Below are 57,671 nucleotides of genomic sequence, written 5' to 3'. Positions count from 1 at the left end.
ACGTCATCTGCTCAGCCAGATCGCGTCCTGCGGCTTCACGATCCACATCGCTGCCTCCGGTCTTTCAGAAACAGCGGCCCAGGCGCTGCAAGATGATCTCGTGACCGGCACTCTCCCTGTTGCCGCAACGGTCCATCCGCGCCCCAATACCGGACTGGACTTCGGAGCATGGCAGTTCCTGCTGTCTTTGGGATGCGACAGGAACGCTGCCGAAATCCTGTTCGCCAATGACAGCGTTTTCGGCCCTCTTCTTCCCTTGCGTCCGATCGTGGACCAGATGCGGGAGAGGAAACTCCAGATCTGGGGCATGGTCCGCTCGGAAGCCGTCGTGTCCCATCTTCAATCCTGGTTCCTGTGCATGACCCGGGACGCTCTGGACCACCCGGCGATCCGGCGCATCTTCAACCAGCCCTTCAATGACATGAGCAAGGACGAAATCGTCCTTCACGGCGAACTGGGTCTCGGGCTGGCCATCAAGGCCGCCGGTCTCTCCAGCGGGGCGGCCTGGAGCAATGCCCGGGGTCTCGCCCGTCTTCTGGCCCTGAACCCCATGCATACGGACTGGCGGACGGTCCTGCGGTCGGGGAATGCCCCCTTCATCAAGACCGAACTCCTGCGCGACAATCCGAGCGGGATCGCCTCCACCCATCTGTGGAGACAGGAAATCCCCGATCCGGCATTCTTCAATCCAGACTGGATCGCGGCTTATCTGGCCTCGACACCACCTCGCAACCGCTCGAAACGCGCAGGTCTGCGGGCCAGACTGGTGCAGGCCCTCGCCAGCGAAGACCGCCGTCACGCCCTCACGGCCCTTCTCCTCGGACGCTAGACGCGCCCTCCAGCAGCCTGCTTCAGGAATCCGTAAAGCTCGTCTGCCTGCATATCGTATGTCGCAAGCTGTTCCTTACAGGGATTGACGTAATTCTCGAAACGCTCAGGCGCGTCCAGAAGCGCAGAGACCGCCGCAGTCAAGGTCTGGGACTTCCCATCCAGAGGCAGGCAGGTCCCGTTCACCCCGTCCACCACATCTTCGGATTGCCCCCCCGGAGACGTCGTGACGACCCAGACATCCCGCGACAGCGCCTCACGCACCGTGAGCCCGTAGCTTTCCTTCCACTGCGACGGAAACAGCAGCACATCGATCTGATCGTAGAAATCGTCCAGCCCGGACTGCGTATAGGCTGGCACAATGCGCAGCCGTCCGCGAACGGACCAGTCTTCCGGGAAGATCGACTGAAACCCGAGATTGAGCTTGTTATCCACCAGCACAAGCTCCCAGTCACTCCGCGACAGGGACTGCATGGCCTCTTTCAGCAGACCATATCCCTTGACGGCCTCCGTCCCACCGACGAATCCAAACCGCAGCGGCGCTCCCGCGATCCGCGCCCGACGGGGACGCTCGGGCCAGCGAAACCCGTTACGATTGACCACGATCCGCTCGGGTGCGATCCCGTTGGCCAGATACAACGCGCGATGAGCCTGTGACGGACTGATCAGAAGCGCCGCCCCCGCCAGAGCCTGTCGCATCACGACAGCCCGGTCCACGAGATGCCGCGCTCCCGGCACACAGGCCTGACAGACCGCCAGATCGATGGTCGTCTGGAAGCAATACCGTCCATCGGCACGGACCATGAACTGCCGTTCGCACAGCCACCAGGCATCATGAAGCGTCAGGACATAAGGAATCCCACGCTCCTGACAGACCCGCAGAAGACCCGTCCCCAGCCCCTGTGCGGCATGGACATGCACCACATCCGGCTGACACGCCTCCAGAACATCCGAAAACCGGGAGGCCATTGCCGGGTTGTCCAGTTGCCCCAGCCTGCCCTGATCGTCCGGCAGGACAGAGGCAAAGACCGTCATGCCCTCCACATCATACCGGATATCGCCATCAGGGAGATCCGCCACAGAGGGCCGTGACGTCAGAACACTGACCTGCGCGCCCTTCCGAACCAGCCGACACCCCATCTCCTCCGCAACAATCGTCGCTCCCCCAAACGAGCGCGGCGCAAAATAGACATTTGCCATCAGGATTTTAAGGTCCGGCGTCTCCCGGCATGGCGGCATACCGAACAGGGCCCGCGCCTGGGTCTGCGCCATCGCCTCAGGGGCATAGCGCGCCATCACATCCCCATATGCCGCATCCGCCAGCCTGCGCCGGTAGCCCTCATCCCGCGCCAGAGCCAGAAAACCGTTGCGCCATGCCTCGGCATCTGCGGCAAGAAGCCCGTTCTCCCCGTCGCGCAGCACGGTCAGGAAAGCCGCACACGGAGAACAGATGGCAGCAACCCGGACCACCGCCGCTTCAAGAAATTTGATATTGCTTTTGCAGTCGTTGAACAGCGTCCTTTCCAGAGGCGCAATTGCAATATCCGTCTGCGACAGAGCTTTCAGATAGTCCGGGTAGGACAGTTCCGTCAGCCGCTCGACCCGGTTTTCAAACCTGCTGAACGCCGAAGAAAGCTGCAACTGCCCGATCACCCTTAGGCAAAGACGCGGCTCTTCCGCCATTGCCGCCAGCAATCCCGCCTCGGCCTGCCTGAAATCGGCATCATGGGTATTGGTGCCCGATCCATACGAGACCCAGATGCGGTCCGATCCCTCATGCACCGGAAGAGACGCCGCAATCCTGAGTGTCTCCGCGTCCAGAGCATTCTCCAGCACCGCCACATCAGTCAGCCCCGCTTCCCGCATGGAGTCCGCGAGGGCCTGGGTCGATGCAATTCCCCGGCCACAGGCCAGCATACATTGGCGAAACAGCGCCACGCCCGACAGCAGGAGATCACGCTCCGCAGCAGGAAGCGTATCGATGTTCCCGTTCTGCCGATATTCGCCTTCATCGAAGATGAGGTCATCCACCTCCCAGCGGGGAGCGAGTCCCAGCCGATGCGCCTCCCCCACCAGTTTCATCACGTCCTCGAAGCCGGGAACCCGATAAAAAATGACATACGTGCAAAGCTGCAGGGCGGACATGGCTTCGGCAATATCCCGCCAGTCCACCACCTGAACCGGCCATCCCAGCGCCTCCAGGAAATCCCGCTTCTGCCAGACGCGATACTTGGCACACTGCCTCAGACTGAGTTCCGCAATAATCAGGACCTTTGGCCGCAATGCGTCAGTCCCGCAGCCGGGTGCGGCTCTGTAGGGATGATCCACGCCCTCCATACCGGCCCCAACAGTCTGCGGCCCACCCCGTAAGCGTTGCCGACGACGAAAACGGTGGATGACGGTTTTCCTGATCCCAGAAAGACCCTCCCGCCCCCACAGACGCAGCAAACGTCCGGGCAGTTCGCGCACGGGACGGCCGGAAAGCAGCTTGCCCAGCATCAGCGCCCGGACAGCCCGCAAAGGAACCGTCACACGCCAGGACAGCGATGTCTGAATCAGAGAAAGCTGCCGCAGGAGCTGCTGGTTTTCCTTCTGCAACTGCTCGGCTCTCAACCCGTTCAGCCGGGCCGCACTGCGATAACTTTCAGTCAGGTTTTCACGCGGGTCTTCCCGCATTCTGTCAGGCTTTCACAAGAATGAAAAAATGGCGTCAGAAACACGAAAGGCCGGACCCTTTCGGATCCGGCCTTCCTGAACAATGCAGGTCTGTCAGATGACAGATGCCGTCATTAGCTCAGGGTGAAGTTCGAAGCGTTCAGATCGCTGATGCCAACGAACGTGATCTTGGAGTTATCGGACAGCTCGATCGTGGTGTTACCACCAGCAACCGTGGCGTTCGACAGAACATTTGCCAGACCGTCGTTGTTCTGAAGGCCATACTGATACAGGGCCATCAGGTTGCCAGCTGCACTACCGAAGTCGGTAACCGTGTAGTCACCGCCTGCAGCACCCTTGGTCAGGGCGAACAGGTTTGCAGCGCCCGAACCACCCGTAAGGGTTGCCGAGCCCGAACCGCCAACCAGCGTATCAGCACCGGAACCACCAATGATGGTTTCGTTGCCCTTGCCAGCGAAAGCGTGCAGCGTGCCGTTGGAAGACGCAGCCGAAACGGTTTCGTTACCATCACCACCAACGAACAGGTTGGTGGAGCTTGCAGAACCGCCGACCAGCAGCAGATCCAGACCCGAAGCACCGAACAGCGTGGACGTACCAGCGGAAACGGTCGTTGCACCCGTACCGTTCAGGAACGTCAGAGCTCCCGAAGCGGTGATCGAGTTGGCCGTACCACGAACCTGCCAGATATCGGCAGAAGCCGAAATGGTGTCGTTCAGACCGCCCGAAACGGTGCTGATGGCGCCGGTCGAGAAGTAGGTGCTGGAGCTGCCACCCGTGATCAGGGTGTTGTTGCCGCCCGAAACGGTGTTGTGCGACGTAGTGTCGTAAACCGTTGCGTTCGCACCCAGCGTAACCACCGAGCTACCGCCCAGCAGCGTCACCGTGTCGGTGCCGGTCGTGCCGTCGATCGTGTCCTGACCTTCGGAACGAACGACGTTCGTGCCGCTGCCCAGCTCAATCTTGTTGTTGCCAAGACCAGCGCTGACGGTGTCGTTGCCGTTCGTGCCCGTAATGGTGTCGTTGCCGTCACCCGTGGCAATGGACCAGTTCCCCGTAGAGCTGCCACCCTTGAACGTGTTGTCGCCAACACCGCCAATGAAGAGGCCATCCTGGTTACCAGCCGTCAGGGTCACACCAGCCCAGTCACCAGCAAGAACGCTGATGTTCTTGGCCGTGTTGCCGGAAACATCCAGGCTGACAGCAGAATTCAGCGTGTCTTGACCCGTCTCCGAATAGCTGCCGACAGAAATATACTGCGTTGTGCTATCCGTCAGAGAGTACTGACCGCCCGCACTGATCAGGCCATGACCGGTGTTGGAACCCGGTGCCGAGTTGCTGCCGGGAGACAGATCATAAGAATCAAGCCCACCACTGGTGTGGAGGGTGGAAACAGCAGTCTGATACTGCTGTGCGAGCAGTTGGGTCTGCCCACCATTGACCGTGACCGCGAAGGTCTGGCCGGAGGCGCCAACTACTGTAGTAATAGCAATTACCGTGCACTCCTAAAAAGGTTGCCTCGCACCGGCGGCCCTCGGACCACCCAAATGATCGAGCGACGAGTCTTTCATATATCAGAGCGAGATTGGCAAAAGCAATCCACTTCGCACACGATACAAGGAATCATGGTCCGTCATTTGAGGATTCGAAAAGCCATACCGACTATGAGTTCTCCGTTTTCATTATATGGAAACGGAAAAGAGCGGATAATCCAACTCTTCAATCAAATCCTTTTATATCGCAAAAGTTCCGTCAATGTTAATTTCACCAGAAACAAAGATCACTAATATTGCTCAGTCCGCATCCAACTGAACCGCCCCTTTCCTGAAACACACCACGCTTCACAGACACAGCGATCCTGACAGGCCCATCCGTGAATTTTCCTAGTCCCTCTTCATTCTCCGCCCTGAAGGCGGACCATTATCTGGCATGTCTGGCACTGCTGCTGGCTTCGGAAAAGCCAGAGACCCGGGTTCTTCTCCATCGACAGGATCTCTCGGATCACATTCGCTTGATCCTCTGGCTGACGATGATCCTGACCGAGGAAAAAGGTCTTTCTGCGGGTCGGATCGCCTGTTCAGCCCCCCACCACGCCCAGATCCGTCACGCTCTTCGCGTAGCACTGGAGATTCATCTCCCCGCTCTGGACATCGGAATCGTTTCCAACCCGCCTCATAACGATGAAACCTTCCCTCCACTGCTGCTTCACGTTTCCGATAAGACAACGGAATGCTCCCAAGCCCACCCCGTTCTCCAGTTCGGACCGCATCTTTCTGAAGGCTCTTTCGCGCTTACTCCGGAAAACGCTCTGACTGTCGCAGGGGATTCGCCCTTCCTGAACTTCCTGCTCTCCGATACGCCGGAAAGCCTCGGGTACCGCCGCAATATCCGGCTACTTCTCGATCAAGATCGGAAAACCCGTTTCCTGATCTCCCAGACACAGGCCATGCAGCAGACGTCATTGGAAAAAACCCAGACCATCCAGGACCTGCGCGTCTCTCTCCGGATGCTCTCCAGCAGGAATACACATCTTCCGACGCAGACACCGACGCAGGGACAGGGAAATCCGGAGCCGGAGGCTGCGCCGCTTCCTGTCGAAGCCGGTCCTGATCCTGTCCCGCCGCGCCCTCTCTGGCTTCGGGCCCTTGGACGCTTGAAGCGCTCGGTCCGTCCGACGCCCCCCCCCTCCGCTCCCCCGGTTCAGGAAACCTCTCCGACCGAAAACAGTCCTACCGCACCGACGACGCCCTTTTCAGTACGTCGCGTACTTTTCGTCGCCGGCGAACCCGATACGCCCGGCGTTCTTTACCGGTGCTCCCGGAATGCCGCCGCCGCCCGGGATGCCGGCTTCGAAGCCAGGGTCCAGCCCTGCGCCTCCGTTGGCTACGATGATATCCGCTGGGCAGATGTCATGGTGTTCTGGCGGGTCGAATACAGCGGCCATGTCAGTACAATCTTCGAGCTCGCCAAAGAAGAGAACGTCATTACCGTCTTTGACGCAGACGATATTGTCTTCGTGCCCCATTATGCCCGCGTCGACCTGATTGACGGCATCCGTTCGATCGGTGCGACGGAAGACCGCATCGAACGCTGCTTCACCGACATGCGCCGCACGTTCCTGCGCTGCGATCAGGGATCCACCACAACGGCAGAGCTGGTTTTTGCCATGCACAGCCTGTGCCCGGTCGTTCACTTGCTCCCGAACGTCTATGACATGGCGTCCCTGCAACGCGCCCGCATGGCGCTGCGTATGCGTGGCGAGCCGGGCCGCGTCCAGACAGGCGACGGTCTGGTCCGTATCGGTTACGCCACCGGTTCACGGACCCATCAGCGGGATTTCGCCCCCATCTGCCCCAGCGTAGCCGAGGTGCTGCATCAGCGGCCCGAAGCCCGGCTTGTCCTTTTCCGGGAGCCGGATACCCATCGCCCCATCCTGATCATGGAAGAATTTCCCAGCCTGATCCCCGTGCAGGACCAGATCGAGTGGCGCGACATGGTCCCCCTGAACGAACTGCAGGACGAGTTCGCACGCTTCGACATCTCCATCGCCCCTCTGGAGACCGGAAACGTCTTCTGTGAAGCCAAAAGTGAGATCAAGTTCTTCGAGGCCGCCCTCTCCGGCGCTGCAACGATCGCCTCTCCGACCGGCCCGTTCCGGCGCATCATCCACCATGGAGAAACCGGACTCCTCGCAGACAGTCCAACGGAATGGCACGACGCCCTGATTGCCCTGATCGACAGTCCGGAACGACGCATCCGGATGGCTCGGGATGCCTATCATTCCATCCTCTGGCCCTTCGGCCCACAGGCACAGGCCCGGCGCATGAAACTCGCCCTGACATCCATGTCCGGAGACGAAGCGGCCGCCCTCGCAACGGAAACACGTCTCGCCAGAGACCGTCTTGCTCCCGCCCCCCTGCCCGTCATCCCGCCCAGCCGGACTCTCTTTCACCATGACGCGCTTGGTGAAGCGCCCGTCACGGTCGTCATCACATCCTATAATTACGCAGCGCATCTTCTGGACGCCCTGGAATCCGTCGCGGCACAGACCCTCCCCCTGCTGGATCTGATCGTCGTGGACGATGGCTCCTCCGATGGGTCACTCGCCCTAGCCCGCACCTGGATGGAACGGCATTGCGAGCGCTTCAATCGGCTGATCCTGCGACAGTCCATCACGAATGCCGGACTGGGCGGCGCGCGCAACATCGGAATGGACGCGGCCGAGACCGTCCATGTCATGCAACTGGACGCCGACAACACGTTGCGCCCCGAAGCCTGCGAGACGCTTCTGGCCTCCATGGACGACGGTACGGCCTACGCCTACCCGCTCATCGCCTGCTTCAACGAAAACGGTCCGGTCCTGATGGACATGACGGCAGACACCCATCACCAGCCCGGCACCCCCGAGCTTCTGGGAGACCTGCCGTTCAACCCGCTCTCCCTCGTTTCCGGCAACCGGATCGACGCGATGGCCATGGTCACCAAATGGGCCTGGGCCGCGGTGGGCGGCTACTATGTTTCACGTGAAGCAATGGGCTGGGAGGACTTCGATCTCTGGTGCTCGCTGGCGGAACGCGGCCTTCCCGGCCATCACGTCCCGCAGATCCTGGCCGATTACCGCCAGCACGAAACGTCCATGACCAATGCCTCGACGGAAAAGGACGCTCACAAGGCGCGGGTCGTGGCGTTCGTTCAGGCAAGGCACCCCTGGATCCGCCTCAGCGCCGAACGGGCAAAGCCCCGGAAAAACTGAAACCCTTTCCAGATCCGCCATAAAAAAAACCCGCTCCCGGACAAATCCGGAAGCGGGTTTTTCATGATCTGACAGATCGAACCGGGCCCTTCACAGAGCCCGATACGCCTCAATCAGAACGGGGCGTCGATGTCCACCACGTCAATCAGCTTGTGATTGACGAATTCCTTGATGCCCAGACCAATCAGTTCGCGACCATAACCCGAACGGGCCACGCCACCGAACGGCAGGTCAGCCTTCACCATCGTCGGATGGTTGATATAGACCATGCCCGTATAGATCTGCTCGGCAACCTTCACGCCGCGCTTGGTGTCCTTCGTGAAGACCGAACCACCCAGACCGAACGGCGAATCATTGGCAATACGGATCGCATCCGCATCGTCCTTGGCACGATAGAGCTGCGTGACCGGACCAAAGAACTCCCACAGACGGGCTTCATTGTTCTCATGCAGGTTGGTCATCAGCAGCGGCTGGAAGAACGCACCCTTCTCCGGCACCGACGGACCGATCACCTCGACAACCGCACCATGCTTCTTGGCTTCCTCGACCTGAGCCTTCAGATCGTCCGCAGCCTTCTGCGAGGACAGCGGCGCCAGCGTGGTGGACGGATCCATCGGATCGCCAGCCTTCAGCTTAAGAACTTCCGCCTTGTACAGCTCCAGGAAGCGGTCATACACGGCATCCGCCACGATCAGACGCTTGGCGGACACGCAGACCTGACCAGCATTCCAGTGACGTCCGAACGCAGCCCACTTCGCGGTTTTTTCCAGATCCGCATCGTCCAGAACCAGGAACGCGTCGGAACCACCCAGCTCCATCGTGGATTTCTTCAGGGCCTTCGCCGCAATTCCTGCGACAATGGCGCCAGCTCCTTCGGAACCCGTCAGGGCCACGCCACAGACACGCGGGTCCTTGAGGATCGTCTCGGTGTGATGACGGGCCGCATACAGGTTGCGGAATCCACCCTTCGGCAGCCCGGCTTCCTTCATCAGGTCATCGAACGCGGCAGCGCACTGCGGCACGTTGGAAGCGTGCTTGAGGATAACCGTGTTACCGGCGGAAAGCTGCGGCGCGATGATGCGGGCGATCTGGTAGAACGGGAAGTTCCACGGCTCGATCGCAAATACGATGCCCTGCGGCTGATGAACCAGAACAGCCTCGCCTTCCTTCGGGTCGGCAACCGGCAGCTTCTCGGCCTTCAGCAGCTCTTCAGCATGCTTGGCATAGTATTCGAAGATCTCGGCGGACAGGATCGTCTCTGCCTTGGCTTCCGCGTAGATCTTGCCCATTTCGAGCGTCAGAAGCTTGGAGTACTTATCAATGTCGCGGCGAAGGATGTTGGCAGCTGCCGTCATGATCTTCGCACGCTCGGCGAACGGCGTGTGACGCCAGCTCTTGAACGCATCATAGGCTTCGGTCAGCGCGGTCTGGACTTCCTGGTCGGTCGCATCCGGGAAAGTCTTGAGCGTCTCACCGGTATAAGGGTTGATCGTAGCATAAGCCATGACGGGTCATGTTCCTGTATGATGACGGGTTTCCAACATATTGGCACGAATGCCGACAGACAAAACCCCCTTACACTTCTGTACGTCGAAAGTTCACAAATCTGTGTTCGTTTCAGGGAGATTATCCCACAGCTCCTCAAGCCAGGCTTTTGCCGTGCTGTCAGACGGCGCGCGCCAGTCCCCACGCGGCGAAAGGGAACCACCCGAGACCAGCTTCGGACCATTGGGCATGGCCGAACGTTTGAACTGACTCGTCCCGAAAAAGCGCCGCAGAAAGATCTCCAGCCAGTGCCGGATTTCTGCCAGATCATAGGCAATTTTCCGGTCCTGCGGATAATGCGCGGGCCATGCCCCGCGAGAGGCATCCCCCCACGCGGCCTCTGCCAGGAACGCGATCCGCGACGGCGGGAACCCGTGACGCAGGATATGATAAAGTGTGAAATCCTGAAGCGGATACGGCCCGATCGTCTGCTCGGTACTCTGAACGCCCTGCCCCGTATCAGGCACCAGCTCCGGCGTGATCTCCGCACTGACGATCCGCTCCAGAACCGGGCCCACTCCTTCGCCCAGCTTTCCTTCCCGGGCCAGCCAGCGGATGACATGCTGGATCAGCGTCTTCGGCATCCCGGCATTGACGTTATAGTGGGACATCTGGTCCCCCACACCATAGGTGCACCAGCCCAGCGCCAGTTCCGACAGATCCCCCGTCCCGATGACGATCCCGTTGCGGTAATTGGCGATACGGAACAGGAAATCCGTCCGTAGCCCCGCCTGCACATTCTCGAAGGTGATGTCATGAACAGGCTGGCCTTCCGCAAAGGGATGGCCGATCCCCGCCAGCATCGTCTGCGCCGTCGGGCGAATATCCAGTTCGTTCACCTCGACGCCGAGCGCTGCCATCAGCGCATGCGCCAGGGAGCGACTTTCGCTTCCCGTCGCAAAACCGGGCATCGTGTAGGCGAGAACATGCGTCCGCGGCCAGCCAAGCTCGTCCGCCGCCCGCACCGCCACCAGCAGCGCCAGCGTACTGTCCAGCCCGCCTGATACCCCGATTACGGCCCGCTGCGCCCCGCTCGCCTGCAACCGCCGGCGCAGCGCGCTCACCTGAATGGTCCAGCCTTCATAGCAGTCCCGCGCGAGTGTCCGCGCATCGGACGGCACGAACGGGAAGCGCACGATTTCCCGCTTCAGCCCCAGATCCATCATGGGCGGCGCAAGCGTGAACCCGACCGTCCGGAACTCTTGGGCCGCCTGCCCGAACTGGCCCGTCCGCATCCGCTCCTGCCGCAGCAGATCCAGATCCACGTCCGCGACCACCAGACGCTCGCCCTGCGGAAAACGGTCCGACTGCGCCAGAAGGCGCCCGGCTTCATGGATCGACACCTGCCCGTCCCAGGCCAGATCGGTCGTGGACTCCCCTTCGCCCGCTGCCGCATAGGCATAGGCCGTCAGCGTCCGCATCGACTGCGCCTGACACAGCAGGGCCCGGTCATCCGTCCGCCCGATCGTCACGGGAGACGCCGACGGGTTGAGAATGACCGTCGCGCCGGCTTCCGCCAGTTTCCCGCTCGGCGGAGAAGCCACCCACAGGTCTTCACAGATTTCCACGCCCAGCGTCAGCCCGCGCAGATCTTCCGCCTGAAACAGCAGATCCGCTCCGAACGGCACATCCTCGCCAAACAGCCGGATCGTCCCGGATGTCTGAAGCCCGGACGTGAAATGCCGGGGCTCGTAAAACTCCCGATAGCGCGGCAGGTGCGATTTCGGCACAACACCCAGCACGCGCCCACGATGCACGACTGCCGCACAGTTATAGAGCAGATCCCCACGCACCAGCGGCAACCCTACCACCGCCACGGACAGCAGATCCCGCGTCCCCGCAGCAACCTGCCGAAGCGCCTCAAGCGCCCCGTCGAGCACCACATCCTGAAACCGCAGATCGTCCAGCGTGTAACCCGTCAGCCCGAGCTCCGGAAAAACCACGGCCGCCACACCCTGCCGGTCGCACGCACGCAGAACCCCCAGCACCCGCTCACCATTCGTCAGCGGCTCAGCAATAGTCACCGGCAGGGTACAGGCTGCGATCCGGGCAAACCCCTGATGATACAGGGAGCGGAACAGGGTCATGGCGGTCCTCCGGGCAGGCAGGCGGGTCATCATGTTTTTCATAGACCATCGATGCGGAAGACCGGAAACCGGCGCTCCACAAATGCATCATCCAGCAAATCGGACGTTGCGAAAATGAACCTGCTCCTCCCGCTGCCGTTCAGCCTTTTCACACCCCGCCTCTCTCCGGAGGGCGACCCTGACAAAGGAGACATTCCCATGGACCTGCTTCGCTGGACCATTGCCTTCCTTATCCTCGCCCTTTGCGCCGCAGTGCTGGGCTTTGGCGGGATTTCTGCGGACTTTGCCTATATCGGCAAGATCCTTTTCTTCATCTTCCTGGTGCTGCTGATCATCAGCCTCGTCTTCGGACGCGGACGCGGCACGCGCCTCTGATCCGGCCTCTCAGCGTCGGGAGCGGCCCATGCGGAAGCTCCCGACCAGAGCCACCAAGAACACCACGACCGCATACAGACCGCCCAGTTCCGTCATGGAGACGGGCAGACCAAACAGGTAATCCGGCGAATCACACGGCTTGTTCGGCCGTGCGGGCATCGCCGACATCCAGTCTTTGAAGCTTCCCCCGTGAAAGACCGGAGCCCGACACTCGGGCGCCGGGCTGGGCCAGAACTTGTGCTCCACACCCGCATGCAGGACCGCGAGCCCGATACTGGTCATCAGGCACAGAAGACCAAGGAAAACCCCGTACCGGGCATAGCGCTTCGGCAGCAGGACCGTGACGATCCCGATCCCGATCAGCACCCACCACGGACGCCGCTCCCACAGGCACAGCTCACAGGGTGCAAGTTTCAGCCAGTGTTCAGCAAACCACACCACCCCAAGCGCCAGAAGCGCCGCCAGAACATACAGACCGCCCAGCGCAGTTGTTGAAACAGGGCGGCGCGTTCTGTTCAGTGGCACGGATGGATTGCCTCCAGGCTATCAAGAAACTGCTTGGACCAGCTTCCCGCCGTGTTGCGGGAAACCTCGTCATACATCGCCGACCATGCCGCATGACGGGCCTCGACGTCCATCGTCAGACCAATATGCAGCGCATCGGCCATGCCTTCTGCATCCAGCGGATTGATCAGAAGCGCCTCCGGCATTTCAGGAGCCGCCCCCGCAAAGCGGGACAGCACCAGCACGCCGGGATCATCTGCGTCCTGGGCGGCAATGAACTCCTTGGCGACCAGATTCATGCCATCGCGCAGCGGTGTAACAAATCCCACATCCGCCATCCGGTAGAGCCCGGCGAGAATATGGCGCCCGATCGGCCAGGTCGTATAACGGATCGGCACCCAGTCCGGCGTGCCATAGGCGCCGTTGATCGTCCCGACCAGCCCGTCCAGTTCTTCCTTGAGCAGGCGATAGCTCTCCACCCCGCCACGCGAAACGGGCGTGACCTGAAGGAACGTGACCTGCCCCCGATGCTCGGGATAGTTCTTCAGAAGTGCCTCAAAGCCCTTCATCCGCTCCGGCAGGCCCTTGGAATAATCCAGCCGGTCCACACCGATGATCAGGCGCGTCCCCTCAAGCGTATCGACGATCTTCGTCACTTCGTCAGAGGCCGCGCTCTCGATGGCCTGCTGGCGGAAACTGACCGGATCAATACCAATCGGCACAGCCTCAACAGCCGCCTTGAGGCCATACACCTCAAAACATCCCCTGAGATTGGCCGCGTCTTCGGGGGTCTGGACCCCGATCAGATCACAGGCCGCCAGCCCGGTCAGCAGCATGTCGAGCCGCGGAAGAAGACGCGCCACACTCCACGGTGGAAACGGAATATGCAGGAAAAACCCGATCCGTCCCGTAACACCGCGCTCCCGAAGCATCTGACCCAGCGGAAACAGATGATAGTCGTGGATCCAGATCGTATCATCCGGCTCCAGAAGCCCGACCAACCGGTCCGCAAAAACCTGATTCGCCGCATAATAGGCGTCACAGTCTTCACGCGTGTAGCGGATCAGATTGGTCCGGTAATGGCACAGGGGCCAAAGGACACCGTTGGAAAAGTTCAGGTAGAAGCGGTCATACTGACTCTGCGTCAGATCGAACGTCACGTAATTGACGTTCCCGACCTGCTCGCGCTGGACGGGCCGCTCCGCCGCGTCCGCATGCTGATGCCCCGACCATCCGAACCACACGGTCTCCTGGGTCTGTACCGCATCGTACAGCCCAACCGTCAGCCCACCCGCAGGCTGCGTACGCTCTCCCGGGGCAGGCGTCCGGTTGGAAACAATGATCAGGCGCCCCATCCGCGTCCCTCCGACAGATCATGCAGCCAGCGTCGGAACGTGGCCGCATCTGGAAAATCATCGGGGATGAGCCAGCCTGCGCCCCCCATCTGGCGCGCAGCCCTCACCCCGTCCCGGTCCGTGACGTCATCACCGGCAAAAAGCGGAAGTCGTCCCTCGAAAGGCGGCTCTGCCATCAGTTCCTGCAGCGCCTTGCCCTTGTCGATCCCCAGAGGCCGGAGTTCAACGGCCATCTGCGCATCCTGAAGATGAAATCCCTGACTTTCCACCGGCCAGACCGACGTCAGCTCCCGGAAAGCGGATTCCGCTTCGGGAGCACGGCGATAATGCAGCACCATTCCAGCTTTTTTGTGTTCAACACTGGCGCCGGGGTGATCTGCCGCAATTTTTTCCGCCGCATTCACCCAGGCCCCCGGCACCAGGGGCAACTCCCGCTCGCGCAATGCCTGACCGGGGGCCGGACGCACGACCACGCCGTGCTCCCCTGCCACGGCATAGGGAATACCCGGCAGGAAATGGTCAATCTGGGCAATGGGACGCCCCGTGATGATCGCAAGCGCACCATCGAGCATGTCCCGCAGACGCAGCAGGTCAGCCGTCAGTCCGTCCGGCACGCGGACACTTTCGGGCGTGGGAGCGATGTCGACGAGCGTTCCGTCAAAATCAAGCAGCAGGGCTGCCCGGGACGGGGGAAAGGGAACCTGAATCATGAAGCTGTCATTTCTTCCTGTTTCTGGGTCATTCCGCCCCGTCCCACCCTATTCGAGACCGGGGTCGGCCTCGGGAAGAGGCAGGGGCTGTCCCGCAGGCGGCACGGGTGCTGCCGGAGCAAGGGAGGGAGCCGCACCGCTGGGCGGCGCGAGCGGAATGGGATTATGACTGTCCGGAGCAAGCGGTACGGGACCACCTGAGGCAGAATCGGGTCGAGATGCCGGAGCATCGCCGCCCTCTTCCACCGGAACCTCCGCACTGGCGAGTACGGGTGCCTTCACCACAGGCAGGGGGCCCGCCTGCGGTGCCGTCGGCGCTCCCGCACAGGAGACAACGCGCACATCGTACAAAGGGCTGCCATAAGTTGCGACGGAAGGTTCCTGCGCCAGCATCCAGCCATCAAAAGGCGGCCGGTCGGGATCGCTGCTGTCCTTCAGATGCAGCAGGGCCCCGGCATCCGCCGCCAGCGTCTGCGGCCGACTGACACAGGCTTCAACACCTACCGAAAGCCCGTGATAGCTCGCACTGCCGCCGACCGGGATCGTCAGCAGTTCCAGATGGGCATCAAGCCGGTCCAGCACACGCACCACAGCCTGGGACTGTCCCTGCCAGGTCGTGGCCGGATACATCGCAGGAGGCGCCACGCCCGTCGCAGCCCGTGCGACCGGAAAACCGGCCAGCAGACACACCCCGACAGCACCACACAGCAGATTTATGCCTGAACGTGCCCTCATCATGATGATGTCTCCTGTGCCCCACCCTGAAACGGACTTTTCAGATCGGACAGCATGGCCTGAAACGTCCGCAGCATGGCGTCCGGCGCAACCCCCATGAGAACACCATCGTCAAACGCATCCTGCAGGGCCTGACGCAGTTCCGCATCGTTTTCCCGCAGGATCTGCACCTTTTCCGTGCAGGACACGGGATTGCCCTCATGGTCAACCCACAGAAACGCCTGTGCTCCCGGAGCCGTCATCGCTCAGGGCTCATCCGACAGACTGCCCGCAGCCGGCTTTCCCGCAGCCGCCTTCTGGCTCTTCTGCAGCGAATCCGTCACGGAGAAAATGAACTTGCTCAGAAGCTGCTCCAGACTGATGGACCCCTGGGTCTCGGTCATGACACCGCCGGCCTTCACCACCGAATCCGCCCCACCGGGAGACAGCGCGATATACTTCCCGCCCAGAAGACTGTCGGACGTCACGATCGCAGCAGAATCCGTCGGCAGCTTCACATCGGGTGTAAGCGTAAACGTCACCTGAGCCTGAAAGCTCTTGGGATCGACCACGGTCCCGGTCACATGCCCCACGGTAATACCCGCCAGCCGCACATCCGAACCAACGGTCAGGCCGTCAATCTGGCTGAAGGACGCATGGACAGGGTATCCCCCGTCATCGCTCTGATGGTGCCCGACCATTGCCGCAACCAGAAGACCCGCAAGACAGGCCAGGACTGCGAACCCGGCCAGAAGCTCCAGCCGGTCATGGCGGACCGTGACAGCGCTCATGACGATACCCTCGTGAAAATCATCTTTCCTGCACTACCCGACTCCGCTTCCCGCGTCCAATCCTCCCGCAGAAATCGTCCGGATCGGGGCCAGGAGAAATGTTATCCCCCATATCCCCATGTTCCCAGCCATTAGCGGCCTTCCACAGGCCCTTTTCCGGCTTACCGGCCCACCGGCACAGGGCGTAGATTCATTCCATGACAGCTCGCCTTCACTGGACCGGCGTTCGCATGAGGACGCTTCAGGTCATGACCGACCCCGATGACAGCGCTCTGCGCTCCGTCACCCTTCCTGCCGCCTGGGACGACGAGGCCGCACAGGCCCTCGCCCGGATCACCCTGAACGGTGGGCCGGTCAGACTTGCCGCGGAGGCAGCCCGCTGGGTGGACACGATCGACGCGTGCCCGCCCCTTCCCGGCACGCCAGCCAACACGCCGTCGCCGGGTCGGAGCCTGTCCTATCTTCTGCTGATGCAGCAGATGGCACCGAACACGGCACTGTGGCAGTGCCAGCCGGACGAGACGCCCGGCTTCACCATCCGCCTGTCCAGCTTCGTGCAGGAGACCGGATTCGCGGCCGAACATTTCGTCGCCTGCCTCCGTCTGGCCTGCGATGCCCTACGCCGCCTTCACGCCGCGACCCGGATCGAACGCACAGGTGAGCTGCCCCTGTTCGATCTCCCCGCGAAACCGGAAGACGAAGCCGCAGGACTCATTCTCCTGACCGATCTCGATGCCTGCCTGGCGGGCCTCGGCCTCGACTATGACAGCGACGATGCCCGCAATGCCGCCCGTGCCCTGGCCGCCGTAGCCACCACGGTCGCCCGCGCCGGAACGAAGCTGTCCCCGCCGTCGCTGCCGGAATCGCCCCTTCCTGAACTGCGGACGGTTGCCGCCTCAGCGTACGCGGCGGAAGAAGGACGGCATTTCTGCCCCATCGAAACCGGATTTTCCTCCCCCGGCCCGACCGAAGGATTGCTGGGCGTCGAAACCTGCGGCCTCGCCCCGGCTTTCTCGCCCCTGCGCGAGGACGGCCATCTCCGCGCCTCCACGCTGGCCCGGCTGGCGTCCCGTGGGCTGACGCCCGAATCCGCACTGGCGCTCGCGCTGGCCGGCGAAACCCCGCTGCCGCCCGTTCGCCCGGAAGCACAGGCCGCCATGCACGCAGTTCTGAAGAACGTCGTGGACTTCCTGCCCGCTGTGCCGGAACCCGATCTGGCTGATCTTCAGGCCAGACTGGCCCGTGGCGTTCGGCGTCCGCTCCCCATGCGTCAGACCGGCTTCACGCAGCGCGCCGCCGTGGGCGGTCACAGTCTCTTCATGCGGACCAGCGAATTCGAAGACGGCACCCTTGGCGAAATCAGCCTCACCCCGCCCCGGGAGAGCCCCATGGCCCGCGGCCTGATGGACTGCCTCGGGCATGCCGTCAGCATCGGCCTGCAATACGGCGCGCCACTGGAAGCCTTCGTGGAACGATTCGCCTATACGCGCTTCGGTCCCGCAGGCACCGTCGAGGGGGATCCGTCCACGGCTTACGCGACCTCCATGCTGGATTATGCCTTCCGTACCCTGTCTGAAGCCTATCTGGGCGAGCACATGCCCGATGCCCCCCGGATCGAACCCAGTTCGGAAGATCCTGCCCCCATGCTCCCCTTCGGACGCGGCTCGGGCGAGATGCCGGAATGGAAGGACCGCGGACGTCGCCTGAAGCTGGTCAGCTAGGCCGGAAACAGGTTTCGATGGCTCCGGCGAGCAGAATACATTGACAGTCAACGGACTCGCCGGTAGCTAGCGCCTGCGCTGAGAAGGAATCCGGTTGGATGACCGGGTAAGAAGGATGCGTACAGGGTAAGGGATCAGACCTCATGGGACACGCCCCTGCCGGTGACGACGGAAACTTCGACGAACGCCTCCGGCGTGCGCGTCAGAAGCTTGATCCCCATGCTGGGGAATTCGCCGTAACCGACGAGGGCAATGATGACAGTTCCATGTCATCCCTTGGACTGGCGATCCGCGTGGGAACCGACCTTGTGGCGGGGCTCGCGGTCGGTGTAGCCATTGGCTACGCGCTGGGTCACTGGTTCGGGTACAGGGCTCTGTTCCTGTCCGTTTTCGCCCTGGCAGGATGTGGTGCCGGCATGTTGAATGTCTGGCGGGTTTTGAAGGATTCGGACATGGTGTCCGGACCGAAAGATGACGGGAGAAGCCAGCGTGGCAGCCGGATCGACGATTGACGCGCTCGGACAGTTCGAGCTCCATCCGGTTCTTGGACATCTGGGAGAAGCCCTGCGGTTCTCGCAGTCGCCACTGTTCATGCTGATCGCCGCTGCCGTCGTTCTCATCTTCCTGTATGTCGGAATGCGCCCCGCCGCCGTTGTGCCGGGCCGCCTTCAGGCCGCCGCCGAGATCAGCTACGACTTCGTCCACGATCTCGCCGTCAGCACGATCGGTGAAAACGGCGCGACGTTCTTCCCGTTCGTCTTCGCGATCTTCTTCTTCATCCTGGCTGGAAACTATCTCGGCCTGCTGCCTTTCTCCTTCACGTACACCAGCCACATCGCCGTGACCTTCGGTCTGGCCATCATGGTGTTCGTCATCTCGATCCTTGCTTCCATCCGTTTTCAGGGTGTCGGCTTCCTCAAGCACTTCCTGCCCGCTGGAACGCCTGTCTGGCTTGCTCCGCTGCTGGTGCCGATCGAGATCATCTCTTTCCTTTCGCGTCCGGTCAGCCTGTCGATCCGACTTTTCGCCAACATGGTGGCGGGTCACGTGCTTCTGGAAGTGTTTGCCGGCTTCACGATCATGCTCGCCGGTCTGGGCGCATTCGGCCATGTCCTGGCCGTCGCCCCGATCGCGATCAACGTCGCGCTGACGGCCCTCGAACTGCTGGTGGGTGTGCTGCAGGCCTATGTGTTCGCCATCCTCACCTGCATCTATCTGCGTGAGGCCGTCGCTCACTGAGCCACACCAGCTTCGCACTAACCCTTTAATCGACCCAACAAGGAACCTGACAATGGACGTTCAAGCCGCTCACGAATTCGGCATCAGCATCGCCCAGGCCGCCCGTGACCTCGGTGCCGGTATTGCCGTTTTCGCCCTCGCCGGTGTCGGCATGGGTCTCGGCAACATCTTCTCCACGCTGATCAGCTCGGTTGCCCGCAACCCGGCTTCCCGTCCGCATGTCTTCGGCATCGGCATGCTGGGCTTCGCGCTGACGGAAGCCGTCGCGCTGTTCGCCCTGCTGATCGCCTTCCTGATCCTGTTCGCCTGAGGTCGAACATGTACCGTACGCCACGCCTCTTCCTGTTCGCCGCTCCGCTCGCGGCCGTGCCGGGCCGTGCCGTGGCTGCGGGCATGCCACAGCTGAACTTCCACGATCCGCTGCTGATCGGACAGGTCGTCTGGGGAGCCGTCATCTTCGGCGGCTTCTACGTTGCCCTGAGCCGCTTCGCCCTGCCGCGTGTCGAACGGGTGCTGACCAACCGTCGGACCCGGATCCAGAACGATCTGGATGTCGCCCGCAAGGCCAAGGCGGAAGCCGACCGTGCCAGCGCGGAACTTCTCAGCGCCCGTCATGAAGCAGCCGAGCAGGCCCGCGCCCATGTGGAGCGGATCCAGAGCGAAGCCCGCGCCAGTGCGGAAGCTCACGCTGCGGAGACGGCCAAGCGCCTCGAAGCCGAGATCGCAAACGCCGAAACCCGAATTACCCAGTCCCGTGAACAGGCCCTGTCCAGCCTGTCCGAGATCGCAACCAGCACCACTCAGGATCTGGTATCGCGTCTGATCGGCACGCAGGACGAACAGACTGTCGCCAGCGCCGTCAAACGCGTCAGCGCCTGAAGGAGACGAAGATGTTCCACGATCCCCGGTTCTGGACCGCCCTCGCCTTCGTCCTGTTCTTCGTCATTTTCGGGCGCAAGCTCTGGGTCGCCATTACCGGCCACCTGGATGCGCGCGCTGACAGCGTCCGTCACGACCTCGACGAAGCAGCCCGCCTGCGTCGCGAAGCCGAGCAGATGCTGGAAGATGCCACCCGCGAGCGTGAGAAGACCCTGGCCGAAACACAGGCCATGCTCGCACGCTCTGAAGCCGAGGCCGCCGGTCTGGCAGAACGCGCCCGCAGGGACGCCGAAGCCGCGGCAGCCCGTTACGAGAAGATGGCGCAGGATCGGATTCACGCAGCCGAGCGTTCGGCCATCCGTGAAATCCAGGATCGCGCTGCCCAGATCGCCGTTGCCGCAGCCCGCGATGTCGTTTCGACCCGTCTGACGGAGAGCCCCGACATCGCCGCAACACTGATCGACAAAGGCATCGACAGCCTGCCGGAAGCCCTTCGGCGTTCCGCTGCCTGATCTGATGCCCACCTCCACGGTGCAAGGTTCCTCCCATGACGACGGACAGCCAATAAGGCTCTCCGTCGTCATGGCCGTTCTGAACGAGGCGGAAAACATCCTGCCCGTCTGCCAGGAACTGGCCGACACGTTCAGTGCCGTTCCCGGAACGGAAATCCTCGCCATCGATGACGGAAGCACGGACGGCACAGTCGGCAAACTCCTCGAGGCCCGCCGCACCCTTCTGCCCGGCCTACGTATCATCAGCCATCCGAAGCGCCTCGGAAAATCCGCGGCTCTCCGTACAGGCATTACCGCCGCATGTGGCGAGTGGGTCGCCACCATCGACGGTGACGGTCAGGACGACCCTTCCGCCATTCTAAAAATGCTGGATCATGCCCGCTCGGCTCAGGGACCAGCCCCTCTTGTCGTCGGCGTCCGGCGCAAGCGGAATGACCGTCTCTCCCGCCGGATCGCAACACGCTTCGCCAATGGCCTGCGCCGTCGTCTTCTGAATGACGGCTGCCCCGATACCGGCGCTCCTCTGAAGCTGTTCCCCCGCGACCTGTTCCTGAAGATTCCGCAGTTCGAAGGCGTTCACCGCTTTCTGCCCGCCCTGCTGGGGCATTACGGCGCCCCGCTGGTCTGCATCGAGGTCCAGCATCGCGCCCGTCTTCACGGCAGCTCGAAATATACGAATCTCAACCGGGCCCTCGTGGGAATCCGTGACCTTCTGGGCGTCATGTGGCTCCAGAACCGCACGCACCTGCCCGATCATCTGACCGAACACTGAAGCCGTCACCGGACCCGGACTTTCCGGGATCCTGCCGCATGTCCGGCCTGACAGAACGGCGCGGAGAGTCCCCATGACCCTGAACCTCCGGCACTATGCTCTCCTCGGGCTGCTGGCCTTTCTGCTCGCACTCCCCGGCCGCATGACGCTCCCACCGCTCGATCGGGACGAACCCCGCTACATGGAAGCATCCGAACAGATGCTTCTCTCCCACAACTTCATCGACGTCCGCTTTCAGGACAAGCCCCGCTATCTGCAACCGGCCGGCATCTACTGGCTGGAAGCTGCCTCGACCGCCGCTGCCGAAAAAATCTTCGGCCCCTCGGTCCTGCGCAAGACCTGGCCCTACCGGATTCCAAGCCTCCTTGCCGCAACAGTTATCGTGCCCCTCACAGCCTGGATCGGGGCAAGCCTCTTCGGCGGGGCGACAGGACTGATGGCGGCAGGGCTGCTGATGGTCTCGACCCTGTTCGTCGCCGAAAGTCACATGGCGACCATCGACACCGTTCTGCTGCTCGACATCCTGTGCATCGAAGCCGCCCTTCTGTGCGCTTTTACCGATCGGCAGAAAAACCGCCCCACCCCTCTCCGGGTCGCAGTCGCCTATTGGCTCGCCCTCGGCGTTGGTCTCATGCTCAAGGGTCCGATCGTTCTCATTCCCGGCTTCGGCACCCCCCTGGCTCTGTGGTTTCTGGAAAAAGACCGCTCATGGTGGTCGCGCCTGCGCCCGCGCTGGGGCTGGCTCCTCATGATTGCCGTGGTTGTTCCCTGGTGCGTGGCCATCGAAATCATCAGCGGAGGCGACTTCTTCGCCCGCGCGGTCGGACGCAACTTCCTTGGCAAGGTGGCCCATGGTCAGGAAGCTCACGGCCTTCCTCCCGGTTTTCACCTTCTGGTTTTCGGACTGGCCTTCTGGCCCGGCTCACTGTTCGCCGCCCTCGCCATTCCTGCCATCTGGAAAAACCGCAAGCTCCCGCAGGTCCGCTTCCTGCTCAGCTGGATCATTCCCCACTGGCTGGTGTTCGAACTGATCGCCACCAAACTCCCTCACTATGTCCTGCCGACCTATCCCGCGATCGCCATCCTCGCCGCAGCAAGCCTCATGGCATGGCCCGCAACCACGGCTCCTCGGTGGGGAAAAGCCCTTCTCGGAATCTATGGTGTCTTATGGGCGGTCATCGGCATCACATTCTGTCTCGCCGGAAGTATCGCGCTCTACAGACTTGAGCACAGCTTCTCCCTCTCCGCCATGATCGCACTTGGAGGCGCCCTGCCCCTGATGCTCGGCGCCATCCTGATGATGCTGAAATATCAGCGTCGGCAGGCTGCCTTCTGTGCCATGGGAGCAGCCGTGATTGCTCACGCCGGCCTCTTCCTGAGTGTCATCCCCAACCTGCAGACCATCCGTCTCAGTCCCCGGATTGCCGACCTCTTCGAAGACGTCCGTCCCTGCGATGACAGTGTTTTGATATCGTCATCCTATTCCGAGCCGAGCCTTGTCTTTCTCGTCGGTCCCAATACGCAGCTTCTTGGTCCGGCTGCCGCCGCCGGATATCTGCATGAGCATCCCCAATGCAGCCTGGCCCTGATCGACCGCAAGGACGAAGCCGTTTTCACGAGAAAGCTTCTCGAATATGGCCTGGATGTCGTGGAATACGACCGCATTCAGGGTCTTAATTATTCAAACGGTCACCATCTCGATCTTGGACTTTTTGCGCCGCGCTAACTCTGTCCATCACGTTCAGGAGCGCCACAAAACGAAAATCCTTCTCTTGTGAGCCATTCCGCCGATCCCGACCTCAAGAAGAGTGCCTTTGAACAAATCTGTTTTTATCCTATGCTTCAAATACTCTACCTGATTTAAAATATTGATGGTCCAGCGGGAGAAGACAAATGATAGTATGCCAGATTGATGAATTTTCCGTTAATGGCATACGGGGGTGGGCCACCGATACTGAAAACCCCTCCCAGCCTGTCTTCCTGCATGCTCTGGCAGACGGACAGGAATTCCTCCAGTTTCATTGTACAGACCTGCGTGAAGATGTTCACGAAGCCGGCATTAAATCAAAAAATACAGGCTTCCATATTCTTCTCCCACATAATCTGCTCGACGGCGAAATCCATAATATTACCTTCAAAAACCGTCTCAAACAGATTGAAATCTATTCACAGAACCAGAAGCTGGAGCATATCGCCTTCTCCGGAAAACTTCCGGTAGAGACGCGCTCCTTCGTGGACGGCCTGAAGCAGGGTGTGCTGAGCGGCTGGGTTATCTGTGGGAATGACGTCGAAGGCTGGAAAGGGAACCAGCAGCTTCTCGTAACCTGCGACGGCCAGAAAATTGCTCAGGTTGAAGCCAACAGATATCGGGGCGATGTCGGAAAGGCCCTGTCCTGCGACCCCTATTGCGGCTTTCAGTTTTCACCGCCCGAACTGTACCGCAAGCCCTATCAGCAGGAGTTCCGTTTCTACGTTCTGCCTGACATGATCGAGGTCACAAACAGCCCCTGCCTGACCAGTTTCGTCACTGATGCCCATGAATCACTGATTATTGATGTCATCGACAAGATTGATGCCCTGCATGTGGAACTGACCCGTCTGCGCCGTCAGGTTCGGGAAATCCTTCCCCAACCCGGCTTCACGATTGCAGACTATCATTCATGGGCCACGGCCTATTTTCCGGTTCTGCGCAAATATGTTGACCGCACCCGGGATGACGCCACCATCACAGGCAACCCGCTGGTCAGCATTGTCTGCCCCGTCTGGAACCCCAATCTTACGGATTTCCGGGCGGCTGTTGAGAGCGTCATGGCTCAGACATGGCAGAACTGGGAACTCATTCTGGTCGATGACTGCAGCAAAAATCCCGAACTGCGCGCCGTCATCGAGGACTTCGCCAAAGCTGACGCCCGCATCAAACCGATTTTCCAGAAAGAGAACGGCGGCATCAGCATTGCCACAAACGCAGGTCTGGCAGCGGCTCAGGGCGAATGGATCGCATTCTTCGACCATGATGACCTGCTCGCGGACGTCGCTGTCGAATACATGCTGAGAGAGGCCACAAGAAGCCACGCCGACCTCATCTATTCCGACGAAGACAAGATTGACGCCAGCGGTTACTACAGGGAACCTGCTTTCAAGACTGACTGGAACTACAGGCTTCTTCTTGGCGTAAACTATGTCTGTCACTTCGTGATGATCCGCCATTCCGCGTTGCAGACCGTGGGCGGGCTGAACAAGGAATACGATGGCGCGCAGGATCATGATTTCCTTCTCCGCGCCTCTGAACACATTCCGGCAGACAAGATCCATCACGTCCCCGAAATCCTGTATCACTGGCGCATCACGGAAAATTCAACAGCCTCTGACATTGGCAACAAACGCTATGCCATTGATGCCGGGATCAAGGCTGTCAGCGATCATCTCGTCCGTCGCAATCTGCCGGCAAAAGTCGATTCCCAACTGGGAATGACCCTTTACACGGTGGACTGGGAGTTCAATCAGTCCCCATCAGTCACGATTATCATCCCCTACAAGGACGAAATCGCGACGACGGCCCGCTGCTTGGACGCGATTCAGAAATATACCCGTTACCCGAATTACAAGGTCATTCTGGTCAACAACTGGTCCATCACCAAAGAAGCTGCGACCTTCGCCAAAAAAGTCGAAAAAATTCCCAATGTCGAGATCCTGACCGTCAAGGAACCGTTCAACTATTCCCGCATCAACAATCTCGCGGCGAAAGACGAGACATCCGATTTCCTTCTGTTCCTGAACAATGACGTTTTCGTCGAACAGGAAAACTGGCTCGAAATTCTTGTCAACGAAGCCCTGGCAGATCCGCTCGTGGCCATTGTTGGCGGAAAATTCGTCTACCCCAACCAGACGGTCCAGCATGCCGGCGTACTGCTCGGGGTCGGCGATGTTGCCGGCCATGCCCATGTCGGCATTCCGCGTGAAGAAGGCGGTTACGCAGGCCGGGCCTATTTCCCTCAGGAAATTTCAGCCGTGACAGCCGCCGGGATGCTGATCCGCCGTCCGGCTTTCGAACTGGTTGGCGGCTTTGACGAAGAGCATCTGAAAGTCGCCTTCAACGACATTGATCTGTGCCTCAAGGTCAGGGATGCAGGGTATAAGGTTGTATGGACACCTGATTTCTGCGCCGAACACCACGAAAGCCTCAGCCGTGGCAGCGACGACCGTCCGTCAACGGAACGCCGCTTCTTTCACGAAACGCAGTTCATGATTGAAAAATGGGGCAACACCCTCCGCACGGACCCGTTCTACAATCCCCATTTCACGCTTGATCGTCAGGTCTTTTTTGACCTGACGATCCCGGGTGTGGACGAGACGCGATATCCGCCGCTTCCCGCCACCAGAAAGAAAATCCGTCCTCTCTGGCCCATCCCGACATTGACCATCGAGCCTAAAAAAACACCCGAAAAGCGTACGGCCAAGACCACACCGGCCAAACCACGGTCGAAAAAAGCCTCTGCCGCGCGCCGATCAAACAAGGCTGATTAATCTCAGCACCGGTTTCGCTTCATCAAGCACGGACATGACCGCATCACACAGCGGTCATGTTCCGACAATCGCGGCCAGCCGACATACTGGTCCTGCCAAAGAAGAAAACCTCCAGCCGCTTCTGTCACTTCTGAAATGTAAGAAATGCCGTGGTGGAGCTGAGGGGACTAAGTTTCACCAGTTAAAGCAGTCACTTAGACCGAAAACTGACCATTATCCCGCTCGTGATAATTCAATTACTTACGAGCAATTCGTAAACTCTACGCCAGCACTTGTGCAGGTTACCGGAACACGAATCCGCCTTCAAGGTGCAGCATGACTGCCCCCGGAAATGCCGCCTTCAAGGCGTGTATGCGTGATGTAGCGCACGCGCTCCTAGGCGAGCCAAACAAGAGCGTTTCGTCCAAAGACGAATGGCGTTGGGGTGAGCGTGGCAGCCTGTCCGTGGATCTCCACAAAGGCACCTGGCACGATCACGAAACCGGCGAAGGCGGCGGCGTCATCGCTTTGGTGATGCGCGAGAACCGCACGGACAAGCCTGAAGCCGTCAAATGGCTTCAAGAGCAAGGCTATATCGAAGCCAAGCCCGCGCGCACCAAGCAGCAATCTCGTATCATCGCGGCTTACGAGTACCCGGACGAACACGGCGAAATCCTGTTTCGCGTCGTGCGGATGGACCCGAAGGACTTCCGTCAACAGAAGCCCGACGGTCGTGGCGGCTGGGAATGGTCCACCAAAGGCGTGCGCAGGATACTTTATCGCCTGCCTGATATTCTCGCCTCTATCCGCAGCGGTGAAACCATTTTCGTGGTCGAAGGTGAAAAATCAGCCGACCGTCTGGCTGCCCTTGGGATTGCAGCGACATGCAGCCCAGGCGGCGCCGGAAAATGGAAAGATGACTGCACCAAATCACTGCGCGGCGCTGATGTCGTCATTCTTCCGGACAACGACGAAGCGGGCCGGAAACATGCTGAAAACGTTGCCCAGGCATTGTATGGCAAGGCAGCGCGTGTCCGCATCCTCACCCTGCCCAATCTGCCTGCGAAAGGTGACGTGCATGACTGGCTACAGGCCGGACATGCCGCCTCTGAACTTCTGGCACTGGCGCAGGGAGCGCCGGAATACGATGGTCAGGACGTGGAACCGCAAAGCATCCTGACACCTGACTGGCTGGAAATGTGCCTGCGTGATGATCGCGGCAAGCCCATCTCGAACGTGGCCAACGTCCTGTGCGCTTTGCGTGCCGACCCGGCTTATTCCGGCCTGTTCCGCTATGACCAGATGGCCAGCATGACCCTCCTGGTGCAACCGATCGAGCCGCAGGCGGAGCCGTTCAAGCCGAGACCCATCAGCGACTCTGACGTGACGCACATTCAGGAACGCTTGCAGATTGCTGGCCTGAGCCGTGTAGCGAAAGACCTGATGAACCAGGCCGTGGACTGCATCGCCAGCGAACGCGCATTTCATCCTGTCCGTGACTATCTGAAAAGCCTCACCTGGGATGGCACCAAACGTCTGGACCGCTGGCTGTCTTACTATCTGGGATCAGAGCCGACACCCTACACGGAAGGCATCGGCCGCATGTTCCTGATCGCCATGGTCGCCCGGATCATGGAACCGGGATGCAAGGCCGATTACATGATGGTGCTGGAAGGTCCGCAAGGCGCTCGAAAATCGACCGTGTGCAGCATCCTCGGCGGAGAATGGTTTTCGGACGGCCTGCCTGACCTGCGAAGCGGCAAAGACGTTCCTGTCCACATCAAGGGCAAATGGCTGATCGAGGTGGCCGAACTGTCTGCCATGGGCAAAGCAGACACCGAAATGCTCAAGCACTTCCTGACCAGACGTGTCGAACGATACAGACCGCCCTATGGTGCGCGGGAAGTCGTGGAAGGTCGCCAATGCGTGATGGTCGGAACCACGAACAAGAGCGCCTATCTGAACGATGAAACAGGCGGACGCCGGTTCTGGCCGGTGAAGGTCGGCACGATAGACACAGACGCCCTGATGCATGACCGTGACCAGCTTTTTGCCGAAGCCATGGCCGCGTTTCGTCGTGGCGACCCATGGTGGCCTGATGGCGACTTTGAAGCCCAGCATATCCGACCAGAGCAGGAAGAACGCTTTGAGGTGGACGAATGGGAAGGTCTGATTGCTGCACATCTGGCGCATCAGAACCGCACCACTGTTCAGCGTGTCGCCTATGATGCTCTTGCCTTTGAAAACAAGAAAATTGGCACAACAGAGCAACGCCGGATCGGAAAAATCCTAGAGCGACTGGGATGGAAGCGCGGTGCGCGTGGCCATGGCGGCGTGCGTTATTGGGAGCGCGGATGATGCGGAAACTCACATCGTATGGTGACGCGGTGACGCATGGTGACGCATTTCCCTATATAACCCCTATACGCACACGCTCGCACACAGGCACACACGGAAAGCACTTATATAAGAAAGTGCGTCACCATGCGTCACCGTGTCACCATCAAGGCATTAGTGACTTAGCCAATGCGGTGCAGCGCCTGACCATTGACCGGCGTGATCCTGAGAAGTTCCATGCGGACAAATCTGAGATCGTCGCGGCTCTCAGGCGCATTGCGCGTGAGGTGAAGCCATGACCGCCTTTTACAAAACCGCATTCTGGAAACGTCTGCGCGCCCAATGCCTGAAGCGTGACCGCGTATGCACCACGCCCGGATGCAATGAACGCGCCGTAGTGGCTGACCACATCACGCCCCGATCCAAAGGCGGCACGGACACTCTCGGCAACCTGCGCGGCCTGTGCATCCGTCATCACAACATGCGCCGTCATGGCGGTGAACCTCACCTCAAAGGCTGCGATGCGAGCGGCCAACCTTCTGACCCAAACCACTGGTGGAACTGATGAACGACCTTATCGACCTCGAAATCTTCACTCTCGAACTGGCAGCGCAAGGCATCAGCCCTGACGACAGCCGTGCAGACGCCGTGCTGGATCAGGCGGCAGGCATTGCTTCTGACTACTGTGGTAAGGACCTGACTAAGCTGTCACCCGTTCCGCAAACCATCCAGCGTGTGGTGCTAGACCTTGCAACGGCCATCTATCACGCGGCCGGACGGGATGCCGCTGTCACCCAGGAAGAGACCGAAGGCGTGGGATCAACCAGCTTCGGCGTGACCCGATGGACCGACCGGCTGGCCGACCTCGACCCTTGGCGTGCCTTCAATGTCGCCTGAAAATCTCTCAGGGCTGGGGGGCCTCGACCGTTGGGGAGGTCCCAAAATAGTTAGTTTGGAATTGGATAAGTAAAATGGGCCTACGCGGACCCGGTGCGAAGCCGGTTTCAAAGACAAAGACCCTAGCACCAACACCTTTGTTCGGAACGCCACTGGACGCCATCCCTGCGAAACAAGCACATAACCTGCCTTTAACTGGTGACACGCGTGCAGAGCGCCTGATTTGCTGGATCGAGCGCCTGACGGTTACCAGTGGCGCTCTGGCTGGCGAACCAATGCGCCTCGAAGACTGGCAGAAGGACATCATTCGCGCCCTGTACGAAACCAATGACCAGGACCGCAGGTTCGTCCGCACAGGCGTCATTTCCATGGCGAGAAAGAATGGGAAAACTGGCCTTGCCTCGGCTTTGGCGCTTGCCCACCTGTGCGGGCCGGAGGCGGTTAAGCGTGGTCAGGTGCTCAGTGCGGCAGCTGACAGAGGGCAAGCCTCCATCGTCTTTGACGAATTGGTGGCTTTTGCCCAGGGACAACCTCACCTTGAAACGCGCCTTGTCGTTCGGGCTTTCAACCGGACTGTGGAAGATGTGGAAACGGGATCAACCTTTAAGGCGCTTTCGGCTGATGCCCGTAAAGCCCATGGTCTCAGTCCGACCTTTGCAGTCTGCGACGAGGTTGCCCAATGGCGTGACAGGGATCTGTTTGACGCTCTGGCAACGGGTGCCGGTGCGCACAAGGAAAGCCTCCTACTCGCCATCTCAACCCGCAGCCCGGATGACGACAACCCACTGGAAGAACTTCTGCGCTACGGCGAAGGCGTGGAGGACGGAACGATCCCGGACCCGACCTTTCGCGCCTTTTGCTGGTCTGCTCCCATGGATGCCGACCCGTGGAGCGAAAAGACCTGGGCAATGGCAAACCCGGCCCTGGGAACATTCCGAAGTATCGAGGACCTGCGCTCTCAGGCCATGCAAGCGCAACGGGTGCCATCACGGGAAGCAGCCTTCCGGGCCTACTCTCTCAACCAGCGTGTAGCCCCGGATGACCGTTTTCTGAGACCGGATGACTGGGACGCCTGCGCGGACGAAGGTGCGGCTTCCGGTCCTTGCTTCTGTGGCCTCGATCTGGCGTCTGGTGCATCCGATCTGACGGCCTTTTCGTTCTACTGGCCTGAAACCGGCCGCCTGGTCGTGAAGGCCTTCCTGCCGTCCGAACTGGTGGACGCAAAGCAGGCTGACGACCATGCGCCCTATCGGGAATGGGTGGCGCAAGGGCTGATCGAACTCATCCCAGGGCGCGCCATTGATCGCGCATGGCTCGCCATGTGGATTGCAGAAGCCATCGAAGGGCTGGACGTGGTTTCCATTGGGTCAGACCGTTGGTGCCTGGCAGACTTCAACGCCGTCTGTGATCGTGAAGGCATCAGCCTGCCCATGTCTCCTATCGGTATGGGCTTCAAAGACCAGTCACCAGCCATCACAGCGTTCGAAACGACCGTTCTGCAAGGTAGCTTACGTCATGGCGGCAACCCGCTGCTGAGATGGGCCGTTGCGAACGCGGCTCTGGACATGGACCCGGCTGGGAACCGGAAGCTGTCAAAGCAGCGCTCACGCGGCCGCATTGATCCGCTTGTATCGGGTGTGGTGGCAGTTGCATTGGCCGCTCGTGAGCCAGCATCAGCCGCGCCATTTTTTGAGATTATCTCGATTTAGGGGTATGCCCAAACTTGGATACACCCCTTCTTTCACCGTTGACAGGACGTTTCTGAATAGGCAGATTCGTCAATGGAGTGTGATAACTCCTGATGCCATGGCGGTCGCTGCACGAGAGCAGTAATCCGCATATACGAATTCGCTCCGGGGGCGGTAAGGGTATGTCCAGAGGGCAACCTTAAAGCCTTACCGGCCTGACTATGGCCAGGTTTATCACCCCCCGGAGTTTGTGCGGTGTGATAACCGTTCAGGCTCTGGCAATTTATGCCATGGGAGCCGCATATCATGCGCTCAGTAAATCGTCGTGACATTTTCCCGGCCCTCGGGACCGTCCTGCTCGGCGGCATCGCCACCGCATCCCTCGCAAAACCAGAAAGCCTGTCAGCTAAAGCCGTCCGAAAGGAAACGGCCATCTCGAAGGCGTTTAGAGCTTATCATGAAGCCTATTCTGCAATGGACCGGATTGCTGACCTGTCACCTGTGAAGCTTGGCTCCCCTGAAGACAAAGCGCGTGAAGCGTTCCTTCTCCGGGAATCGGACAAATTGCAAAATGCTCTTGAAGTTCTGGCTGAGACACGCGCCACTTGTCATGAAGATTTACGGCTAAAATCTCTCATTGTTCTCAAAGACTTCCCGGAAGCCGTGGATGCATTCGAACTGCTCCCTGATAGCGTAGAAATTCGCCTTGTTCTGTCTGTCGCTCACGACGCCGCGCACCTGACGCATATTTCCTGAAAAATATGTTGCAACCTGAGTAGCTCATAATTATAAGCTACTCAGGTTGCTAAACAGATGTGGTGTTATGATCAGAAAAGGACGATTTGACGTGAAGGAATTGGCATATGCGAGTGGTCTGAGCGTCAATAACATCCGCATGATCATGGATCGCGAGCCCGGTTTGTTAACCGACGAATATGTCCCTGTCGGACGGGGTGTTTCGCGTACTTTTCCTATTAAATCGCTGAAGCGTGCTGCACTCATGCACGCCGTAACGAAGATGGGCGTTGGCATCACACAAGCAGCCCGTATGGTTGCAGAATTCTCTTCCGAATTCGAAATGAACCATGACGGACTTCCGGCAAATATTGATGCAATAATACCCCGGAAATATTGGAGCGATTTAGTTAAATCCGTACCTAAAGATGAAATGAGACACGGCAATAACTATGAATATTATTTTTATATCATCCATGTGAACGAGACAAATCAACCCGTGGAACGTAAAATTTACGTTGGCGACATGATCATGGAAATCATTGATCAAACCTACGTCTTTCAAACCATGATCCGAGGGGAAATTTCTCCAGGAATGCTCGAAGGTCCCTCTTCAGAGGCTATTATGGCAATGGAAGGTTGGGAACGCGGCGGGGATTTTTCCATCAAGTCTATCATGGATTTTGGTGACACTCCGGATACTTGGAAGCGAGAAGCAAAGAAGTGGCAGAAGGTTCGTGAGAACTGCACCACCAAAACACAAATCAACGTCAGTCTTGCAATTCGAGATGCTTTTGAGCGCGTCCGCCTGCTGAGAGCAGAGGGCTGATGCTCGCATCTCCACGAAATGCCTTGGGCAAGCATAGAGCGTCGGGAGACGCCCTATTCCCTCGATGGATGCCCTTCCCCGACCGTCGAGAGATGGCCTTTTCCCTTAGATGGATCTCTTATTGATGACCCTTCATGAACTCCGCGCCCGCCGCACACAGATTGCTGGCGAAATGCGCTCACTCAACGAACAGCACGCCGATACATGGCCGACCGAAGCCGAAACGCGCTGGACCACACTCCGCACGGAACTGACGGACCTGGAAGCACGGATTGGTCGCCAGGAACAGGTGGATGATCTGGACCGCACCGCCCCAGGCACACGCATCGGCGGTGGCGCTCCGGCATCGGAAACGCGCCGAATTGATGGTTTCGAAGGTGGTGCCCGTACACCGGAAAACTTTGACGGGCTTATTCTTCGGACACAGGAAGGCCAGACACTTCCTGTTCTGGAAGCACGCCACAACCTTTCATCGTTCCTGCCTCAGACAGAAAATCCGGCTGCTGAACTCGGCCTCGGTGGCTTCCTCCGTGCGCTCTATCGTGGCCCGCAAACGGACCTGGAACGCCGCGTCATGTCGGAAAGTTCCATCGGTTCCGGTGGTGCCACCATCCCGACACCGCTTGCGGCTGGCGTCCTGGACGAACTGCGTGCGCAGGCCGTCGCTTTCCGCGCCGGATGCCGTACCGTTCCCATGACGGCTCCAAGCCTGACCTTTGCCCGCATCACCAAGACGCCCGTTGGCGGCTGGCGTGCAGAAAACGCCCCTATCGTCGAGGATGAAAGCACCTTTGACCAGGTGAAGCTGTCCACAAAGGGCTGGGGTCTTCGCTGCAAGATCAGCCGTGAACTGCTCGAAGATGGGCAGAACGTGGACAGCATCATCCGGTCTGCTTTCGCCGCATCAGGTGCATTGGGGCTGGATCAGGCCATCCTCTACGGCTCCGGCGACGCAAACCAGCCGCTTGGCGTCGTGAATACCCCAGGCGTTCAGGCTATCCCCCTGAACGGTAAGCTGACGAATTGGGACCCGATGCTGGACGGTCTTTTGGACCTCGAAAACGTCAATGCCGGAACAGTCTCGGCCATGGTCATGGCTCCACGGACAAACCGTGCCATTCGTGGCTTCAAGGATGCCAACGGCAACCCTCTGACGGCCCCAACCGGCATTGCTGCCCTGCCCCGTCTGACATCGACCAGCGTGCCAGTTAATGAAACAGTCGGCGCAGACCAGACAGGTTCCTCGATCCTGATGGGCGATTTTTCCCAGGTCTATGTCGGAATGCGCACAAGCCTTCAGATCAGCGTCCTGAACGAACTGTATGCAGAAAACGGACAGGTCGGCTTTGTCGCCTGGATGCGTGCAGACGTTCTAGTCGTTCGCCCGCAGACCCTCCTGCGCATCTCAGGCATCACGCCATGACAGGCGCGGTCGGCAGCGTGGAGAGGCGTTCAAGCGGCGTGGAACTCCGCGCCGCAGGCCGCAAGCTTGAAGGCTATGCCGCTGTCTTTGGTGCGCCTGCCACCATCGGCAGCTTTGTCGAAACGATTGCCCCCGGAGCGTTCGCCAGGACGCTCCGAAGCAATCCGGACATTCTGGGTCTCGTGGATCACGACGCAACCCGCCTGCTCGCACGGACTGGCTCAGGCACTCTGAGGCTGGCCGAAGACACACGCGGACTGCATTTCGAAATGGACGTTCCAGACACACAGCTAGGCCGGGATATTCTCGCCATGGCTGAACGGCGTGATCTGGGCGGCATGTCTTTCGGCTTTCGTGCCCAGGACGAAGCATGGCCTTCGGCAGACCGCCGCGAATTGCGTGCAGTAGACCTGATGGAAATCAGCATTGTGCAGGCTTTCCCGGCCTATGGCGAAACCACGATTGCAACCCGCAGCTATATTGCGCTGTCGATGGCAGCACAGCAGCGCCGCAGGTTTTTGGAGACACTGCGATGAGTTTGCTGGATCTCTTTCGCCCTAACCGTAAAGCAGAGCAGCGTTCGGCACCGGTCGAACCTGTTTTGTCCGATATGTGGTTTTCACGCGGGCCGGATAGTCCGGAAGCGCTGGCAACGGTTCTGGCTTGCGTAAACGCTATTTCCAGTTCTGTCGCCAGCCTGAACGCCTACGTTTACAACACGTCAGGAAATACCCGCACGGAAGCCCCGAACCATCCTGTGTCGCGTCTGATCGTTCAGCCGAACGATTATCAGACATGGCCTGATCTGGTGGAATGGATACTGGCCAGCGTTCTTCTGTCCGGAAATGCCATCTGCACAATCGAATACGATGGTGCCGGCCGACCAACGGCTTTGAAGCCGGTTCCGTTCCAGTGCGTGCAGATTGACCGGCTTGCATCCGGCCGCCTGCGCTACACGGTTGTCGCGTGGCAGGGCGTGACCAAGACATATCTGGATGATGAAGTCTTCCACCTGAAAGACCGAAGCGATGACGGCCTTGTCGGTCGAAGCCGCCTGAGCCGCGCACGGCCGGTTTTCACTGGTGCATCTGCCCTTCAGGATTACAGCCTGAATATGTGGCAGAATCAGGCGACCCCTTCTGGCATCATCACTTTTGAAGGTGGAACACGTCCAGGCGATACGGCGATCAACGATCTGAAAGACCAGGTAAAACAGAAGTTTTCTGGCACGTCTAACGCTCGTGGCGTGATGGTCCTGGGCAGCGGTATGAAGTGGCAGAGCATTGGCATCTCACCAGAGGATGCCGAAGCCCTGGAAAGCCGGAAATTCAGCGTTCAGGAATTGTGCCGTGTGTATGGCGTGCCACCGCCAATCGTGCAGGATTACAGCAACAATACCTTCACGAACGCTGCACAAGCCAGTCTGTGGTTTGCCACGAACACACTCATGCCTTGGGTCCGCAAGATTGAGGCAGAGTTTAGCCGTGCCATCTTCGGCCGATCCAGCCCCTTCGAATTGCACATTGATCTGTCGAGTCTGATGCGCGGTGACTATGCCACACGCTGGCAGTCCTATGGCGTGGCCATCCAGAACCAAATTCTGACGGTCAACGAAATTCGTGAGCAGGAAGGATATAACCCGAAAAGCGAGGACCTGACGTGAAGAAGCCTGTTCTGCCAGACTGGCCCCGTATGCTCCGAAGAGAAAACGCAGCGGCCTATATCGATGTCAGTCCAGGTACCTTTGATCGCCTAGTACAAAATGGCGATATTCCGGCTCCTCTGACATTTCCCCGCTCGACGGTGAAAGCATGGGACCGGCATGATCTGGACGGGTTTGTGCAGTCCCTTCGGGATGGCGCAACGTCAAGCAATGAGTGGGATCAGTAATGTCTGTATTGCGGCTTCGCTATGTTCAGACCGTTATGAAGAACGGCACGCCGCATTACTACTTCCGGCGTTCCGGGTATCCGCGCACTACGCTGCCTGGTCTGCCCGGATCAGCAGAATTTATGAGTGCCTATCAATGCGCCTTGAAAGCCCAGCCTCCGGAGGTCGGCGCAAGTCTGACCACTCCCGGCAGTATGCGGGCGCTGGCTATCGCCTGGTGTGCATCGCACCAGTTCACCAGCCTACGCCCTACATCACAGCGCACTTACAGACGCCTGCTGGATGGCTTTCTGGATCAACACGGAAACAAAAGCGTCGCCAACCTTCAGCCGCGCCACCTGATGGCTATTCTTGACGCCCTGAGCAGTACGCCTGCCCAGGCTAATGCATTGCGCAATGTTCTCCGGCAAATGCTGCAATTTGCCTTTGAACGCGGCTGGCGTTCGGACAACCCTGCCCGCGATGTCAGAAAACTGCGCTATCAGAAGAAGCCTTTTGCCACGTGGACAGAAAGCGACATTGCTCAGTTCGAGGCCTATTGGGACATTGGCACCCGCGCACGCCTTGCGATGGCCCTCTTGCTCTACACAGGGCAACGCCGTGGCGATGTAATCCGGATGGGGCCTCAGCACGTCAGGAACGGCCATATCGACGTGGTGCAGAGCAAAACCGGTGCAAGGCTGACTATTCCCATGCATCCGGAACTACAGACCATAATTCAGGCTTCGGAAAGCGGACATCTGGCCTTTCTAATGACGCAGATGGGTAGTCCGTTTTCGTCAGGTGGCGCGTTTTACAACTGGTTTTCGGAATGCGCAGCTAAGGCTGGCGTTCGAAGCGGACTTTCCCCACACGGCCTGCGCAAAGCAGCAGCCCGCCGGATGGCTGAAGCTGGATGCACACCGCATCAAATCGCCGCGATCACGGGCCACCAGACGCTTGCAGAGGTGGAAAGGTACACAAAGGAGGTCAATCAGAAGCAGCTTGCAACGGCCGCCGTCACTCATCTTGGGCGACCCAAACGAGAACAAAACAGCAAGTAAGACTGGAAACCGGCTGCAACCGGTTTCCAGTTTAGAGGATTTTACTATGGAAAATCAGGTACTTACAAAGCACCATGGTGGAGCTGAGGGGAATCGAACCCCTGACCTCCTCATTGCGAACGAGGCGCTCTCCCATCTGAGCTACAGCCCCACGGCGAGGTCATAGTTCTCCTCTTCTCACACCCTGTCAAGCAGACCTGCACGCAGGACATTGTTCTGTGCTATGGCTACAGGCACTCTCCAACCGGCCCTTCGGCTGCCCTTTCCGACATTCGACGAGGTTTTATATGGTTGCCCTGCACGCCATCATCCTGATGCTGATCCAGGCTTTTGTGTGGATTCTTCTGGTGTACTGCATCCTGTCGATGCTGCTGGGTTTCGGGATCCTGAATATCAGCAACCGTTTTTTCTATTCCATCTTCAACACGCTGGCCCGGATCGTCGAACCCGTGATGACCCCGATCCGCAACATCCTGCCCAATACAGGGGGCATTGATTTTGCCCCCATGGTCGTCCTGCTTCTGATCCAGTTTCTGGTCTATCCGGCCGTAAACCGGATCTTCTTCATGCTCGCGACACATAACAGTTTCTGAAACTGCCTATCTCAGAGCACGCCAGACCTCTTCCAGCACATCCACCAGGACAGGTCCCATTGCATGATGCAGCGCCCCGTCAGGACGCTGCATCGTGACCGACCATCCCTCGCTGTTCTGGCGCTCCATCTTCACCGCCCAGTCCTCCGGGAGACGGGAGAAAACCCGCTCCATCCGGACTTCAGCCGTCAGCGGCTTTGCGTAATTGTGCCCCATTGCCGATCACCTTCTCTTTGAGCTGTCGGGGATGTCAGCCGGTCCCACCAACAGTCAGGCCCGAAATCTTCAGTGTCGGCTGACCAACTCCAACCGGTACCCCCTGACCAGCCTTGCCACACGTCCCGATCCCTGGATCCAGCGCCACGTCCGATCCGATCATGGAAATCTGGTTCATGGCGTCCGCACCATTCCCGATCAGTGTCGCCCCCTTCACCGGTCGGACGATCTTTCCATCCTCCACCAGATAGGCTTCCGAAGCCGCAAACACGAATTTTCCGGACGTGATATCCACCTGGCCACCGCCGAAATTCACAGCATAAAGCCCACGCTTCATCGAACGGATCATCTCATCCGTCGTGGCCTGCCCTTCCAGCATGAGCGTATTGGTCATCCGCGGCATGGGAGCATGTGCGTAGGATTCCCGGCGCCCATTCCCGGTAGATTTCGTTCCCATGAGACGGGCATTCAGACGGTCCTGAAGATAGCCGGTCAGGATCCCGTCCTCGATCAGAACGGTCCGGGAGGTCGGCGTCCCCTCGTCGTCAATGCTCAGCGAACCGCGACGTTCCGGCAGCGTCCCGTCATCAATCACCGTCACACCCGGAGACGCCACACGCTTGCCGATCATCCCGGAAAAGGACGATGTGCCTTTGCGGTTGAAATCGCCTTCCAGCCCATGTCCCACAGCCTCATGCAGCAGGATGCCCGGCCACCCCGGACCCAGAACCACATCCATTTCACCCGCAGGCGCCGGAGCAGCTTCCAGCGTGATCAGAGCCTGTTTCAGAGCCTTGTCCACCGCCTCGCGCCACGTCTCGGGAGCCAGAAGCCGGTCCAGCTCATAGCGCCCCCCAAGACCACAGCCCCCGCTCTCGCGCTGCCCGTCCTTTTCCACGACGACAGACACATTCATGCGCACCAACGGCCGCAGATCCGCAACATCGCCCCCAGAATCCGCACGCCGCATGATCTGCACCGCCTGCCATTCGGAGCTCAGCACGGCACTCACCTGGACGACCCGGGAATCCAGCCCCCGCGCATAGGCATCAATTTCACTCAGAACCGCCGCCCGCGCCGCGAAATCCGTACCGTCAAGCGGCCGGGAATCTCCATAAAGCCGTTGGTTCGTCGCCTGCGGACCCGGCGCCATGATCCCGCTGCGTCCCTGACGGACGGCACCCACTGTACTGACGGCCCGCTCCAGCGCGTCACGGCTGATATCGTCCGCATGCGCAAAAGCCGTCTCCGTCCCCAGAACGGCCCGCAGCCCGAACCCCGACGACGTGTTGAAACTGGCCGACCGGATCGTTCCGTCATCCAGGCTGATGCTCTCGTTTTCCCGGTACTCCAGGAACAGCTCACCATCATCAACACCATCAAGCCCACGGTTCACGAGTGCTTTCGCATCGTCGCGGGTCAGTTTTGAATCCGGCCGCCCGAAAAACAGGGCATCGGTCGTCGCAAGAGCGCCCAGAGCATCAGCAGCAACAGACATGAAAAATCTCCAGACAGGAACAGACCGGCTTTCCCGGCACATGGATAGGATAAAGAAGGAACGTGCAGACAGGTCTTCTAAGAAAGGGCCTTTTCCAGCCTTTTCAAGGCCTCCTGAAGGATCGCGGGCTTTTTGCAGAATGCAAACCGGATCAGATTCTGCGGAGCAGCAGCCCCTTCAGGATCATAGAAGGCCGAAACCGGGATCGTGGCCACACCCGCGTGTTCGACCAGCCAGCGCGCAAACTCGACATCTCCGCGACCATTCGCATGCCGCGAAATATCCGCCACGATGAAATAGCTGCCATCTGCCGGCAGTGTCTCGAACCCGAGACGATGCAGGCCATCCCGCAGCAGGTCCCGCTGTGTTTCCATCTGGGCCGACAAGGCCTGATAGTAGCTGTCATCCTTGTTCAGCCCGTAAGCCACGGCCCGCTGAAGGTTCGGAGCGGTCGCGAACACCAGAACCTGATGCGCTTTCGCAACCACGGAAGCCAACGCGGCAGGCGCCGTCACATACCCGACCTTCCAACCCGTCAGGGAAAAGCTCTTCCCCGCGCTGCCGATCCGCATGCACCGCTCGCGCATCCCAGGCAACGTCATCAACGGGACATGTTTCACGTGAAACGTCAGGTGTTCATAAACCTCGTCACAGATCGCATAGGCATCATGCTCCCGGACCAGTTCGGCAATCAGCTCCAGTTCCTCACGGACAAAAACCTTTCCGGACGGGTTCATCGGCGAGTTGAGCATGATCGCCTTCGTTTTCGGCCCGAACGCCGCACGCAGTTCCGCTTCCGGGACAGACCAGTGCGGCGGCGTCAGCCGCACACAGCGCGGCACCGCCCCCAGCAGCTTCAGAGCCGGCAGATAAGTGTCATAAAGCGGCTCGATCACCACCACTTCATCACCCGGTTCCACAACCGCCATCAGACACGCCGCCAGGGCCTCCGTCGCCCCGGACGTCACGACAACCTCCGTCGCCGGATCAACCTCCAGCCCATAAAAACGACGGTTGGACGCCGCCACGGCCTCACGCAGTTCCGGCAGGCCCGTCAGCGGCGCGTACTGGTTCCGGCCGTCCTGAAGCGCATCCGCCGCGACCTGAATGATGTCCTGCGGCCCTTCCGTATCCGGAAACCCCTGCCCGAGATTGACCGCACCATGCTTCACGGCAAGCTGTGACATGATCGTGAAAATGGTCGTCGGAAGGCTCACAAGATACTGATTGGGCGTTTTCATCAACGGATTCCAGAACTGACGGAAAACAGAAAGCACCGCACCATTGCAGGCTGAAGAAGAGCTGAAAAGCCTTTCGCGCGTCCCTCCACGTCCATACCGGAAATCCCTTCTCCCGGACCTCAGTCCAGGGCCTGCGTTTTCCGGCGCATGTCACGCAGCAGGACCTGACCCAGCCCCCTCAGAAGAACCATCGCCAGCAGGATGAAAACAACCCCGATACCGCAGGCAATGATGGCAGCGGTCCAGGACAGGGGAATGGCGTTCTTCGGGGCGCCATCCGTCGTAACCGTGAGCGAAAACAGGCTGTCGTCCACCATGAAAAGGTCCTGCGGAACAAAAAGCCGCAATACGGGCATCACCGTAAGGAGAAGCCCCATCAGACCCAACACGATGACAACGAGTCCGCCTACAAACGCCAGCAGACTTCCCGCAGCCAGTCGCAGAAGAACCCAGAACAGGCCGAACGGATTCGACTGCTGTACGCCAACGGACAGTTCATGCCGGATCGTAAAGCGTGCCGCGAGCCTGTCCGGCTTTCCCAGTTTTTCCAGAAGCGCAAGCGCCGCCCCTTCGCCCAGCCGGGCCTGCGCCGCAACCTGCGCCCGGACTTCAGCGACGATCATATCCCGCTCGCTTTCCGGCAGACTCAGCAGGCCACCCCGGAATTCATGCAGATAACGCTCGACTGGCAGGGAGAGAAGATCGCTGTCTTTCCAGCCGTCCAGAGATGAGGAAGCAGGCATCATGAGGATATTTCCCAAAAAGAGTCTCGCTGCCCTCTTTGCATGCAAGTTCCGGACCAGATGTGGAAAACTCCGGTTCGCTTCCGAAAGATTCAATCCCAAATCCGCAGAATGGCGTAATTTCCCATACTCGACAGACGGGCATTTGTCGCTTAATCGTTTTGCAGCCGTTTACACGATGCAAGGCGACAGATCGATGGCCAAGAAAGCCCCCACTTCCTCTACCGTGAAACCGAAGGCCGCTCCGGCGCGCCGTACCTCGAAGGCCGCAGCCCCCAAGGCTGCCCCCGCAGCAGCCGGCAAGCCGCCCGCACCGAACCCGCAGGCCGTTGCCCGCGTCTTCGAGATGATCCAGGAGCACGCGGCGGAATTCGTCGATCTGCGCTTCACGGACCCCAAGGGCAAGTGGCACCACACGACCCAGACGGTATCGACCATTGAAGACGATACCTTCGTTGAAGGCTTCATGTTCGACGGCTCTTCCATCCAGGGCTGGAAGGCCATCAACGAATCCGACATGGTTCTGCTTCCGGATCCGGAAACGGCCGTCATGGACCCGTTCTCCGCCAAGCCGCAGCTGATCCTGTTCTGCGACATCATCGATCCGAAGACGGGCAACTTCTACAACCGCGACCCGCGTTCGACCGCCAAGCTCGCAGAAGCCTATCTCAAGGATGCCGGCTTCGGTGACACGGCGTTCTTCGGTCCGGAAGCCGAGTTCTTCATCTTCGACAACGTGCAGTTCGGCACAGGCCCGAACTTCGGCATGTACCAGCTCGACAGCATCGAAGGCCCCGGCGCCTCCCTGAAGGCCTACCCGGAAGGCAACATGGGCCATCGCCCTGTCGTCAAGGGTGGCTACTTCCCGGTCCCGCCCGTCGACAGCGAGAACGATCTGCGCGCCGAAATGCTCTCCACGATGGGCGAAATGGGCCTGCCGATCGAGAAGCATCATCACGAAGTCGCACAGTCGCAGCACGAGCTCGGCACGAAGTTCGACACGCTCGTGAAGTCCGCCGACTTCATGCAGATCTACAAGTACTGCGTGCACAACGTCGCCCATTCCTACGGCAAGACGGCCACGTTCATGCCGAAGCCGATCTCGGGCGACAACGGCTCGGGCATGCATGTCCACCAGTCCATCTGGAAAGACGGCAAGCCGACCTTCGCTGGCGACAAGTACGCTGACCTGTCCGAAGACGCGCTGTTCTACATTGGTGGCATCATCAAGCACGCGAAGGCCCTGAACGCCTTCACGAACCCGTCCACCAACTCCTACAAGCGCCTGATCCCGGGCTTCGAAGCCCCTGTGCTTCTGGCCTACTCCGCCGCGAACCGTTCGGCCTCGTGTCGTATCCCGCATGCGACAAACCCGAAGGCCAAACGCGTCGAAGTCCGCTTCCCGGATCCGACCGCCAACCCGTACCTCGCCTTCGCCGCCATGCTGATGGCCGGCCTCGACGGCATCCGCAACAAGATCCACCCGGGCGACGCCATGGACAAGGATCTGTACGAACTGCCGAAGGAAGAGCTGGCCCAGATCCCGACGGTCTGCGGTTCGCTCCGTGAGGCTCTCGAAGCCCTCAAGGAAGACCACGCATTCCTTCTCGAAGGCGGCGTCTTCACCAAGGACCAGATCGAAAGCTACATCGACATCAAGTGGCCGGAAGTCTACAAGTTCGAACACACGCCGCATCCGGCAGAGTTCGAGATGTACTACTCGGTCTGATCCGGGTCAGAACATCGTCTCAACGGAAAGCCCGGCCTTCGTGCCGGGCTTTTCTGTTTTCACCACACCACGTCAAGACGGCCCGATGATCCCTCCCGCCCTTCAGGCCTTCTCCACATCCGCGCTGCCCGTCCTCGACATCGCAGGCACGGTCGTCTTCGCCATTTCAGGCGCCATCGAAGCCGCGCGCGCACGCCTGACCATCGTGACCTTCATGTTCTTCGCCGCCATAACAGGCGTCGGTGGCGGAACCGTGCGGGACCTGCTGATCGGCGCACCCGTCTTCTGGATGCACACTTCCATCCCGATTGCGGCCTGCCTGCTTTCGGCGATCGCCGTCTGGTTCACGCCAGCCCGCTTCTGGCCCGCACGCGCCGTGGAATGGTTCGATGGTCTCGGAATCGCAGCTTATGGGGTCTTCGGCTCAGCGAAAGCACTGGCCTACGGCATCCCACTGATTCCCGCTGCCCTGATGGGCATCGTCAGCGCCTGTATGGGGGGTATCTTCCGGGACGTTCTGGCAGGCGTCCCATCCATCATCATCCGGCCTGAACTTTACGTCACAGCCGTGGCCCTGGCCTCAGGAACCTATGTGTCCCTGACAGTTCTGGGCCTGAGCACCACAATCGCAGCCACCCTTGCCGTCATCGCAGGCTTCAGCCTGCGTGCCGCAGCCCTTATCAGGGGCCTCGGTCTGCCTCATTATCACCGATAAGCGGCAGACCGTTCAGACCAGTACCTTACGCGATGACATCAAACCCGACGTCTTCCACCACATGCTGCAGTGCGATCGGCGTCACCTTCTGCTCGTCATACTGAACCGCGGCCTGTCCCGGATCGAGCGTCACCTGCGCGGAGGAGACCCCCGGAACATTCGAAAGCGCGGACTGAAGCTTGCCCGAGCATCCCTGACAGGACATGCCATCGACCCTGAACGTCACCATCGAAACCATAAGAGACTCTCCTGTTTTCCAAAGGCTGCTCCACAAAGCAGTCATTCCCCGAATGGGACATATTCCCATAAAAATGGAAATCGCTTTTTCAGGCTGCGTCGGCAGCCTCGTCCAGTGGCTGGACCTTCATGATTTCGGCCTGAGCACCACACCTGGCAAGGGTATCACCCAGAACTTTGAAATGCGGCGCGGCCAGATGAGCCTCAAAACCGGCTTCCGAAGCCCATATCTCGTTTGCTACGAACCGGCCGGCTTTCTCGACATCCTTGCTGACCACATACTGGCGGCAGGCCTCTTCCCGGCGGGATGCAACGACACAGGCCGCAAAAGCCACCTCAGCGGCTACCGCATGTTCAGCGGGAACCGTTACAACGGCCGTGATGTGAACCGTCTGGCTCATGGTGGAACTCCTCATCAACGATGCAAGCTGCCCCACCCGCGTCTTTTCGAAGGCGGGCAGCGTTTCACGTGAAACCATACCTCACCCCCTTGTGATAAAGAACCCATGCCGGGTATCCGACCCGTACGGACCCGACAGCAGAAAGGCGCCTCCCCGAAGGAAGACGCCTTTGCCAAAACACCGAACTGGAAAACCCGCTCAGCCTTCCGCGTAGGTCGAAATATCCGGGCAGGAACAGACAAGGTTCCGATCCCCCCAGGCATTGTCCAGACGCCCAACCGGCGACCAGTACTTTGCCGTATTCACACCGCCGGGGAAGCACCCGGCCTCCCGGCTGTAAGACCGCTCCCAGGCGCCCGCCAGATCCGCCGTCGTATGCGGAGCAAAGCGCAGCGGGCTGGCGTCCATCGCCACACGCCCGGCTTCGACTTCGGCAATTTCCGCACGGATAGCGATCATCGCATCACAAAAGCGATCCAGTTCACCCTTCCCTTCGGATTCTGTCGGCTCGATCATGAACGTCCCGGCCACCGGGAAGCTGACGGTAGGCGCGTGGAACCCGTGATCAATCAGGCGCTTGGCGATATCGTCCACCGTCACACCAACCGTGTCCTTCAGCGGACGCAGATCCACAATACATTCATGCGCCGTAAAGCCATTCGTGCCGCGATACAGAACGGGATAATGCCCTTCAAGACGCGACGCGATGTAGTTCGCGTTCAGGATCGCCATCGTCGTCGCCTGACGTAGACCCTCATCGCCCATCATCATGATGTAAGCGGCGGAAATCGGCAGAATTGACGCAGACCCGTAAGGCGCTGCGGACACCGCAACACCATGCTGCCCCGGCAGATACGGCGCAAGGTGTTTACCCACCCCGATCGGTCCCATGCCCGGTCCGCCACCGCCATGCGGAATGCAGAACGTCTTGTGCAGATTGAAATGCGAGACATCCGCGCCGTACAGACCGGGCCTCGCCAGACCAACCTGCGCATTGAGGTTCGCGCCGTCCAGATAGACCTGCCCACCCGCTTCGTGGACAAGCTCGCAGATCTCCACGATCCGCTCCTCGAACACGCCATGGGTGGACGGATACGTGATCATGATGGCCGCCACGCGCCCGTCATGCTGCGCGATCTTCGCCTTGAGATCCTCGACATCGACATTGCCATTCTCATCGCACGCCACGACAACAACCCGCATCCCGACCATCTGGGCCGAAGCCGGATTGGTCCCATGTGCGGAGGCCGGAATCAGGCACACATCCCGGTTCTCTTCGCCACGCGCGCGGTGATAGCCACGGATCGCCAGAAGCCCGGCATATTCGCCCTGTGCGCCGGAATTCGGCTGAAGCGAGACGGCGTCATACCCCGAAATCGCACAGAGCGTGCGCTCCAGATACGCGAACAGTTCAGCATAACCCTGAACCTGATCAGCAGGTGCAAACGGATGAATCCGTGCAAATTCCGGCCAAGTGATGGGGATCATCTCCGCCGTCGCATTGAGCTTCATGGTGCAGGAGCCCAGCGGGATCATCGTGCGGTCCAGCGCCAGATCCTTGTCCGCCAGCGCACGCATGTAGCGCAGCAGATCCGTCTCGGAACGATGGGCATGGAACACAGGATGCGTCAGCAGCGGAGCCGTCCGCGACAGACCTTCCGGCAACGCATCCGTCACCTCAAGCGCCTGCTCGACAGACGCCAGATCCGCGCCCTCACCCGCAAACGCCGCCCAGACCGCGCGGATCGTTTCCGGCGTCGTGGTCTCGTCACAGGACACGCCAATCCGGCCATTCCCCGCATCGCGCAGATTGATGCCAGCCGCTACGGCCCGCGCCAGAACCTGCGGTGCAGCAGCACCCGCCTGAACGGTGATCGTGTCGAAGAACACGTCCGTTTCGACGCTCGCCCCCAGAGCCTTCAGCCCGGCGGACAGGATCGCCGCCATCCGGTGCGTGCGGGCCGCAATGGCCTTCAGTCCTTCCGGGCCGTGATAGACCGCATACATGGACGCGATGATTGCCAGCAGCGCCTGCGCCGTGCAGATGTTGGATGTGGCCTTCTCGCGGCGGATATGCTGCTCACGCGTCTGAAGTGCCAGACGATAGGCCGGTTTGCCCGCACTGTCGCGCGACACCCCGACCAGACGTCCCGGCATGTGCCGCTTGAACGCATCGCGCGTCGCCATGAACGCCGCATGCGGCCCACCGGCGCCCATCGGCACGCCATAACGCTGCATCGAACCGATCGCGATATCCGCGCCCAGCGCGCCCGGGCTTTCCAGCAGCACCAGAGCCAACGGATCACAGGCCAGAGCCGCAATCGCGCCCTTGTCGTGCAGCGCCACAATCACGCCGCGCAGATCCCGCACGCGCCCCGAAGAGCCCGGATAGGACAGCAGCGCGCCAAACACGGAGGACGCGTCCAGATCCGTCTCCGGATCCCCCACCACAACATCCCAGCCCAGCGGCTCGGCGCGTGTGCGGATCACGGCAACCGTCTGCGGGTGCGTATCGGCATCCACAAAGAACGCCGTCGCCTTCGACTTGCCCACGCGCTGCGCCAGCGCCATGGCTTCCGCACAGGCCGTGCCCTCGTCCAGCAGGGACGCATTGGCAATATCCAGCCCCGTCAGATCCGCCACCAGCGTCTGGAAGTTCAGCAGCGCCTCAAGACGGCCCTGGCTGATTTCGGGCTGATACGGCGTATAGGCCGTGTACCAGGCCGGATTTTCCAGGATATTGCGCTGAATGACCGGCGGCAGCACTGTGTCGTAATAGCCCTGCCCGATCATGGACGTCAGAACCTGATTGCGCGAGGCGATCTGCCGCAGACGCGCCAGTGCATCCTGCTCGGTCAGGGCCGCACCGATTCCGTGATCCCCGCGATCGAGAATGGCCGCCGGAATGGTCCGGTCGATCAGGTCATCGAGACTGGACGCGCCAACGACACGCAACATCTCTCCGATTTCGGAAGGACGCGGGCCGATATGGCGGGAGCTGAAATCTTCGGTCTGGGCAGGCCACAAGGTCGTCACGGGCAGGTTCTCTGGCATTTCATGAAAGCAGTGGCGGAAATCGGGGGCAGGCTGAAAGAAAAACGGGGCCTGCCAGCGCAGACCCCGTATTCCTTCAGAGGCTCTTGTACTGTTCGGCCGTCAGCAGGCCCTTGAGGTCATCCGGGTTGGCAACCGTCATGCGGAAAATCCAGCCCTCGCCTTCCGGATCCTTGCCCACCAGCGTCGGATCATCGGACAGCGCGTCATTGAAGCCGGCCAGCGTGCCCGCAACCGGCGCATAGATGTCAGACGCCGCCTTCACGGACTCGACGACCGCTGCCGCATCACCGGCGGCGACTTCCGTGCCCTCGTCCTTGGCTTCGACGAACACCAGTTCGCCGAGCTCTTCAGAAGCGTGTGCGGTAATGCCGACAGTGGCCTGCTCGCCATCGACGCGGATCCATTCATGGGACTTCGTATAATAGGTCGTCATTGCTGCTTTTTCCTGATCTGAAATTCGACTGTAAGTTCAGCGCTTGAAGCCGGGTGCCACGAACGGCATCGCCCGCACATGCAGCGGCACATACTTGCCCCGCAGTTCCGCAAAGACGGGTGTGTCCAGCGCCGCATAGTCCGACGCGACATAGCCCATCGCAACAGGAGCCTTCACGCTCGGGCCAAATGCCCCGGACGTGACCACCCCGATTTCCTTCTGCCCCTCGGCATCGGCAAAGAGCTTGGCCCCCGCCCGCACCGGAGCCCGGCCTTCCGCCATCAGACCAACGCGCTTGCGCGCCACACCGTCGCGCGTCTGCTTGAGCACAACATCTGCACCCGGATAGCCACCTTCACGGACACCGCCCTCACGACGCGACTTCTGGATTGCCCAGCCCAGCGACGCCTCAACCGGCGTGGTCGTGACATCAATGTCATTGCCATACAGGCACAGCCCGGCTTCCAGACGCAGCGAATCCCGCGCGCCCAGCCCAATCGGCAGCACATCCGGCTGCGCCAGAATCGCGCGCGCGACCTTTTCAGCATCTGCACCCGCACAGCCGATCTCAAACCCGTCCTCGCCCGTATAGCCGGACCGCGACACCGTCACCGGAATACCGGCCAGCTCGGTCTCGATCACATCCATGAAGCGCATGTCCTTCACAGCCGGGCAGAGCGGCGCCAGAGCTGCTTCCGCCGCCGGCCCCTGAAGCGCCATGAGCGCACGGTCGAACTGGCGCGTCACGACACAACGATCGGACAGCGCCTTCTCTATCCTATCCGCATCCTGAACCTTGCAGCCCGCATTGACGACAACCAGCAGGTCCTTGCCCATATTGGCGACCATCAGGTCATCCAGGATCCCGCCCTTCTCATTGGTCAGCAGGCCATAACGCTGACGCCCGGCGGCAAGCCCGACGAAATCAGCCGGAACCAGCGTTTCCAGAGCCGCAGCCGCGTCCTTCACATCCCCGCTTTTCGCGGCAATACGGATCTGTCCCATATGGGACACGTCAAACAGACCAGCCTTTTCGCGCGTATGCAGATGCTCGGTCATCAGTCCCGCAGGGAACTGGATCGGCATCTCAAAGCCTGCGAACGGCACCATCTTCGCGCCAAGTTCCAGATTTAGATCGTAAAGAGGAGTACGCTGGAGGGAATTGCTCATAGGGAAAGCCCGGTCCATTCTATCTCAAGACGTGAAGATGCAGACGCCTCCGGCTTTCCGCATACACGGGCCGGAAAAATGTCGCCCCTTCTGTCCTTTCGCCTGAGATCGCTATCCCGTCGGCGGATGCGTCAAAGCGCACCTCTCTCCAGAATGTCCTGACCGCCTCGGTCCTTTGGCCTGAGAGTTTCCGGGGCGGTTGCTCCTTCGGCGCCAGCCTGACGGCTGGTCTCTCCCGTGTCGGTCCCCGCGATCCTGCCAGTTTCCGAAAAACTCCGCAATCGTTACGATCGCTCATGCGTTGGGTCTTTTGCCCCGTAACACGCAAAGGAGAACATCATGGCTGGTGAACTGACGGTCATTGCCGAATTCGAGACCACACCCGCAACCTATGAGAAGTTCCTCGCCGCCTGCGCCTATGACAGCGAGCGCTCCGTCGCCGACGAATCCGGCTGCCACAGCTTCACGGTTCTCTCCCCCGAGACGGAAGCCGACACCGTCATTCTCGTGGAAGTCTATACCGACCGCGCGGCCTTCGAAGAGCACCTCAAGACCCCGCATTTCGGGGTGTTTGCAAAAGCTGTAAAAGAGCTGGACATCAAGGAACGCAGCGTCCGCTTCCTGAAGAAGAGAGCCCCCTGAACAATGCATCTTTCAAGCACGAAACGCCTCCTCGCCATCACCCTGCTGTGCGGCACGGTTTCGGCCTGCGCTTCACACCCGCAGCACAATCCGCGCCAGCGCCTGATCGGCATTCCTAACCCCGCAAGCGTCTACTGCACGCAGCAGGGTGGTCGCCATGGCGATGTCCGAACCGCGGGCGGCGAAACCGGCATCTGCACCTTCCCGCCCAATCAGGTCTGCGATGAATGGACACTCTACCGCGAACACCGCTGCGTCGCTCCCCTGGCCAAAATGGCGCCCTGATTTTCCAGCCCGGTCAGGCCCGAACGGGGCCGCCGGGTTTTTCATAATCCAAATACATAACATGTTATGTATTCTATCCACACGTTCCCCGGAATCCGCATGACTGCCCCTTCCCCGCTCAGCGCCCTGACCACGCGCAACACCAGGCTCTTTACACTCCTGCTGGAACGCGAACTCAAAAAGACAGGCCTGCGGATCGGTCAGCTCCCCGTGCTGCAGGCTTTGCAGGACGGAAAGACCCTCAATCAGAAAGCCCTCGCGGATTTTGCGGATATCGAACAGCCAGGCATGACGACACTTCTCGCCCGGATGGAGCGCGACGGCCTGATCCAGCGCGAACCAGACCCGACAGACCGCCGCAGCACACTGGTCACACTGACACCAGACGGACAGCGGAAAAGTCGGAATATCGTTCCCGTTATGGAACATTTAACCGACATAGCACTCAAGGGGTTTACACCCCTCGAACGCGATATTCTCGTAACACTTCTGGAACGGATCAACAGCAGCCTGAAAGAGCAGCTGTAGCTGCCTGCCCCATTAACAAGGGGCAGGCGCACGATCATTTTCCGGTTTTGGGAAGATGCTCGGCAATATAGGGCGGCAGGTTGAACGACCCAACATGGATCTCCGGCGTCCAGTAGCGCGTCGTGCCCACGATCTTCGCAGCGTCCGCACGGGCGCGGATCTGCTCAACCGTCTGCGTATTCGGCGCCTGCCCCTTGGAAGCCACACCCAGCGTCATGAACCCGCCGACATAGGTCGGAACAGCGGCCACATACGCACCCACATGCGGGAAGAACTTCGCACGACGCAGGCTCGTCTCGTGCAGTTCATCAGCCTGCATGAACGGCACGCCGCACTGGTTCACGATCAGACCTTCGTCCGAAAGGATGCGCGCGCAGTTGCTGTAGAACTCGTCCGTGAACAGCACTTCTCCCACACCGATCGGATCGGTACTGTCGACGATGATCACATCGAAGGAGCCATCAGCCGCCTTGGCGACATAGTCGATGCCGTCACCGACAATGACTTCGGCCCGCGGGTCGTTCCACGCATCACCGGCAATGTCTGGCAGATACTGCTTGGACAGTTCGATCACCGCACCGTCGATCTCGACCATGACAGCCTTCTCGACCGTCTCATGCTGCAACACGCGACGCAGAACGCCACCGTCACCCGCACCGATGATCAGCACACGCTTCGCACACGGATGCGCCAGAAGCGGCACATGGGTCAGCATTTCCTGATAGACGAACTCATCACGCTCGGTGATCTGGATGACACCATCCAGAACCAGCACGCGGCCGTGGCTGGAGCTTTCAAACACCACCACATCCTGGAAGTCGGATTTTACCCGTGCGAGCTCACGCGTAACGAGAAAGCGCTGTCCCCAGTCCGGGTACAGGGTCTCGTTGAGCCATGTTTCAGCCATGGATCATCGTTTCCTTGTCGGATTGTATTGGAAAAGGACCGGTGTTACCCGGCCCTTTCATCAGTTCAGGCTGCTTTTGCGGCCTTGTCCTGCACCCGGCCACGCCGCACGGCATCGACCTCGATCCGGCCGGCCTGGAACAGGCGCTGCATCACCGGAATCGACAGGTTCGGATCACATGCACCGCACATGAACACGTCCACAGCTGCATAATTCCGTTCCGGCCACGTATGGATCGAAATATGGCTTTCCGCCAGCACAATCACGCCAGACACGCCGCCATTGGGCGTGAAGTGGTGAAAATGGCTGTGCAGGATCGTTGCGCCAGCCGCCACGGCAGCTTCGCACAGCGTTTCATCAATCCGCATGGGATCATCGAGATTCCGGGCATCCCAGAAGTCGATCAGCAGGTGATTGCCAGCAAAACGCTCGCCATCACGCTCAATGAAGTAATCCTTGCGCTCCTCCTCAACGAGGTGAGCTGCGCTATTCTGGATATCTCTCGGGAGTTCCGATACCATCCCCAGTTGAGCAAGTGCGTTCATCACGTACCCCCAAACCAGTAGACAGCCTGTTGGGCAAAAATGCCCCCTTGGGCCAGGAAGCGCGCTAGTTAGCGGCCTGCTCCCCCTGATGCAAGCACTTTATGGGCTGATTCCCCAATATGTCACATATCTCTGCCGGCCCATGTCCCCACTGCATGAGAAAGCGGTTTTCCCTTTCCTGCGCACAGGGCTGACATGCGCAAACACCTTGAATATCCCATGGCAGAGACAGTTCGGGCGCCGGATCTCCGGGAAACGAATCCCGGAGATCCCGACGCCCGACAGAAACTGAAGGCTTCTGTGCTCCGAAGGGCCGAATCCGCCCCCCGGATTTGGCCGATCAGTTCTTGGCCTTGTCGACCAGCTTGCCCTTGGCAATCCACGGCATCATCGCACGCAGCTTCTCACCGGTCTTCTCGATCGGATGAGCATCGTTGCGGGCGCGGATGGCCTTGAAGCCAACGCCGCCGGACTGGTTCTCAAGGATGAAGTTGCGAACGAACGTGCCGTCCTGGATGTCCGTCAGAACGCGCTTCATCTCGGCCTTCGTTTCCGGCGTGATGATGCGCGGACCCGTGACATACTCGCCGTACTCGGCGGTGTTGGAGATGGAGTAGTTCATGTTCGCAATGCCGCCTTCGTAGATCAGGTCCACGATCAGCTTCATTTCGTGCAGGCACTCGAAATAGGCCATCTCCGGCGCATAACCGCCTTCAACCAGCGTCTCGAAACCGGCGCGGATCAGGTCGACGAGACCACCGCACAGGACAGCCTGCTCACCGAACAGATCGGTTTCGACTTCTTCCTTGAAGGTCGTCTCGATGATGCCCGCACGGCCACCACCATTTGCGGAGGCGTAGGACAGGGCGATCTCGAGCGCATTCCCCGAAGCGTTCTGTGCCACGGCCACGAGGGACGGCACGCCACCACCACGGAGGTATTCGGAACGGACCGTGTGGCCCGGGCCCTTCGGCGCGATCAGGAACACGTCCAGGTCCGGACGGGCTTCGATGATGCGGAAGTGGATGGACAGACCATGAGCGAAAGCCAGGGCAGCGCCCGGCTTCAGGTTCTTCTCAAGGCTTTCCTTGTACAGCGCACCCTGGCCTTCATCCGGCGTCAGGACCATGACAACGTCGGCCCAGGCAGCAGCCTCACCCGGCTCCATCACCTTGAAACCGGCTTCCTCAGCCTTCTTCACAGCGGAAGACGTCGGACGCAGGCCGATGACGATGTCGGAAACGCCGCTGTCCTTGAGGTTGTTGGCGTGTGCGTGACCCTGGCTGCCATAGCCAATGATCGCGACTTTCTTGCTCTTGATCAGATTCAGATCGGCATCGCGATCGTAATACACCCGCATCAGACAGGCTCCTTTTTAAGATGAAACACAGAAGGACCGCGCCCGATGGCGGCAATCCCGGTGCGCGAAACCTCGGCCAGACCAAGGGGGCGCATCAACTCGATGAACGCGTCGATTTTCTCGGGCGACCCCGTCAGTTCGAACACGAAACTCATGGTCGTCGTATCCACGGGCCGCGCACGGAACGAATCCGCAATCCGCAGGGCCTCCGTACGATGCTCGCCGGACGAGACGATCTTCACCAGCGCAAGCTCACGCCCCACATAAGGGCCTTCTTCCGTCAGGTCGGAAACGTCATGCACGGGGATCAGGCGCTTGAGCTGCGCCTTGATCTGCCGGATCACCATCGGCGTGCCCGACGTCAGGACCGTGATGCGCGAGAGCTTCTGCTCAGCATCCACCAGCGCCACCGTCAGGCTCTCGATGTTGTATCCCCGCCCGGAGAACAGGCCCACCACGCGGGCCAGAGCGCCACTCTCGTCCTCAATGAGAACCGAGATGACCGAATGTTGGATCGTCTCCGTCATCAGACCAGCATCTTTCCTTCTTCGGTCAGTCCCGCCGCTTCGGAATCCTGATCCGGACCCAGCAGCATCTGGTTATGCGCCGCACCCGACGGAATCATCGGATAGCAGTTCTCGCCTTCCGCCACGCAGATATCAGCTACGACCGGCCCATCATGCGCCAGCATCCGGCGGATCACGTCATCCAGTTCCCCGATATGCGTCGCCCGCATCCCGGTCGCATGGAACGCTTCTGCCAGCTTCACGAAGTCCGGCAGCGCTTCGCTGTAGGACTGCGAATAGCGCGAGCCGTGAAGCAGCTCCTGCCACTGACGGACCATGCCCATATAGTGGTTGTTCAGGATGAAGATCTTCACCGGCAGGCGATACTGCGCAATCGTGCCCAGTTCCTGGATGTTCATGAGCGTGGACGCTTCACCGGCGATGTCGATCACCAGCGCATCCGGATGCGCCACCTGCGCGCCCACGGCAGCCGGCAGACCATAGCCCATCGTCCCCAGGCCGCCCGACGTCAGCCAGCGGTTCGGCTTGTCGAACTGGAAGTGCTGGGCCGCCCACATCTGGTGCTGCCCGACTTCAGTGGACACGAACGTATCGCGGCCCGTTTCCTTCGCGAGCTCATACAGACGGCGAACCGCCTGCTGAGGACGGATGATCGCGGACGGCGTCATGTCCTGCGTGAAGCCGAACCCGTCCACACTCCGCCAGGACGCAATCTGGTTCCACCAGGCCGACAGATCCGGCGCCGGCGTATCACCCCAGGCCTCGAGCAGGGCCTCGAGCGTATCGCGCACGTCGCCTTCAATGCGGACATCCACCGGCACGATCTTGTCGATCTGGCTCGGGTCGATATCGGCATGGACCTTGAACGAATTGGGCGAGAACGCATCCACACGTCCCGTCACGCGGTCATCGAACCGCGAGCCCAGCGCGATCAGCAGATCGCAGCCATGCGTGGCCATGTTGGCCTCGACCGAACCGTGCATGCCCAGCATGCCCAGGAACTGCGGATCGGGAGACGGAAACGCGCCCAGACCCATCAGCGTGGACGTGACCGGGAAACCGGTCCTGCGCGCCAGACGACGCAGCAGCTCCGACGCTTCCGGCCCGGAATTGATGATACCACCACCCGTATAGAACAGCGGACGCTTGGCCGTTTTCATCGCCTCGACGGTTCGCGCGATCGCCTCCGCATCCGGGCCACCCTGATGGCGCAGGCGCTGCAGACGGGACAGTGCAGGCTTCGTCAGCGGCGCCTTGCCAACCGTGATGTCCTTGGGCAGATCCACCAGAACAGGCCCCGGACGGCCCGACCGCGCCACCTCGAACGCCTCGCGCACGGTCTGCGCCAGGGTCCCCGGTTCCCGCACGAGATAGTTGTGCTTGGTCGCAGGCCGGGTAATGCCCGTCGTATCCGCTTCCTGAAACGCGTCATTACCGATCAGCTTGGTCGGCACCTGACCCGACAGGCAGACGAGCGGAATAGAATCCATCAGCGCATCCACCAGCCCGGTCACGGCATTGGTCGCGCCCGGACCCGACGTCACCAGCACCACACCAACCTTGCCCGTCGAACGTGCATAGGCCTCGGCCGCATGCACGGCAGCCTGCTCATGGCGGACAAGCACATGACGGATACGGTCCTGCTGGAAAAGAGCATCATAAATCGGAAGGACAGCCCCACCCGGATACCCGAATATGACCTCCACACCCTCTTCATCGAGAACGCGCAGAAGCACTTCCGCGCCAGTCAGCGCCTTGTTGCCTGTCTCTGCGTCTCTTTCAGCAGCCGTCACCGTTTCCTCCCAAGGTATGAGCGGCGGGATTTAGGACGACCGCGCAGCGGCGTCAACTCGTTCAGATATAAAGTTCTCTATTTTTTCATAATGGCTTTCCGATTCTTGCGCAGAATGGGTATGCCTGCGCAACGAAACCATACTGTCGCCAGCCTCTCCCAAAGCATGGTGCCGGAACCACGTCGCCTGCCGCCGCGTATAGCGCCCGATGGCCAGAACGGCGGATTTCCGCGCTTCCTCAAGCGAGACCTCCCCCCGCAGGACAGCCGCCAGTTCGGGCACCCCATGCGCACGCATGGCAGGCAGAACCGGATCGAGCCCCCGTGCCAGCAGAGAGGACACTTCTTCCAGAGCCCCGGCCTCCAGCATCTGCCCGAATCTGGAATCGATCGCCCGGCGCAGCCCCTCCCGCTCGGGATCGAGCCGCACGGAGACAAACCGGCACGGAGCCGGCGGCAGACCCGGCTGCGACCGCCACCAGGCCAACCCGCGCCCCGTCCCCGTCCAGACCTCCCAGGCCCGCGAAATCCGCTGGGTATCATTCGGACGCAGACCCTCTGCCGTTTCCGGATCAACCTGCACCAGCCGCGCATGCAGCGCCTCAGGCCCGATCTCCTGCGCCAGTCCCCGCGCCTCACGCCGCGCCGCATCCCCGGGGTCCGGCACTTCCACCAGTCCATCCGTCAGCGCCCGCAGATACATCCCCGTCCCGCCACACAGAACCGGCATGCGCCCCTCACCCCAGGCGACGTCCATCTCCCGCAGCGCCTCGGACCGCCACCAGGCCACACTTCCCGGCACCGCCGCATCCAGCACGCCATAAAGCCGGTGCGGTACAGCCGCCTCATCGGCCTCGTCGGGCCGTGCCGTCAGAATCCGCAGATCACGATAGACCTGCATGGAATCCGCGTTGATGACCGTCCCATCGAAGGTCCGGGCAAGGTCGAGCGCCAGTGCCGACTTGCCGGAGCACGTCGGGCCAGCCACAATGATCGCAGTCTTAACAGTCTTCGGGGCGTCCATTCCCCCCTCCTGCCACACGTGCCGGACCCTTACGAGAGCCCATGTCCCTTCCTGCCGTCCTGACCCTCATCGCTGACCGGAAATCCGGCCCCCTCAAACCAGAGGCGATCGATATCGCCCGCACGCTCGTCAAGGGCAATGCCCCGATCGTCCTGTCCCCGGGCGAAGCGGTGGACATTCCCTGCCCCCCACCACGCCCTGGCTCGGCCAGCATCGCAACCATCCGCGCGACCCTCGCGCCCTACCGCGTTGATGCCCTGCTCCTGAAAACACGCGGACGCCGCCGGGCCGTCCTCGTGGCCGACATGGACAGCACCATCGTCACGGGCGAAACGCTGGACGAACTGGCGGACCTTCTCGGCTGTGGCGAGGAAGTCGCCGCCATCACCCGCGCCTCGATGAACGGCGAACTGGAGTTCGACGCAGCCCTCGAACAGCGCGTCGCCCTTCTGGCCGGCAAACCGGCTTCGGTCCTCGAAGATGTCTGGAAATCCGTCACACTGACGGAAGGGGCCCGCGAACTCGTGCAGACCATGCGCAGACACAACGGTCGCACGGCTCTCGTTTCCGGTGGCTTCACATGGTTCACCCAGCGCGTCGCCGAACTCTGCGGATTCGATGAAAATTACGGCAATGCGCTGGAAATCGAGGACGGAAAGATCACCGGTCGCCTCGCCGGTCCCATCCTCGGCCCGGATGCCAAGCGCGACCATCTCGAACGCCTGACAGCAGAGCGTGGCGTCCAGCTCCGCGCTGCCCTGACCACAGGCGATGGCGCGAACGACATCCCCATGCTCGCTACTGCCGGACTCGGCCTCGCCTTCCACGCCAAACCCAACGTCCGCCGCATCATCCCCACCCAGATCAACTTCGCCAGCCTGCGCGCCCATCTCTTCGCACAGGGCTATCACGCGAAGGATTTCGTGGCGGACTGACATGAAAAAAGCCGCCGGAGTCCGGGACTCCAGCGGCTTTGCAGATCAGTATCCCCAGGTATAGGGCGGCACACCTGAATAGGCTGGCGCGGCATAATAGCCGGGCGCATAGCCCGGCGCATATCCGTAACCACCGCCGTACCCCCCGTAACCTCCATAGCCGTAAGGCATGCTCTCCCCGATCGCCATTCCGGTTGCCATGCCGAGACCGACGCCAAGGCCCCAACCGCCCCAGCCCCAGCCGCCGCCCCAGCCGGGCATACCCCAGCCATAGCCGAACCATCCGGGAC

54 protein-coding genes, 1 tRNA gene, 1 pseudogene and 1 riboswitch (1 of these 57 running past the window's edge) are annotated in these 57,671 nt (G+C 60.4%); of the genes and pseudogenes, 29 read left to right on the top strand and 27 right to left on the bottom strand.

Annotated elements, in window-relative coordinates:
* Window positions 1-829, top strand: the 3' portion of a protein-coding gene (locus ABF859_RS10770) for a rhamnan synthesis F family protein (RefSeq protein WP_415527779.1). The gene continues 62 nt to the left of window position 1, outside the view; 829 of the gene's 891 nt are visible here — the last part of the coding sequence; the start codon falls outside the window, past its left edge; the stop codon is at window positions 827-829.
* On the opposite strand, the gene ABF859_RS10765 is transcribed toward ABF859_RS10770, so the two are convergent.
* The gene (locus ABF859_RS10765; protein ID WP_415527778.1) at window positions 826-3,504 is read right to left on the bottom strand and encodes a glycosyltransferase; all 2,679 of its coding nucleotides are present in this window, start codon (window positions 3,502-3,504) and stop codon (window positions 826-828) included. The two genes, ABF859_RS10770 and ABF859_RS10765, sit on opposite strands and share 4 nt — an antisense overlap.
* Before the next feature lie 113 nt (window positions 3,505-3,617).
* Complete coding sequence (locus tag ABF859_RS10760) at window positions 3,618-4,637, bottom strand: calcium-binding protein (protein ID WP_415527777.1); 1,020 nt, start codon at window positions 4,635-4,637, stop codon at window positions 3,618-3,620.
* Window positions 4,638-5,512: 875 nt separating this feature from the next.
* On the opposite strand from ABF859_RS10760, the gene ABF859_RS10755 reads away from it, so the two are divergent.
* The gene (locus ABF859_RS10755) at window positions 5,513-8,254 is read left to right on the top strand and encodes a glycosyltransferase (RefSeq protein ID WP_415527776.1); all 2,742 of its coding nucleotides are present in this window, start codon (window positions 5,513-5,515) and stop codon (window positions 8,252-8,254) included.
* Between the two features lie 113 nt (window positions 8,255-8,367).
* Here the strand turns inward: ABF859_RS10755 and ABF859_RS10750 are convergent, their stop codons facing one another.
* Together ABF859_RS10750 and ABF859_RS10745 are read right to left on the bottom strand one after the other, a co-directional pair.
* On the bottom strand, window positions 8,368-9,759 hold the full coding sequence (locus tag ABF859_RS10750) for an NAD-dependent succinate-semialdehyde dehydrogenase (RefSeq protein WP_415527775.1): 1,392 nt from the start codon (window positions 9,757-9,759) through the stop codon (window positions 8,368-8,370).
* Between the two features lie 93 nt (window positions 9,760-9,852).
* Entirely contained in the window at window positions 9,853-11,886 is a 2,034-nt protein-coding gene (locus ABF859_RS10745; RefSeq protein WP_415527774.1) for an NAD(+) synthase, read from the bottom strand.
* A 198-nt stretch (window positions 11,887-12,084) separates the two neighbouring features.
* Between ABF859_RS10745 and ABF859_RS10740 the strand changes: the two genes are divergently transcribed.
* On the top strand, window positions 12,085-12,261 hold the full coding sequence (locus tag ABF859_RS10740; protein WP_024717175.1) for a DUF1328 domain-containing protein: 177 nt from the start codon (window positions 12,085-12,087) through the stop codon (window positions 12,259-12,261).
* A 9-nt stretch (window positions 12,262-12,270) separates the two neighbouring features.
* On the opposite strand, the gene ABF859_RS10735 is transcribed toward ABF859_RS10740, so the two are convergent.
* From ABF859_RS10735 to mlaD, 6 genes are read right to left on the bottom strand one after another with little or no spacing between them, the layout of a single operon-like run.
* Window positions 12,271-12,786 (bottom strand): disulfide bond formation protein B, encoded by a 516-nt coding sequence (locus ABF859_RS10735; protein WP_415527773.1) that lies wholly within the window; start codon window positions 12,784-12,786, stop codon window positions 12,271-12,273.
* Window positions 12,777-14,120, bottom strand: a complete 1,344-nt coding sequence (locus ABF859_RS10730; RefSeq protein WP_415527772.1) for an alpha,alpha-trehalose-phosphate synthase (UDP-forming) — start codon at window positions 14,118-14,120, stop codon at window positions 12,777-12,779. Before ABF859_RS10730 ends, ABF859_RS10735 begins: the two co-directional genes overlap by 10 nt.
* Window positions 14,108-14,830, bottom strand: a complete 723-nt coding sequence (otsB, locus tag ABF859_RS10725) for a trehalose-phosphatase (protein WP_415527771.1) — start codon at window positions 14,828-14,830, stop codon at window positions 14,108-14,110. Before otsB ends, ABF859_RS10730 begins: the two co-directional genes overlap by 13 nt.
* 48 nt (window positions 14,831-14,878) lie before the next feature.
* Complete coding sequence (locus ABF859_RS10720; RefSeq protein ID WP_415527804.1) at window positions 14,879-15,565, bottom strand: DUF2155 domain-containing protein; 687 nt, start codon at window positions 15,563-15,565, stop codon at window positions 14,879-14,881.
* Window positions 15,565-15,807 carry a hypothetical protein gene (locus ABF859_RS10715; RefSeq protein ID WP_415527770.1) on the bottom strand — a complete coding sequence of 81 codons (243 nt, stop codon included), beginning with the start codon at window positions 15,805-15,807 and terminating at the stop codon, window positions 15,565-15,567. The genes ABF859_RS10720 and ABF859_RS10715 overlap by 1 nt, the downstream gene beginning before the upstream one ends.
* A 3-nt stretch (window positions 15,808-15,810) precedes the next feature.
* Window positions 15,811-16,335 carry an outer membrane lipid asymmetry maintenance protein MlaD gene (mlaD, locus tag ABF859_RS10710; protein WP_415527769.1) on the bottom strand — a complete coding sequence of 175 codons (525 nt, stop codon included), beginning with the start codon at window positions 16,333-16,335 and terminating at the stop codon, window positions 15,811-15,813.
* Between the two features lie 197 nt (window positions 16,336-16,532).
* On the opposite strand from mlaD, the gene ABF859_RS10705 reads away from it, so the two are divergent.
* The 19 genes from ABF859_RS10705 (at window position 16,533) to ABF859_RS10615 (ending at window position 36,803) form a co-directional block, all read left to right on the top strand.
* Window positions 16,533-18,056: a vitamin B12-dependent ribonucleotide reductase gene (locus ABF859_RS10705; protein ID WP_415527768.1), complete on the top strand. Its 1,524-nt coding sequence runs from the start codon at window positions 16,533-16,535 to the stop codon at window positions 18,054-18,056.
* A gap of 143 nt (window positions 18,057-18,199) precedes the next feature.
* On the top strand, window positions 18,200-18,568 hold the full coding sequence (locus ABF859_RS10700; protein WP_215747184.1) for an AtpZ/AtpI family protein: 369 nt from the start codon (window positions 18,200-18,202) through the stop codon (window positions 18,566-18,568).
* Window positions 18,546-19,295 (top strand): F0F1 ATP synthase subunit A, encoded by a 750-nt coding sequence (locus ABF859_RS10695; RefSeq protein ID WP_415527803.1) that lies wholly within the window; start codon window positions 18,546-18,548, stop codon window positions 19,293-19,295. The genes ABF859_RS10700 and ABF859_RS10695 overlap by 23 nt, the downstream gene beginning before the upstream one ends.
* A gap of 82 nt (window positions 19,296-19,377) precedes the next feature.
* Complete coding sequence (locus tag ABF859_RS10690; RefSeq protein WP_024717170.1) at window positions 19,378-19,605, top strand: ATP synthase subunit C family protein; 228 nt, start codon at window positions 19,378-19,380, stop codon at window positions 19,603-19,605.
* 8 nt (window positions 19,606-19,613) lie between these two features.
* Window positions 19,614-20,174, top strand: coding sequence for a hypothetical protein (locus ABF859_RS10685; protein WP_415527767.1), 561 nt, complete (start codon window positions 19,614-19,616; stop codon window positions 20,172-20,174).
* Between the two features lie 11 nt (window positions 20,175-20,185).
* The gene (locus tag ABF859_RS10680; protein ID WP_062500263.1) at window positions 20,186-20,686 is read left to right on the top strand and encodes an ATP synthase subunit B; all 501 of its coding nucleotides are present in this window, start codon (window positions 20,186-20,188) and stop codon (window positions 20,684-20,686) included.
* A 4-nt stretch (window positions 20,687-20,690) separates the two neighbouring features.
* A complete protein-coding gene (locus ABF859_RS10675; RefSeq protein WP_415527766.1) occupies window positions 20,691-21,458 on the top strand; it encodes a glycosyltransferase family 2 protein in 768 nt (255 codons plus the stop codon).
* Between the two features lie 73 nt (window positions 21,459-21,531).
* Window positions 21,532-23,184 carry an ArnT family glycosyltransferase gene (locus ABF859_RS10670; protein ID WP_415527765.1) on the top strand — a complete coding sequence of 551 codons (1,653 nt, stop codon included), beginning with the start codon at window positions 21,532-21,534 and terminating at the stop codon, window positions 23,182-23,184.
* Between the two features lie 167 nt (window positions 23,185-23,351).
* Window positions 23,352-25,982 carry a glycosyltransferase family 2 protein gene (locus ABF859_RS10665; protein ID WP_415527764.1) on the top strand — a complete coding sequence of 877 codons (2,631 nt, stop codon included), beginning with the start codon at window positions 23,352-23,354 and terminating at the stop codon, window positions 25,980-25,982.
* Between the two features lie 315 nt (window positions 25,983-26,297).
* Window positions 26,298-28,319 carry a VapE domain-containing protein gene (locus ABF859_RS10660; protein ID WP_415527763.1) on the top strand — a complete coding sequence of 674 codons (2,022 nt, stop codon included), beginning with the start codon at window positions 26,298-26,300 and terminating at the stop codon, window positions 28,317-28,319.
* 274 nt (window positions 28,320-28,593) lie between these two features.
* Window positions 28,594-28,863, top strand: coding sequence for an HNH endonuclease (locus ABF859_RS10655; protein ID WP_415527762.1), 270 nt, complete (start codon window positions 28,594-28,596; stop codon window positions 28,861-28,863).
* Window positions 28,863-29,195 (top strand): hypothetical protein, encoded by a 333-nt coding sequence (locus ABF859_RS10650; RefSeq protein ID WP_415527760.1) that lies wholly within the window; start codon window positions 28,863-28,865, stop codon window positions 29,193-29,195. Before ABF859_RS10655 ends, ABF859_RS10650 begins: the two co-directional genes overlap by 1 nt.
* A 74-nt stretch (window positions 29,196-29,269) precedes the next feature.
* Complete coding sequence (locus ABF859_RS10645) at window positions 29,270-30,904, top strand: terminase large subunit (RefSeq protein ID WP_415527758.1); 1,635 nt, start codon at window positions 29,270-29,272, stop codon at window positions 30,902-30,904.
* A gap of 285 nt (window positions 30,905-31,189) precedes the next feature.
* A complete protein-coding gene (locus ABF859_RS10640) occupies window positions 31,190-31,639 on the top strand; it encodes a hypothetical protein (protein WP_415527757.1) in 450 nt (149 codons plus the stop codon).
* Between the two features lie 91 nt (window positions 31,640-31,730).
* Window positions 31,731-32,447 (top strand): hypothetical protein, encoded by a 717-nt coding sequence (locus tag ABF859_RS10635; RefSeq protein ID WP_415527756.1) that lies wholly within the window; start codon window positions 31,731-31,733, stop codon window positions 32,445-32,447.
* 124 nt (window positions 32,448-32,571) lie between these two features.
* Complete coding sequence (locus ABF859_RS10630; protein WP_415527755.1) at window positions 32,572-33,870, top strand: phage major capsid protein; 1,299 nt, start codon at window positions 32,572-32,574, stop codon at window positions 33,868-33,870.
* A complete protein-coding gene (locus tag ABF859_RS10625; protein ID WP_415527754.1) occupies window positions 33,867-34,406 on the top strand; it encodes an HK97 family phage prohead protease in 540 nt (179 codons plus the stop codon). Before ABF859_RS10630 ends, ABF859_RS10625 begins: the two co-directional genes overlap by 4 nt.
* Entirely contained in the window at window positions 34,403-35,533 is a 1,131-nt protein-coding gene (locus tag ABF859_RS10620) for a phage portal protein (RefSeq protein WP_415527753.1), read from the top strand. Before ABF859_RS10625 ends, ABF859_RS10620 begins: the two co-directional genes overlap by 4 nt.
* Window positions 35,534-35,759: 226 nt before the next feature.
* On the top strand, window positions 35,760-36,803 hold the full coding sequence (locus ABF859_RS10615) for a tyrosine-type recombinase/integrase (protein ID WP_415527752.1): 1,044 nt from the start codon (window positions 35,760-35,762) through the stop codon (window positions 36,801-36,803).
* Window positions 36,804-36,878: 75 nt separating this feature from the next.
* Here ABF859_RS10615 and ABF859_RS10610 read toward each other — a convergent pair.
* Window positions 36,879-36,954 (bottom strand) — tRNA-Ala (locus tag ABF859_RS10610).
* 136 nt (window positions 36,955-37,090) lie between these two features.
* Between ABF859_RS10610 and ABF859_RS10605 the strand changes: the two genes are divergently transcribed.
* Window positions 37,091-37,396: a YggT family protein gene (locus ABF859_RS10605; protein WP_415527751.1), complete on the top strand. Its 306-nt coding sequence runs from the start codon at window positions 37,091-37,093 to the stop codon at window positions 37,394-37,396.
* A gap of 6 nt (window positions 37,397-37,402) precedes the next feature.
* On the opposite strand, the gene ABF859_RS10600 is transcribed toward ABF859_RS10605, so the two are convergent.
* From ABF859_RS10600 to ABF859_RS10585, 4 genes are all read right to left on the bottom strand, one after another.
* Window positions 37,403-37,612 carry a hypothetical protein gene (locus tag ABF859_RS10600; protein ID WP_415527750.1) on the bottom strand — a complete coding sequence of 70 codons (210 nt, stop codon included), beginning with the start codon at window positions 37,610-37,612 and terminating at the stop codon, window positions 37,403-37,405.
* Between the two features lie 34 nt (window positions 37,613-37,646).
* On the bottom strand, window positions 37,647-39,110 hold the full coding sequence (gene tldD, locus ABF859_RS10595) for a metalloprotease TldD (protein WP_415527749.1): 1,464 nt from the start codon (window positions 39,108-39,110) through the stop codon (window positions 37,647-37,649).
* Between the two features lie 77 nt (window positions 39,111-39,187).
* A complete protein-coding gene (locus tag ABF859_RS10590) occupies window positions 39,188-40,351 on the bottom strand; it encodes an aminotransferase (protein WP_415527748.1) in 1,164 nt (387 codons plus the stop codon).
* 119 nt (window positions 40,352-40,470) lie between these two features.
* Window positions 40,471-41,097: an HAAS signaling domain-containing protein gene (locus ABF859_RS10585; RefSeq protein ID WP_415527747.1), complete on the bottom strand. Its 627-nt coding sequence runs from the start codon at window positions 41,095-41,097 to the stop codon at window positions 40,471-40,473.
* Between the two features lie 343 nt (window positions 41,098-41,440).
* Between ABF859_RS10585 and glnA the strand changes: the two genes are divergently transcribed.
* Together glnA and ABF859_RS10575 are read left to right on the top strand one after the other, a co-directional pair.
* The gene (glnA, locus tag ABF859_RS10580; protein WP_215747217.1) at window positions 41,441-42,823 is read left to right on the top strand and encodes a type I glutamate--ammonia ligase; all 1,383 of its coding nucleotides are present in this window, start codon (window positions 41,441-41,443) and stop codon (window positions 42,821-42,823) included.
* Between the two features lie 85 nt (window positions 42,824-42,908).
* The gene (locus ABF859_RS10575; RefSeq protein WP_415527746.1) at window positions 42,909-43,538 is read left to right on the top strand and encodes a trimeric intracellular cation channel family protein; all 630 of its coding nucleotides are present in this window, start codon (window positions 42,909-42,911) and stop codon (window positions 43,536-43,538) included.
* Between the two features lie 25 nt (window positions 43,539-43,563).
* Here ABF859_RS10575 and ABF859_RS10570 read toward each other — a convergent pair whose 3' ends face one another.
* The 5 genes from ABF859_RS10570 to gcvT form a co-directional block, all read right to left on the bottom strand.
* The gene (locus ABF859_RS10570; protein WP_415527745.1) at window positions 43,564-43,776 is read right to left on the bottom strand and encodes a heavy-metal-associated domain-containing protein; all 213 of its coding nucleotides are present in this window, start codon (window positions 43,774-43,776) and stop codon (window positions 43,564-43,566) included.
* Window positions 43,777-43,864: 88 nt separating this feature from the next.
* Window positions 43,865-44,254, bottom strand: coding sequence for a putative quinol monooxygenase (locus ABF859_RS10565; protein ID WP_415527744.1), 390 nt, complete (start codon window positions 44,252-44,254; stop codon window positions 43,865-43,867).
* Between the two features lie 120 nt (window positions 44,255-44,374).
* Complete coding sequence (gene gcvP, locus ABF859_RS10560; RefSeq protein WP_415527743.1) at window positions 44,375-47,230, bottom strand: aminomethyl-transferring glycine dehydrogenase; 2,856 nt, start codon at window positions 47,228-47,230, stop codon at window positions 44,375-44,377.
* 76 nt (window positions 47,231-47,306) lie between these two features.
* Entirely contained in the window at window positions 47,307-47,666 is a 360-nt protein-coding gene (gcvH, locus tag ABF859_RS10555; RefSeq protein ID WP_415527742.1) for a glycine cleavage system protein GcvH, read from the bottom strand.
* Between the two features lie 36 nt (window positions 47,667-47,702).
* The gene (gene gcvT / locus ABF859_RS10550; protein WP_415527741.1) at window positions 47,703-48,836 is read right to left on the bottom strand and encodes a glycine cleavage system aminomethyltransferase GcvT; all 1,134 of its coding nucleotides are present in this window, start codon (window positions 48,834-48,836) and stop codon (window positions 47,703-47,705) included.
* A gap of 158 nt (window positions 48,837-48,994) precedes the next feature.
* Window positions 48,995-49,084, bottom strand: a riboswitch (glycine riboswitch).
* Window positions 49,085-49,175: 91 nt separating this feature from the next.
* Between gcvT and ABF859_RS10545 the strand changes: the two genes are divergently transcribed.
* The 3 genes from ABF859_RS10545 to ABF859_RS10535 all read left to right on the top strand — a co-directional run bounded on the left by ABF859_RS10545 (window position 49,176) and on the right by ABF859_RS10535 (window position 50,291).
* Complete coding sequence (locus ABF859_RS10545) at window positions 49,176-49,478, top strand: putative quinol monooxygenase (RefSeq protein WP_211561427.1); 303 nt, start codon at window positions 49,176-49,178, stop codon at window positions 49,476-49,478.
* A 3-nt stretch (window positions 49,479-49,481) separates the two neighbouring features.
* Entirely contained in the window at window positions 49,482-49,763 is a 282-nt protein-coding gene (locus ABF859_RS10540; protein WP_062510686.1) for a DUF333 domain-containing protein, read from the top strand.
* A gap of 99 nt (window positions 49,764-49,862) precedes the next feature.
* A complete protein-coding gene (locus ABF859_RS10535; RefSeq protein ID WP_415527740.1) occupies window positions 49,863-50,291 on the top strand; it encodes a MarR family winged helix-turn-helix transcriptional regulator in 429 nt (142 codons plus the stop codon).
* A 34-nt stretch (window positions 50,292-50,325) separates the two neighbouring features.
* Here the strand turns inward: ABF859_RS10535 and speE are convergent, their stop codons facing one another.
* The 6 genes from speE to miaA form a co-directional block, all read right to left on the bottom strand.
* Window positions 50,326-51,198, bottom strand: coding sequence for a polyamine aminopropyltransferase (gene speE, locus ABF859_RS10530; RefSeq protein ID WP_415527739.1), 873 nt, complete (start codon window positions 51,196-51,198; stop codon window positions 50,326-50,328).
* Window positions 51,199-51,263: 65 nt separating this feature from the next.
* Complete coding sequence (speD, locus tag ABF859_RS10525; protein WP_415527738.1) at window positions 51,264-51,743, bottom strand: adenosylmethionine decarboxylase; 480 nt, start codon at window positions 51,741-51,743, stop codon at window positions 51,264-51,266.
* Window positions 51,744-52,083: 340 nt separating this feature from the next.
* The gene (gene ilvC, locus ABF859_RS10520; RefSeq protein ID WP_011252650.1) at window positions 52,084-53,103 is read right to left on the bottom strand and encodes a ketol-acid reductoisomerase; all 1,020 of its coding nucleotides are present in this window, start codon (window positions 53,101-53,103) and stop codon (window positions 52,084-52,086) included.
* Complete coding sequence (gene ilvN / locus ABF859_RS10515; RefSeq protein ID WP_415527737.1) at window positions 53,103-53,630, bottom strand: acetolactate synthase small subunit; 528 nt, start codon at window positions 53,628-53,630, stop codon at window positions 53,103-53,105. Before ilvN ends, ilvC begins: the two co-directional genes overlap by 1 nt.
* Entirely contained in the window at window positions 53,630-55,423 is a 1,794-nt protein-coding gene (gene ilvB / locus ABF859_RS10510; RefSeq protein WP_415527736.1) for a biosynthetic-type acetolactate synthase large subunit, read from the bottom strand. The genes ilvN and ilvB overlap by 1 nt, the downstream gene beginning before the upstream one ends.
* A gap of 30 nt (window positions 55,424-55,453) precedes the next feature.
* The gene (gene miaA / locus ABF859_RS10505) at window positions 55,454-56,446 is read right to left on the bottom strand and encodes a tRNA (adenosine(37)-N6)-dimethylallyltransferase MiaA (protein WP_415527735.1); all 993 of its coding nucleotides are present in this window, start codon (window positions 56,444-56,446) and stop codon (window positions 55,454-55,456) included.
* A gap of 41 nt (window positions 56,447-56,487) precedes the next feature.
* Between miaA and serB the strand changes: the two genes are divergently transcribed.
* Window positions 56,488-57,381, top strand: a complete 894-nt coding sequence (serB, locus tag ABF859_RS10500; protein WP_415527734.1) for a phosphoserine phosphatase SerB — start codon at window positions 56,488-56,490, stop codon at window positions 57,379-57,381.
* A gap of 45 nt (window positions 57,382-57,426) precedes the next feature.
* On the opposite strand, the pseudogene ABF859_RS10495 reads toward serB, so the two are convergent.
* A pseudogene (locus ABF859_RS10495) lies at window positions 57,427-57,671 on the bottom strand (hypothetical protein); the annotation flags it as partial.

This window comes from Gluconobacter sp. (assembly GCF_047722525.1).
Lineage (GTDB): Bacteria > Pseudomonadota > Alphaproteobacteria > Acetobacterales > Acetobacteraceae > Gluconobacter.
This window is presented reverse-complemented; position numbering and strand designations above follow the sequence as displayed.

Bases quoted from the DNA above. Each gene is read 5' to 3' on its own strand.
- ABF859_RS10765 (WP_415527778.1), bottom strand. From the start codon at position 3,504: ATGCGGGAAGACCCGCGTGAAAACCTGACTGAAAGTTATCGCAGTGCG.
- ABF859_RS10750 (WP_415527775.1), bottom strand. From the start codon at position 9,759: ATGGCTTATGCTACGATCAACCCTTATACCGGTGAGACGCTCAAGACT.
- ABF859_RS10745 (WP_415527774.1), bottom strand. From the start codon at position 11,886: ATGACCCTGTTCCGCTCCCTGTATCATCAGGGGTTTGCCCGGATCGCA.
- ABF859_RS10740 (WP_024717175.1), top strand. From the start codon at position 12,085: ATGGACCTGCTTCGCTGGACCATTGCCTTCCTTATCCTCGCCCTTTGC.
- ABF859_RS10730 (WP_415527772.1), bottom strand. From the start codon at position 14,120: ATGGGGCGCCTGATCATTGTTTCCAACCGGACGCCTGCCCCGGGAGAG.
- otsB (WP_415527771.1), bottom strand. From the start codon at position 14,830: ATGATTCAGGTTCCCTTTCCCCCGTCCCGGGCAGCCCTGCTGCTTGAT.
- ABF859_RS10720 (WP_415527804.1), bottom strand. From the start codon at position 15,565: ATGAGGGCACGTTCAGGCATAAATCTGCTGTGTGGTGCTGTCGGGGTG.
- ABF859_RS10715 (WP_415527770.1), bottom strand. From the start codon at position 15,807: ATGACGGCTCCGGGAGCACAGGCGTTTCTGTGGGTTGACCATGAGGGC.
- mlaD (WP_415527769.1), bottom strand. From the start codon at position 16,335: ATGAGCGCTGTCACGGTCCGCCATGACCGGCTGGAGCTTCTGGCCGGG.
- ABF859_RS10705 (WP_415527768.1), top strand. From the start codon at position 16,533: ATGACAGCTCGCCTTCACTGGACCGGCGTTCGCATGAGGACGCTTCAG.
- ABF859_RS10700 (WP_215747184.1), top strand. From the start codon at position 18,200: ATGGGACACGCCCCTGCCGGTGACGACGGAAACTTCGACGAACGCCTC.
- ABF859_RS10685 (WP_415527767.1), top strand. From the start codon at position 19,614: ATGTACCGTACGCCACGCCTCTTCCTGTTCGCCGCTCCGCTCGCGGCC.
- ABF859_RS10680 (WP_062500263.1), top strand. From the start codon at position 20,186: ATGTTCCACGATCCCCGGTTCTGGACCGCCCTCGCCTTCGTCCTGTTC.
- ABF859_RS10675 (WP_415527766.1), top strand. From the start codon at position 20,691: ATGCCCACCTCCACGGTGCAAGGTTCCTCCCATGACGACGGACAGCCA.
- ABF859_RS10670 (WP_415527765.1), top strand. From the start codon at position 21,532: ATGACCCTGAACCTCCGGCACTATGCTCTCCTCGGGCTGCTGGCCTTT.
- ABF859_RS10665 (WP_415527764.1), top strand. From the start codon at position 23,352: ATGATAGTATGCCAGATTGATGAATTTTCCGTTAATGGCATACGGGGG.
- ABF859_RS10660 (WP_415527763.1), top strand. From the start codon at position 26,298: ATGACTGCCCCCGGAAATGCCGCCTTCAAGGCGTGTATGCGTGATGTA.
- ABF859_RS10655 (WP_415527762.1), top strand. From the start codon at position 28,594: ATGACCGCCTTTTACAAAACCGCATTCTGGAAACGTCTGCGCGCCCAA.
- ABF859_RS10650 (WP_415527760.1), top strand. From the start codon at position 28,863: ATGAACGACCTTATCGACCTCGAAATCTTCACTCTCGAACTGGCAGCG.
- ABF859_RS10645 (WP_415527758.1), top strand. From the start codon at position 29,270: ATGGGCCTACGCGGACCCGGTGCGAAGCCGGTTTCAAAGACAAAGACC.
- ABF859_RS10640 (WP_415527757.1), top strand. From the start codon at position 31,190: ATGCGCTCAGTAAATCGTCGTGACATTTTCCCGGCCCTCGGGACCGTC.
- ABF859_RS10630 (WP_415527755.1), top strand. From the start codon at position 32,572: ATGACCCTTCATGAACTCCGCGCCCGCCGCACACAGATTGCTGGCGAA.
- ABF859_RS10625 (WP_415527754.1), top strand. From the start codon at position 33,867: ATGACAGGCGCGGTCGGCAGCGTGGAGAGGCGTTCAAGCGGCGTGGAA.
- ABF859_RS10620 (WP_415527753.1), top strand. From the start codon at position 34,403: ATGAGTTTGCTGGATCTCTTTCGCCCTAACCGTAAAGCAGAGCAGCGT.
- ABF859_RS10615 (WP_415527752.1), top strand. From the start codon at position 35,760: ATGTCTGTATTGCGGCTTCGCTATGTTCAGACCGTTATGAAGAACGGC.
- ABF859_RS10605 (WP_415527751.1), top strand. From the start codon at position 37,091: ATGGTTGCCCTGCACGCCATCATCCTGATGCTGATCCAGGCTTTTGTG.
- ABF859_RS10600 (WP_415527750.1), bottom strand. From the start codon at position 37,612: ATGGGGCACAATTACGCAAAGCCGCTGACGGCTGAAGTCCGGATGGAG.
- tldD (WP_415527749.1), bottom strand. From the start codon at position 39,110: ATGTCTGTTGCTGCTGATGCTCTGGGCGCTCTTGCGACGACCGATGCC.
- ABF859_RS10590 (WP_415527748.1), bottom strand. From the start codon at position 40,351: ATGAAAACGCCCAATCAGTATCTTGTGAGCCTTCCGACGACCATTTTC.
- ABF859_RS10585 (WP_415527747.1), bottom strand. From the start codon at position 41,097: ATGATGCCTGCTTCCTCATCTCTGGACGGCTGGAAAGACAGCGATCTT.
- glnA (WP_215747217.1), top strand. From the start codon at position 41,441: ATGATCCAGGAGCACGCGGCGGAATTCGTCGATCTGCGCTTCACGGAC.
- ABF859_RS10575 (WP_415527746.1), top strand. From the start codon at position 42,909: ATGATCCCTCCCGCCCTTCAGGCCTTCTCCACATCCGCGCTGCCCGTC.
- ABF859_RS10570 (WP_415527745.1), bottom strand. From the start codon at position 43,776: ATGGTTTCGATGGTGACGTTCAGGGTCGATGGCATGTCCTGTCAGGGA.
- ABF859_RS10565 (WP_415527744.1), bottom strand. From the start codon at position 44,254: ATGGTTTCACGTGAAACGCTGCCCGCCTTCGAAAAGACGCGGGTGGGG.
- gcvP (WP_415527743.1), bottom strand. From the start codon at position 47,230: ATGCCAGAGAACCTGCCCGTGACGACCTTGTGGCCTGCCCAGACCGAA.
- gcvH (WP_415527742.1), bottom strand. From the start codon at position 47,666: ATGACGACCTATTATACGAAGTCCCATGAATGGATCCGCGTCGATGGC.
- gcvT (WP_415527741.1), bottom strand. From the start codon at position 48,836: ATGAGCAATTCCCTCCAGCGTACTCCTCTTTACGATCTAAATCTGGAA.
- ABF859_RS10545 (WP_211561427.1), top strand. From the start codon at position 49,176: ATGGCTGGTGAACTGACGGTCATTGCCGAATTCGAGACCACACCCGCA.
- ABF859_RS10540 (WP_062510686.1), top strand. From the start codon at position 49,482: ATGCATCTTTCAAGCACGAAACGCCTCCTCGCCATCACCCTGCTGTGC.
- ABF859_RS10535 (WP_415527740.1), top strand. From the start codon at position 49,863: ATGACTGCCCCTTCCCCGCTCAGCGCCCTGACCACGCGCAACACCAGG.
- speE (WP_415527739.1), bottom strand. From the start codon at position 51,198: ATGGCTGAAACATGGCTCAACGAGACCCTGTACCCGGACTGGGGACAG.
- speD (WP_415527738.1), bottom strand. From the start codon at position 51,743: ATGAACGCACTTGCTCAACTGGGGATGGTATCGGAACTCCCGAGAGAT.
- ilvC (WP_011252650.1), bottom strand. From the start codon at position 53,103: ATGCGGGTGTATTACGATCGCGATGCCGATCTGAATCTGATCAAGAGC.
- ilvN (WP_415527737.1), bottom strand. From the start codon at position 53,630: ATGACGGAGACGATCCAACATTCGGTCATCTCGGTTCTCATTGAGGAC.
- miaA (WP_415527735.1), bottom strand. From the start codon at position 56,446: ATGGACGCCCCGAAGACTGTTAAGACTGCGATCATTGTGGCTGGCCCG.
- serB (WP_415527734.1), top strand. From the start codon at position 56,488: ATGTCCCTTCCTGCCGTCCTGACCCTCATCGCTGACCGGAAATCCGGC.